Source organism: Cupriavidus sp. FW305-27 (assembly GCF_058787995.1).
Window position 1 is genome coordinate 1 of sequence record NZ_JBYTAG010000060.1, and the last position, 44391, is coordinate 44391.

42 protein-coding genes are annotated in these 44391 nt (G+C 68.3%); 14 read left to right on the forward strand and 28 right to left on the reverse strand.

Annotated elements, in window-relative coordinates; genetic code table 11:
- Positions 1-131: 131 nt before the first annotated feature.
- A complete protein-coding gene (locus AC3WRI_RS24920; protein WP_037024330.1) occupies positions 132-617 on the reverse strand; it encodes a SixA phosphatase family protein in 486 nt (161 codons plus the stop codon).
- Between the two features lie 158 nt (positions 618-775).
- On the opposite strand from AC3WRI_RS24920, the gene AC3WRI_RS24925 reads away from it, so the two are divergent.
- Entirely contained in the window at positions 776-1432 is a 657-nt protein-coding gene (locus tag AC3WRI_RS24925) for a dienelactone hydrolase family protein (RefSeq protein ID WP_010809841.1), read from the forward strand.
- A gap of 111 nt (positions 1433-1543) precedes the next feature.
- Positions 1544-2608 (forward strand): phytoene/squalene synthase family protein, encoded by a 1065-nt coding sequence (locus tag AC3WRI_RS24930; RefSeq protein ID WP_454750014.1) that lies wholly within the window; start codon positions 1544-1546, stop codon positions 2606-2608.
- Here AC3WRI_RS24930 and AC3WRI_RS24935 read toward each other — a convergent pair.
- On the reverse strand, positions 2595-3773 hold the full coding sequence (locus AC3WRI_RS24935) for an FIST signal transduction protein (protein WP_011616414.1): 1179 nt from the start codon (positions 3771-3773) through the stop codon (positions 2595-2597). The genes AC3WRI_RS24930 and AC3WRI_RS24935 overlap by 14 nt on opposite strands.
- Before the next feature lie 152 nt (positions 3774-3925).
- On the reverse strand, positions 3926-4912 hold the full coding sequence (locus AC3WRI_RS24940) for a Bug family tripartite tricarboxylate transporter substrate binding protein (protein WP_011616413.1): 987 nt from the start codon (positions 4910-4912) through the stop codon (positions 3926-3928).
- A gap of 199 nt (positions 4913-5111) precedes the next feature.
- Between AC3WRI_RS24940 and AC3WRI_RS24945 the strand changes: the two genes are divergently transcribed.
- From AC3WRI_RS24945 to tcuB, 3 genes are all read left to right on the forward strand, one after another.
- On the forward strand, positions 5112-6038 hold the full coding sequence (locus AC3WRI_RS24945; RefSeq protein ID WP_011616412.1) for a LysR family transcriptional regulator: 927 nt from the start codon (positions 5112-5114) through the stop codon (positions 6036-6038).
- Between the two features lie 111 nt (positions 6039-6149).
- Positions 6150-7559, forward strand: a complete 1410-nt coding sequence (gene tcuA, locus AC3WRI_RS24950) for an FAD-dependent tricarballylate dehydrogenase TcuA (RefSeq protein ID WP_011616411.1) — start codon at positions 6150-6152, stop codon at positions 7557-7559.
- Positions 7546-8745, forward strand: a complete 1200-nt coding sequence (tcuB, locus tag AC3WRI_RS24955; protein WP_439669592.1) for a tricarballylate utilization 4Fe-4S protein TcuB — start codon at positions 7546-7548, stop codon at positions 8743-8745. Before tcuA ends, tcuB begins: the two co-directional genes overlap by 14 nt.
- A gap of 84 nt (positions 8746-8829) precedes the next feature.
- Here tcuB and AC3WRI_RS24960 read toward each other — a convergent pair whose 3' ends face one another.
- From AC3WRI_RS24960 to AC3WRI_RS24980, 5 genes are all read right to left on the reverse strand, one after another.
- A complete protein-coding gene (locus AC3WRI_RS24960) occupies positions 8830-9837 on the reverse strand; it encodes a Bug family tripartite tricarboxylate transporter substrate binding protein (protein ID WP_010809834.1) in 1008 nt (335 codons plus the stop codon).
- 206 nt (positions 9838-10043) lie between these two features.
- Positions 10044-10775 (reverse strand): SDR family NAD(P)-dependent oxidoreductase, encoded by a 732-nt coding sequence (locus AC3WRI_RS24965; protein WP_010809833.1) that lies wholly within the window; start codon positions 10773-10775, stop codon positions 10044-10046.
- 90 nt (positions 10776-10865) lie between these two features.
- Positions 10866-12068, reverse strand: coding sequence for a 3-oxoadipyl-CoA thiolase (gene pcaF, locus AC3WRI_RS24970; protein WP_010809832.1), 1203 nt, complete (start codon positions 12066-12068; stop codon positions 10866-10868).
- Between the two features lie 40 nt (positions 12069-12108).
- Positions 12109-12750 carry a 3-oxoacid CoA-transferase subunit B gene (locus AC3WRI_RS24975; RefSeq protein ID WP_010809831.1) on the reverse strand — a complete coding sequence of 214 codons (642 nt, stop codon included), beginning with the start codon at positions 12748-12750 and terminating at the stop codon, positions 12109-12111.
- 24 nt (positions 12751-12774) lie between these two features.
- Entirely contained in the window at positions 12775-13437 is a 663-nt protein-coding gene (locus tag AC3WRI_RS24980; RefSeq protein ID WP_010809830.1) for a 3-oxoacid CoA-transferase subunit A, read from the reverse strand.
- Between the two features lie 478 nt (positions 13438-13915).
- On the opposite strand from AC3WRI_RS24980, the gene AC3WRI_RS24985 reads away from it, so the two are divergent.
- Positions 13916-14173 carry a hypothetical protein gene (locus AC3WRI_RS24985; RefSeq protein WP_010809829.1) on the forward strand — a complete coding sequence of 86 codons (258 nt, stop codon included), beginning with the start codon at positions 13916-13918 and terminating at the stop codon, positions 14171-14173.
- Positions 14174-14191: 18 nt separating this feature from the next.
- Here AC3WRI_RS24985 and AC3WRI_RS24990 read toward each other — a convergent pair whose 3' ends face one another.
- Together AC3WRI_RS24990 and AC3WRI_RS24995 are read right to left on the reverse strand one after the other, a co-directional pair.
- A complete protein-coding gene (locus tag AC3WRI_RS24990) occupies positions 14192-17254 on the reverse strand; it encodes an AAA family ATPase (protein WP_058698575.1) in 3063 nt (1020 codons plus the stop codon).
- Complete coding sequence (locus tag AC3WRI_RS24995; protein ID WP_439669590.1) at positions 17251-18399, reverse strand: exonuclease SbcCD subunit D; 1149 nt, start codon at positions 18397-18399, stop codon at positions 17251-17253. The genes AC3WRI_RS24990 and AC3WRI_RS24995 overlap by 4 nt, the downstream gene beginning before the upstream one ends.
- Before the next feature lie 137 nt (positions 18400-18536).
- On the opposite strand from AC3WRI_RS24995, the gene AC3WRI_RS25000 reads away from it, so the two are divergent.
- On the forward strand, positions 18537-18893 hold the full coding sequence (locus AC3WRI_RS25000; RefSeq protein ID WP_010809826.1) for a YgiW/YdeI family stress tolerance OB fold protein: 357 nt from the start codon (positions 18537-18539) through the stop codon (positions 18891-18893).
- 35 nt (positions 18894-18928) lie between these two features.
- Here AC3WRI_RS25000 and AC3WRI_RS25005 read toward each other — a convergent pair whose 3' ends face one another.
- The 14 genes from AC3WRI_RS25005 to AC3WRI_RS25070 form a co-directional block, all read right to left on the reverse strand.
- The gene (locus AC3WRI_RS25005) at positions 18929-20293 is read right to left on the reverse strand and encodes a sigma 54-interacting transcriptional regulator (protein WP_011616405.1); all 1365 of its coding nucleotides are present in this window, start codon (positions 20291-20293) and stop codon (positions 18929-18931) included.
- Positions 20294-20331: 38 nt separating this feature from the next.
- Positions 20332-22020, reverse strand: a complete 1689-nt coding sequence (locus AC3WRI_RS25010) for a TadG family pilus assembly protein (protein ID WP_011616404.1) — start codon at positions 22018-22020, stop codon at positions 20332-20334.
- Positions 22017-22364, reverse strand: coding sequence for a DUF3613 domain-containing protein (locus tag AC3WRI_RS25015; RefSeq protein WP_011616403.1), 348 nt, complete (start codon positions 22362-22364; stop codon positions 22017-22019). Before AC3WRI_RS25015 ends, AC3WRI_RS25010 begins: the two co-directional genes overlap by 4 nt.
- Positions 22361-23224, reverse strand: coding sequence for a tetratricopeptide repeat protein (locus AC3WRI_RS25020; protein WP_010809822.1), 864 nt, complete (start codon positions 23222-23224; stop codon positions 22361-22363). Before AC3WRI_RS25020 ends, AC3WRI_RS25015 begins: the two co-directional genes overlap by 4 nt.
- Positions 23221-24258: a type II secretion system F family protein gene (locus tag AC3WRI_RS25025; protein WP_011616401.1), complete on the reverse strand. Its 1038-nt coding sequence runs from the start codon at positions 24256-24258 to the stop codon at positions 23221-23223. Before AC3WRI_RS25025 ends, AC3WRI_RS25020 begins: the two co-directional genes overlap by 4 nt.
- Before the next feature lie 31 nt (positions 24259-24289).
- Positions 24290-25216 (reverse strand): type II secretion system F family protein, encoded by a 927-nt coding sequence (locus AC3WRI_RS25030; protein WP_492294275.1) that lies wholly within the window; start codon positions 25214-25216, stop codon positions 24290-24292.
- Positions 25209-26525, reverse strand: a complete 1317-nt coding sequence (locus tag AC3WRI_RS25035) for a TadA family conjugal transfer-associated ATPase (protein ID WP_010809819.1) — start codon at positions 26523-26525, stop codon at positions 25209-25211. Before AC3WRI_RS25035 ends, AC3WRI_RS25030 begins: the two co-directional genes overlap by 8 nt.
- Before the next feature lies 1 nt (position 26526).
- Positions 26527-27768, reverse strand: a complete 1242-nt coding sequence (locus tag AC3WRI_RS25040) for a CpaE/TadZ family protein (RefSeq protein WP_010809818.1) — start codon at positions 27766-27768, stop codon at positions 26527-26529.
- Positions 27769-27814: 46 nt separating this feature from the next.
- Positions 27815-29227, reverse strand: a complete 1413-nt coding sequence (locus AC3WRI_RS25045) for a type II and III secretion system protein family protein (protein ID WP_011616399.1) — start codon at positions 29225-29227, stop codon at positions 27815-27817.
- Between the two features lie 19 nt (positions 29228-29246).
- Positions 29247-30200 (reverse strand): Flp pilus assembly protein CpaB, encoded by a 954-nt coding sequence (gene cpaB / locus AC3WRI_RS25050; RefSeq protein WP_011616398.1) that lies wholly within the window; start codon positions 30198-30200, stop codon positions 29247-29249.
- Between the two features lie 50 nt (positions 30201-30250).
- Positions 30251-30727 (reverse strand): TadE/TadG family type IV pilus assembly protein, encoded by a 477-nt coding sequence (locus AC3WRI_RS25055; RefSeq protein WP_010809815.1) that lies wholly within the window; start codon positions 30725-30727, stop codon positions 30251-30253.
- 72 nt (positions 30728-30799) lie between these two features.
- On the reverse strand, positions 30800-31276 hold the full coding sequence (locus tag AC3WRI_RS25060; RefSeq protein ID WP_041687902.1) for a prepilin peptidase: 477 nt from the start codon (positions 31274-31276) through the stop codon (positions 30800-30802).
- 21 nt (positions 31277-31297) lie between these two features.
- On the reverse strand, positions 31298-31474 hold the full coding sequence (locus AC3WRI_RS25065) for a Flp family type IVb pilin (protein WP_010809813.1): 177 nt from the start codon (positions 31472-31474) through the stop codon (positions 31298-31300).
- A 370-nt stretch (positions 31475-31844) separates the two neighbouring features.
- Positions 31845-32954, reverse strand: a complete 1110-nt coding sequence (locus AC3WRI_RS25070) for a collagen-like triple helix repeat-containing protein (protein WP_011616396.1) — start codon at positions 32952-32954, stop codon at positions 31845-31847.
- A 730-nt stretch (positions 32955-33684) separates the two neighbouring features.
- Here AC3WRI_RS25070 and AC3WRI_RS25075 point away from each other — a divergent pair.
- Positions 33685-35097, forward strand: a complete 1413-nt coding sequence (locus AC3WRI_RS25075; protein ID WP_037024324.1) for a collagen-like triple helix repeat-containing protein — start codon at positions 33685-33687, stop codon at positions 35095-35097.
- A 183-nt stretch (positions 35098-35280) separates the two neighbouring features.
- Positions 35281-36948: a ShlB/FhaC/HecB family hemolysin secretion/activation protein gene (locus AC3WRI_RS25080; RefSeq protein ID WP_492294277.1), complete on the forward strand. Its 1668-nt coding sequence runs from the start codon at positions 35281-35283 to the stop codon at positions 36946-36948.
- Positions 36949-37125: 177 nt separating this feature from the next.
- Here the strand turns inward: AC3WRI_RS25080 and AC3WRI_RS25085 are convergent, their stop codons facing one another.
- Positions 37126-37332 (reverse strand): dodecin, encoded by a 207-nt coding sequence (locus tag AC3WRI_RS25085; RefSeq protein ID WP_010809809.1) that lies wholly within the window; start codon positions 37330-37332, stop codon positions 37126-37128.
- A 234-nt stretch (positions 37333-37566) separates the two neighbouring features.
- On the opposite strand from AC3WRI_RS25085, the gene AC3WRI_RS25090 reads away from it, so the two are divergent.
- From AC3WRI_RS25090 to AC3WRI_RS25100, 3 genes are all read left to right on the forward strand, one after another.
- Entirely contained in the window at positions 37567-38274 is a 708-nt protein-coding gene (locus tag AC3WRI_RS25090; RefSeq protein ID WP_492294279.1) for a phospholipase D family nuclease, read from the forward strand.
- Positions 38275-38368: 94 nt separating this feature from the next.
- A complete protein-coding gene (locus AC3WRI_RS25095) occupies positions 38369-39079 on the forward strand; it encodes a dienelactone hydrolase family protein (RefSeq protein WP_010809807.1) in 711 nt (236 codons plus the stop codon).
- Between the two features lie 126 nt (positions 39080-39205).
- Positions 39206-40747 carry an acyl-CoA synthetase gene (locus AC3WRI_RS25100; RefSeq protein ID WP_010809806.1) on the forward strand — a complete coding sequence of 514 codons (1542 nt, stop codon included), beginning with the start codon at positions 39206-39208 and terminating at the stop codon, positions 40745-40747.
- Here the strand turns inward: AC3WRI_RS25100 and AC3WRI_RS25105 are convergent.
- Together AC3WRI_RS25105 and AC3WRI_RS25110 are read right to left on the reverse strand one after the other, a co-directional pair.
- Positions 40744-41415 carry a glycine zipper 2TM domain-containing protein gene (locus AC3WRI_RS25105; protein ID WP_010809805.1) on the reverse strand — a complete coding sequence of 224 codons (672 nt, stop codon included), beginning with the start codon at positions 41413-41415 and terminating at the stop codon, positions 40744-40746. The genes AC3WRI_RS25100 and AC3WRI_RS25105 overlap by 4 nt on opposite strands.
- Positions 41416-41547: 132 nt before the next feature.
- On the reverse strand, positions 41548-42006 hold the full coding sequence (locus AC3WRI_RS25110) for a MarR family winged helix-turn-helix transcriptional regulator (protein WP_010809804.1): 459 nt from the start codon (positions 42004-42006) through the stop codon (positions 41548-41550).
- Positions 42007-42243: 237 nt separating this feature from the next.
- Here AC3WRI_RS25110 and AC3WRI_RS25115 point away from each other — a divergent pair, with 237 nt between their 5' ends.
- Together AC3WRI_RS25115 and AC3WRI_RS25120 are read left to right on the forward strand one after the other, a co-directional pair.
- The gene (locus tag AC3WRI_RS25115; protein WP_010809803.1) at positions 42244-42807 is read left to right on the forward strand and encodes a YggT family protein; all 564 of its coding nucleotides are present in this window, start codon (positions 42244-42246) and stop codon (positions 42805-42807) included.
- A gap of 140 nt (positions 42808-42947) precedes the next feature.
- Positions 42948-43193 (forward strand): hypothetical protein, encoded by a 246-nt coding sequence (locus AC3WRI_RS25120; RefSeq protein WP_492294281.1) that lies wholly within the window; start codon positions 42948-42950, stop codon positions 43191-43193.
- 66 nt (positions 43194-43259) lie between these two features.
- Here the strand turns inward: AC3WRI_RS25120 and AC3WRI_RS25125 are convergent, their stop codons facing one another.
- Positions 43260-44240 (reverse strand): LysR family transcriptional regulator, encoded by a 981-nt coding sequence (locus AC3WRI_RS25125; protein WP_058698582.1) that lies wholly within the window; start codon positions 44238-44240, stop codon positions 43260-43262.
- Between the last annotated feature and the right edge of the window lie 151 nt (positions 44241-44391).

A 44391-nucleotide genomic window follows, 5' to 3' on the forward strand; every position in this document is an offset into this window, starting at 1 on the left:
GATCATGGGTGGGACCAAGCGTAGAGAAGCGTGAGGGCAGGCTTTCGCCTGCGATCACAAATTCTTATCGCTTCGCCCCGTATGGTCAAGCCGGATATATCACTGCCACGCTGAAGGCGGCCGGCATCGGATTACTTCTTCGGCGATTCCAGCGTGACTTTCGACGGGGTGATTTCGCCGACATCCTCCCACGCCTTGGTGTCGAAGCTGAATCTCGCGACGGCGCAGGTCGGCATGTCGGTAATCTCGTCCGACAAGCGATGCGCGAAGTCGGTGAACTCGGGGTTGTGACCGAACAGCATCACGCAATCGAGCTTCTTGTCGAGCGCACGAACGACGGCCAGCAACTGCTCCGCGCTGGTGGCGTACAGCTGGTCATCGAGCGCGATGTCCTTGCGTGCATAGCCGAGCTCGTCGGCGATCAGTTGCGCTGTCGTCAGCGCACGCAGGGCCGGACTCGACAGGAGCAGGTCGGGCTTCAGCTTACGCTCGGCCAGGCGCTTGCCCATTTCCGGGGCGTCTTGCAGGCCACGGTCATTCAGGGGGCGCTCACGGTCGGGCAAGGAGGGATCATCTTTACTTGACTTGGCATGCCGGACGAGAAACAGGGTCTTCATGTTTCCTCCTGATCCAAAGGGATGGTTGTCGATTGCGTGCGCCAGGAGACCTGCACACGGCGACTGGCCCCGCCGCCACGCCCGCCCTATAGTGGACTTGGATGGGCGCGATTGCAACGCGATGCACGTCTACGCACCACCCGTCGGAGGACTGCGCCATGCCGAGCAATTCAGAAGCCATCGAGGTTGTGATCCCGGCCGGCGGCGTGGACCTGCAAGGCATACTCACGTTGCCGCCCGGCGCGGTCGCATTGGTATTGTTTGCGCACGGCACGGGCAGTTCCCGGCTTAGCCCGCGCAATCGATATGTGGCCGCGGAGCTCAATCGCTGCGGCATGGCAACGCTGCTGATGGACCTGCTGCTGCCGGATGAAGACCAGGTGCAGGCCATCCGCTTCGACGTCGAGCTCCTGGCGACACGGCTGGCGCAGGCAACCAGCTGGGTGGCGCGGCAGCAAGCCGTGCCACAGCGGTTCGGCTACTTCGGCGCCAGCGTTGGTGGCGCCGCGTCGATCCGTGCCGCATGCCAGTCGTCTATCCCGATACACGCCGTCGTTTCGCGGGGGGGCCGGGTCGACCTGGCGGGCCCCGACGCCCTTGCGAAACTGCTTGCGCCCACCATGCTGATCATCGGCGGGCTGGACCTGAGCGTCCTGGAACGCAATGAATCGGCCTATGCCCAGCTGACATGCACCAAGAAGCTGGTGATCGTGCCCGGCGCCTCGCATTTGTTCGAGGAACCCGGCGCACTGGAATCGGTCGCTCGCCTGGCGGCGCAGTGGTTCGAGCGCTATCTCGGCAAGGACTCGCCCTGAACAGTGCCAGCAATCTGCCCCTGGCGTCGAAGGTACAATGCCCGGGCCCGGCCTGACGGCCACCCGGGCATTGTCACTTTCGCCAACCTCCCAGGGAACAGGACACCACCCATGCGCGAACCCAGCCGGGCGTTTCTCCTCGGTCCGCTGCTCAAAGGCGTCTCGCGTTCGTTCTATCTCACGCTGCGCGTGCTGCCCGAGCGGATGCGCGATCCGGTCGGCCTGGCCTATCTGCTGGCGCGTGCCGCCGACACGATTGCCGATACCTCGCTGATCCCGCCACAACGGCGCCTGGCGCTGCTGTTGTCGTTGCGCGACCAGGTCAACGGTGCAACCGCAGACACGGCGCTGGCCGACAGCATCGCAACCGAGGTGGCAGGCCGGCAGGAACAACAGTCGGACGAGCGCATCCTGCTCGAGTCACTGGGCCCTGCGCTGGCGGTGCTGGCGCAGCTGGAGCCGGACGACCGGCAAGCGGTACGGCAGATCGTATCGACCCTGAGCGAGGGCATGGAATTTGACCTGCGCACCTTCCCCGATGAAAACGCCGGCCGCATCGTCGCACTGCGCGAGCCGGAAGAGCTTGACCGTTATACGTACCTGGTCGCCGGATGCGTGGGCGAGTTCTGGACCAGCATGACCGCCGCGCACATGCCTGGCGCGATCGGCAAGCCCGACGCCATGCTGCGCCGCGGGGTCCGCTTCGGCAAAGCCTTGCAGATGACCAATGTGCTGCGGGACTGCGGCAAGGACCTGCGCATCGGCCGCTGCTATCTTCCGGCGACGATGCTGCACCAGCATGGCCTGAGCCCGCAGGATCTGCTGCTTGCGGACGCCTCGCCGCGCGCGCGGGCCTTGATGCTCGAGCTCGTGCGCAAGACGCTGGACCACTTTTGCGAGGCCATGGCGTACACGCTTGCCATTCACCCGCGTTTTATCCGGCTGCGGCTGGCTTGCCTGTGGCCCGTCCTTATCGGCATGGAAACGCTGTTGCTGCTGGTGCGCAACGACGACTGGCTGGACCCGGCAAAGGCGTCCAGACTGCAGCGCGGCAAGGTGTATCGGATCATTGCGTATTCGCTGCCGATGGTCCTGTCGAACAGCCTGTTGCGCATCTGGTTTGCGCGCCAGATGCGCAACATCGATGCTGTCATTCGCGGATTCAATGGCCGGTGAATACCGTCAGCACCCCCGTATAGCCATAGAGGTGATCCCTTGCGATCTCGCCGCCGGCAAAGAAGCCAGCCAGCGGGAGGTCGCCAAGCGCGCGGCGTACGGTCTGCAGCTCGGCATGCGGCGCGCCGAAATGCGGCCCGCCCCGGCCTGAGCAACTGATGTAGAGCGCGCCACGTGCGCGGCTGCCGCCGCGTTCGATCTCCGTACGGATCTCGGTGGCGACGCGCACCAGGTCCGCGCGCGCCGCGTCAGCATTGCGCATGCAGAAAGCCAGCCGCATGCCGGGCTCGACCATGTCGGCCAGCGCCAGCATGCGATGCTGCACGTCCAGGCCGATCAGGTGGCGCACCAGCGTGTCCGAGCCGAACCTGCCGGGCAGCACCGGGGCATCGTCGGCGGCTGAATTCAGGCCGGCCAGCGTTCCGGCCAGCGCCTCCGCCATGGTTTCCACCTGGGCATCGCGCTCGACGCCGAGGTCATTCAGGATGCAATCCAGGGCCGGCTTGCCGTCCAGCTCGAACAGGAGGTTGTGATTGCTGCGCGTGACGGCGCGCACCGGCCCGATCGGCTGGCAGCCCTGCGTGACGCGGGAGACCAGTTCGATTTCGGGGCCGAACAGCACGCCCGACAGTCCACCGGAAAACACGCCATCGGCAATATGCAAGGTACGGTTGCGGGCCGACGACAAGCCGCCGAACAGGTAACCGGTGGCCGTGCGCGCGCTCAGCTCATGCAACAGGTCCTGCACATCGGGCGTACTGCCCTCGGCATGCACCAGCGCGGTATGCGGAACGAAGCCGGAAGACGCGGGCGGCAAGGGCTGGCGCCCCGAAAACAGCTGGAACGCGTCGCGCGGAAACGGCGCCGCCATCAGCACCATGGCCGGCTCGTCGAAATACTCTTTGCCGCTGGCGGATACGCCCAGGCCGACCGTGCCGACCCAGGACACACCGGGCCAGTTCTGCTGCAGCGCGGCAAGGATGGCCTCGGCGGCCAGCGCGTAGTAGTCGCTCAGGTAGCACCAGCCGAGCGTGAGCGGCGGCGCGTTGTCTGCCTTCGCCTGGCGCAGGAAATCCTGCGTGTCCAGCTGGCGCTGGCAGTCTGCCAGCGCGACCTGCCATTCGACGTGGGCCGCGTCAGCGTGAACGAAGGAAAGGTCATGCATTTTGGGTTCCTCCGTATTCAGGCTGGCGACATCCATTGGACTGTTGCCGGCAAGGGGTGTTCAGCCCCCGTTCTGGCAGCCGGTCGGCTGCCGCGGCCGCTCCCGCGCGATCTCCTCCTGTAACGCCAGCGCCGCCCTTGTGAGCGAGGCCGTTACTCCGCCTTCGCCCCCGATTCCCGCGCCACCTTGCCCCACTTGTCGGTCTCGGCGCGGATAAAGGCAGCAAGCTGCGTTGGCGTCATGTCACCAGCGGTCACGCCCTGCTCGTCAAACCGCTTCTGCACCTCCGGCGCCTTCAGCAGCTTGCCCAGCTCCGCCGAGACGCGCTGCTCGATCGCCGCGGGCGTGCCGCGCGGCGCCATCAGCGCGAACCATGTGGTGACTTCGTAGCCCCTGACGCCGCTCTCCGCCAGCGTCGGCACGCCGGGATAGGCGGCGGAACGCTTCGCGGTGGTGACCGCCAGCGCCCGGACCTTGCCGCTGCGCACGTGCTGCGACGCCGACGGGCTGGTTTCGATCGCCATCTGGATCTGGCCCGCGATCAGGTCGGTCATCATCGGCGCGCCGCCCTTATACGGCACATGCGCAACGTCGGTGCCGGTCAGCGCGCGGAACAACTCGCCGGACAGGTGCTCGGTGCTGCCGATGCCGGCCGAGCCGTAGTTGACCTTGCCGGGATGCGCCTTGATATAGGCGACCAGGTCGGACACGGACTTCACCGGGATCGCAGGATTGACCACCAGCACATTGGGCGTCAGCGCCACCAGGCCCACCGGATCGAGATCGCGCGTGAACTCGTAGGGCAGGCTCTTGTAGATGGCCGGCGCCATGGTGTGGGCGACGGTGGCCAGCAGGAAGGTGTAGCCGTCGGCCGGCGCGCGCGCCACGTTGGCCGCGCCGAGGGTGCCGCCGGCGCCGGGGCGGTTATCCACCACCACCGGCTGCTGCAGCGCCTCGCCCAGCTTCTGGCCGATGGTGCGGGCGAGGATGTCGGTGGTGCCGCCGCTGGCGAAGGGCACTACCAGGGTGATCGGCTTGGCCGGCCAGTTGTCCGCGGCGAACGCGGCGGGCGCGCCCAGCACAGCGGTACCGGCGAGGCCGGCCATCACGGCGCGGCGCATGCGCAAAACGGTTGTCATGCAGTCTCCTTTGCGGGAAGTCATGTTGTTATGGAATGGCGGCTGCGTAGTGTCGCTTCCGCCGGTTTCTGACCGGTGCGACTCTACGCAGCCGCTGGCAAGCGCGCCATCGGGCGGGCGTTAACGGGTCTTCAGGATTCGTGAACTGCGGCAGGTTTTCCGCTACCATGCGGGCAAATTGCGGCAGCGGGGACGCGACATGGAACTGAGGCAACTGCGCTACTTCGTCAGCGTGATCGAGCACGGCAGCATGGGCAAGGCGGCGCTGGAGCTGGGCGTGGTCACGTCCGCGCTGAGCCAGCAGATCAGCCGGCTGGAGAGCGAGCTGTCGACGCGGCTGCTGCAGCGCACTTCCACCGGCGTGGTCGCCACCGACGCCGGGCTGGCCTTCTGGCGCCAGGCCCAGCTGGCGCTGCGCCATATCGACGATGCCGCGCTGGCCGCGCGGCAGGCGCGCCTGTCGGGCCATGTCAGCGTGGGCCTGCCGCCCAGCACCGCCGCGGTGCTGGCGCTGCCCTTCATGCAGGCCATGCGCGAGCGCTACCCCGACGTGCGACTGCGCATGGTGGAGAGCCTGTCCGGCTACCTCGGCACGATGCTGAGCGCGCGCCAGATCGACCTGGCGGTGCTGTTCAGCGAGGAGCCCGCGCAGCGCTGGAGCGTGCTGCCGCTGCTCGATGAGCGGCTGTTCGTGATCGGCGCCGAGGGGCTGGCCGGCATGCCGCGCGGCGAGCAGACCTCGGTGGCGGCACTTGGCAAGCTGCCGCTGATCCTGCCCAGCGGCTCGCACGGGCTGCGCGCGCTGGTCGCCGCGTGCTTTCGCCAGGCGAAGCGCGAACCCCAGGTGGTGGCGGAGATCGACGGGCTGGCGATCCTGATGGACGCCGTGCGCGGTGGCCTGGGCGCCACCATCCAGCCGGGCGCGGCACTGGCGCGCAGCCACGGCACGCCCTACCGCAGCATACTGGTCACCGACGCCGGCGCCACGCGGCCCAACCTGCTGGTCAGCCTGTCCGACGATGAACTGTCGCCGGCGGGCCTGGCCGCGCGCGTGGTGCTGGCCGACGTCGCCACCACGCTGGTGCGCGAGGGGCGCTGGCCCGGCGCCACGTTGCGCCCGCGCTGAGCCGGCTGTGCCCCGGCCGGGCTTCACGAAAGCTGAAGCCCCCTTGCCGCGCCCCTGCTGGCGCCCGCCCGCCTTGCGCGCCAAGATGGCGCCAGCAAGGAGACAATCCCCATGGTCGACGTATTGGTAATTGGCGGCGGCAACGCGGCCCTGTGCGCGGCGCTGATGGCGCGCGAAGCCGGGGCCTCGGTGCTGCTGCTCGAATCCGCGCCGCGCGCCTGGCGCGGCGGCAACTCCCAGCACACGCGCAACCTGCGCTGCATGCACGACGCGCCGCAGGACGTGCTGGTCGATGCCTATCCCGAGGAAGAGTACTGGCAGGACCTGCTCAAGGTCACCGGCGGCATCACCGACGAACACCTGGCGCGGCTGGTGATCCGCGCGTCATCGACCTGCCGGCCGTGGATGCGCAGGCATGGCGTGCGCTTCCAGCCGCCGCTGTCGGGTGCGCTGCACGTGGCGCGCACCAACGCCTTCTTCATGGGTGGCGGCAAGGCTCTGGTCAACGCGTACTACCGCAGCGCCGAAGCGATGGGGGTGCAGGTCCGCTATGAAACCCCGGTGGATGCGATCGAGCTGGATGGCGACCGCTTCGTCGCCGCGCGCAGCGGCAGCCAGCGCTTCACCGCGCGCGCCTGCGTGCTGGCCGCGGGCGGCTTCGAATCCAACCGCGAATGGCTGCGCGAAGCCTGGGGCCGGAATGAACGTGGAGAATGGCCCGCCGACAACTTCCTGATCCGCGGCACGCGCTTCAACCAGGGCGTGCTGCTGCGTTACATGATCGACGCGGGCGCCGATGCCATCGGCGACCCGTCGCAATCGCACTGTGTCGCCATCGACGCGCGCGCGCCGCTGTACGACGGCGGCATCTGCACGCGCATCGATTGCGTGTCGCTGGGCGTCGTGGTCAATCGCGACGCCGTGCGCTTCTACGACGAGGGCGAGGACTTCTGGCCCAAGCGCTACGCCATCTGGGGCCGGCTGGTGGCGCAGCAGCCCGGGCAGATCGGCTATTCGATCATCGACAGCAAGGCCATCGGCCGCTTCATGCCGCCGGTGTTTCCCGGCGAGAAGGCCGACACGCTGCCTGAGCTCGCGCGCAAGCTCGGGCTGCCGGAAGCGCAGTTCGTGCGCACGGTGCAGGACTACAACGCGGCGTGCCGCGTCGGCAGCTTCGACCATACCGCGCTGGACGACTGCCACACCGAAGGCCTGGCACCAGCCAAGACGCATTGGGCCAGGCCGCTCGACCAGGCGCCGTTCTATGGCTACGCGCTGCGGCCGGGCATCACCTTCACTTACCTGGGGCTCAAGGTCAACGACCGCGCCCAGATGCACTTTGGCGGCAAGCCAAGCGGGAATCTGTTCGTGGCAGGAGAAATGATGGCCGGCAACGTGCTCGGCAAGGGATACACGGCCGGTGTCGGCATGTCGATCGGCACGGCCTTCGGGCGCATCGCGGGCACGCAGGCTGCATTGGCGGCGGGCATCAACACGGGAGCCATCCATGCAGAAGCTTGAAGCCCTGACGCGCGAGGCCGCGCAACTGGCCGGGCAGGACGCTGCCGCCCCGGCGCCGCAGTCCCGCGTCATCCGCGTGCTGCCGCTGACCGACAATGAGGCCGAAGTTGCCCGGCAGATGCAGATCTGCAATGCCTGCCGCTACTGCGAAGGCTTCTGCGCGGTGTTCCCGGCCATGACCCGCCGGCTGGAGTTCGGCAAGGCCGACGTCAACTACCTGGCCAACCTGTGCCACAACTGCGGCGCCTGCTACCACGCCTGCCAGTACGCGCCGCCGCATGATTTCGGCGTCAATGTGCCGCAGGCCATGGCAAAGGTGCGGCTGGAAACCTATAGCGAATATGCATGGCCCGCGCCGCTGGGCAAGCTGTACCAGCGCAACGGGCTGACGGTGTCGGTGGCGCTGGCCTTCGGGCTGGCGTTGTTCCTGGTACTCGCCGCCACGCTGGGCGGCGCGCTGTGGCAGACGCATGAGGGCGGCAATTTCTACGCGGTATTCCCGCACAACACGCTGGCGGCATTGTTCGGCAGTGTGTTCGGCTTTGCCGTGCTTGCGCTTGGCCTGGGCGTGCGCCGCTTCTGGCGTGATGTCTCTGCCGGCACAGCGTCGGCACCGGCCGTGGCAGAGGCGGCCCGGAACGTGCTGGCACTGACCTACCTCGATGGCGGCCACGGCGATGGCTGCAACGAGGCCAGCGACCGCTTCACACTGGCGCGGCGGCGCTTCCACCATTTCACGTTCTACGGTTTCATGCTGTGCTTTGCGTCGACAGCGGTGGCGACCGGCTACCACTATCTGCTGGGCTGGCATGCGCCCTATCCGGTCACGAGCCTGCCGGTGCTGCTGGGCACCGCCGGCGGCGTGGGCCTGCTGGTGGGCCCGGCCGGCTTGCTGTGGCTGAACCTGCGCCGGCACCCGATGCATGGGGATGCCCGGCAGCGCCCGATGGACCGCGGCTTCATCGCGCTGCTGCTGCTGACCAGCGCCACCGGACTGGGGTTGCTGGCCGGGCGCGGCACGGCGGCGATGCCGCTGCTGCTGGCGGTCCACCTTGGCGTGGTGATGGCGTTGTTTGCGACGCTGCCGTATGGCAAGTTCGCACACGGCATCTATCGCAGTGCGGCGCTGCTCAAATCTGCGATCGAAAAGCGGCAGAAAAACAAGCTGCAGCTTGGCAGCGATTGAGTGGCAGCCGTCCCCGCCCACGCATAAACAAAAAGCCGGTCCCCGACAGGGACCGGCTTTTCTTTGGCGCAGCCTGTATGTGAATCAATCCACCGTAGCGCCCGAAGCCTTCACCACCTTCGCCCACTTGGCCGTCTCCGACTTCATGAACGCGGCCAGCTGGGCCGGCTTTTCCGGGTTGGGTTCGGCACCCTGGTCGGCCATCTGCTTCTTCACTTCCGGCATGGCCAGGATCTTCACCACTTCGGCGTTGAGGCGGTCGACGATGGGCTGCGGCGTGCCGCCGGTGGCGTACAGCGCAAACCACGAGGTGGCCTCATAGCCCGGCACGCCCGATTCGGCCACGGTCGGCACGTTGGGCAGCGCCGGCGAGCGCTTGGCCGAAGTCACGGCGATGGCGCGCAACTTGCCGGCCTTCACGTGCGGGTACGACGACGGCATGTTGTCGAACATCAGGCCGATCTGGTTGCCCAGCAGGTCGTTCACGGCCGGGGCGCTGCCCTTGTACGGGATGTGCTGGATATGCAGGCCGGTCATGGAGTTGAACAGCTCGCCCGACAGGTGCATCGACGAACCGCTGCCCGACGAGCCGTACGACAGCTTGTCCGGGTTGGCCTTGACGTAGGTGATCAGTTCCTTGACGTTGTTGACCGGCACCTTGGGATTCACCACCACCAGGTTCGGCACCATGGCCACGCGCGTGATCGGTGCGAAGTCCTTGACCGGGTCATACGGCAGCTTGGAGTACAGCGACTGGTTGATCGCGTGCGTGCCGATGGTGCCCATGAACAGCGTGTAGCCATCGCCAGGCGCCTTGGCCGCCAGCGAGGCGCCGATATTGCCGCCCGCGCCCGGACGGTTGTCGATCACCACCGGCTGGCCGAGCGCCTTGCCCAGCTGCAGGCCGACGATGCGGGCCAGGATGTCGGTGGTGCCGCCAGCCGAGAACGGCACGATCATGGTGATCGGCTTGGTCGGGTAGCCGCCCTGCGCATGGGCCGCACCGGCAAAGCCGGCGATGGTGGTGGCCAGCGCCACGCCAGCGGCAAGCAGGCGGCGGCGCGTGGTGGAGGTCTGGGAATCTTGTCTCATCGGTAATGCTCCGGTGCTATATCGTTCCGGCGGTGATTGGGTACCGCGGGAGGTTGTGCTGAATGGCGTGATTGCCGTTCCCGAACGGATGGCGCGCACATGCGCGCATCCGGTGGGCGGCCCGGCCACGGGCCGCCATGCGTGACGCTTGGTTAACGTCTCTTCTTGTTGAATGCTTGAATGCGGATGCCTGGGACGCGCGCTGCTTACACCGGCGCAACGCCCAGCGTGGTGCCGCCGCACACGTACAGCACCTGGCCGGTGACGAAGCCGTTGTCTGGCGACAGGAAGAACAGCGCGGCACGCGCAACGTCTTCCGGCGTACCCATGCGCTTGACCGTGATGCTGGCCAGGATGCGCCGGGTCTGTTCGGCGCCTTCGGGGTTGCTCTTGCGGAACAGCTCGGTGGCGATCGGGCCCGGGGCCACGGCGTTGACAGTGACGCCGTCGCCGCCCAGCTCCATCGCGAGCGTGCGGGTCATGCCGATCAGGCCGGCCTTGGTGGCGGAGTACACCACGCGCTCGGCCTTGCCCAGCGCGGCGCGCGAGGCCATGTTGACGATGCGGCCAAAGCCGGCGGCACGCATCGCGGGCAGGCACGCCTGCGTCAGCAGCAGCGTGGCCTGCAGGTGCAGGGCGGTCACGTAGTCCAGGTCGGCGACGGTGGCGGTGTCGGCGGTGCCGGGGCGCGTGGCGCCGGCGTTGTTCACCAGGCGCGTGACGGCGAAGCGCGAGGTCACCTGCGCGGCCACGGCGCGGGTCGCCTCGGCATCGGTCAGGTCGGCCTGGAAGAAAGTCAGGTTCGGGTGCGACCAGGCCGGTTCGGCATAGTCGATATTGACCACCTGGGTCACGCCATCGGCCAGCAGCATTTCACAGATGGCGCGGCCGATACCGGAACTGCCGCCGGTCACGAGCGTGGCTACGGGAAGGGACATCTCTTGCTCACTCCAAGAACTACCGCTAACTCGCTCCCTCTCCCGCTTGCGGGAGAGGGAGTACACCCTCAGCTTTCCAACTGGCTTGACTTAGACCCGCTCGATCACCATCGCAATACCCTGGCCCACGCCAATGCACATCGTGCACAGCGCAAAGCGCCCACCGGTGCGATGCAGCTGGTACATCGCGGTGGTCACCAGGCGCGCGCCGCTCATGCCCAGCGGGTGGCCCAGCGCGATCGCGCCGCCGTTCGGGTTGACGCGCTTGTCGTCGTCGGCCACGCCCAGTTCACGCAGCACGGCCAGGCCTTGCGCGGCGAACGCTTCGTTCAGCTCGATCACGTCGATCTGGTCCATGGTCATGCCCAGCTGCCTGAGCAGCTTCTGCGACGCCGGTGCCGGGCCGATGCCCATCACGCGCGGCGCCACGCCGGCGGTGGCCATGCCGACGATGCGGGCGCGCGGGGTCAGGCCGTGCTGCTTGAGGCCGGCTTCGCTGGCCAGCAGCAGCGCGCAGGCGCCGTCGTTCACGCCCGAGGCATTGCCAGCGGTCACGGTGCCGTCAGGACGGACCACGCCGCGCAGCTTGGCCAGCGCTTCCATGCTGGTGGCGCGCGGGTGCTCGTCGCGCTCGACCACGATCGGGTCGCCCTTCTTCTGGGCGATGGTGACCGGGGTTATTTCCTGCGCCAGCGTGCCGTCGGCCTGCGCGCGCGAGGCCTTTTCCTGGCTGCGCAGCGCCATCAGGTCCTGGTCTTCGCGGCTGATCTTGTAGTCGGTGGCGACGTTCTCGGCGGTCTCGGGCATCGAGTCCACGCCGTAGGCCGCGCGCATGGCCGGGTTGATAAAGCGCCAGCCGATGGTGGTGTCGAAGATCTGCGCATCGCGCGAGAACGCGCTGGTGGCCTTGCCCATCACGAACGGGGCGCGGCTCATGCTTTCCACGCCGCCGGCGATCATCAGGGTGGCTTCGCCGGCCTTGATGGCGCGCGCGGCGGTGCCGGTAGCGTCCATGCCGGAGCCGCACAGGCGGTTGATGGTGGCGCCCGGCACCTCTTGCGGCAGGCCCGCCAGCAGCGCCGACATGCGTGCCACGTTGCGGTTGTCTTCGCCGGCCTGGTTGGCGTTGCCGTAGATCACGTCATCGATGGCCTTCCAGTCCAGGTTCGGATTGCGGGCCATCAGCGCCTTCAGCGGCACCGCGCCGAGGTCGTCCGGGCGCACCGCGGACAGGCTGCCGCCGTAGCGGCCGATGGGGGTGCGGATGGCGTCGCAGATAAAGGCTTCGGTCATGGTGTGTCTCTCTCGTTTTGGTGTGTGGTGATGCCGGCGCTCAGGCGGCCAGCTTCAGGGGAACGCCGGTAATGCGCTGCAGTTCATCGAAGCTCAGCCCTTCGACCAGGTCGCGCGCGACCAGCCCGTCGGCGGTCACGTCGATGGTCGCAAGGTCAGTGTAGATGCGGGTCACGCAGCCGATGCCGGTCAGCGGATAGGTGCACTGCGGCACGATCTTGCTCTCGCCCTGCTTGGTCTGGTGCTCCATCATCACGAACACCTGCTTGGCGCCGATGGCCAGGTCCATCGCCCCGCCCACGGCGGGGATGGCGCCGGGCGCGCCGGTGTGCCAGTTGGCCAGGTCGCCCTTCTCTGAGACCTGGAACGCACCCAGCACGCAGAAGTCCAGGTGGCCGCCACGCATCATCGCGAACGAATCGGCGTGATGGAAGAACGAGCCGCCCGGCTTGACCGTCACCGGCTGCTTGCCGGCATTGATCAGGTCGCCGTCTTCCTCGCCGGGCGCGGGCGCGGGGCCCATGCCAAGCAGGCCGTTCTCGCTGTGCAGCAGGATTTCCTTGTCTGCGGGCAGGTGGTTGCCGACCAGTGTCGGCAGGCCGATGCCGAGGTTGACCACGGCACCGTCGGGAATGTCTTTGGCCACGCGGGCGGCCATCTGATCGCGGGTCAGGCGTTGCATCTGGATTCTCCTGTTACCTGTCGCTCAGGCGACCTTGACGACGCGCTTGACGAAGAGGCCCGGCGTCACGATGTGTTCGGGGTCCATCTCGCCCAGCTCCACCACGTGGCTGACTTGCACGATGGCGCATTTGGCGGCCATCGCCATGATCGGGCCGAAATTGCGCGCAGTCTTGCGATAGGTAAGGTTGCCCCAGCGGTCGGCGGTGTCGGCCTTGATCAGCGCGAAGTCGGCGTGGATCGGGGTCTCGAACACATAGCCCTGGCCGTCGATGATGCGCGTTTCCTTGCCCTCGGCCAGCGGCGTGCCGTAGGCGGTGCGCGTGAAGAAGCCGCCGATGCCGGCACCGGCGGCGCGGATGCGCTCGGCCAGGTTGCCCTGGGGCACCAGTTCCAGCTCGATCTCGCCCGCGTGGTAGAGCGAATCGAAGACGTAGGAATCCGCCTGGCGCGGGAACGAGCAGATGATCTTGCGCACGCGCTTGGTCTTGAGCAGCGCGGCCAGCCCGGTGTCGCCGTTGCCGGCGTTGTTGTTGACGATGGTCAGGTCGCGCGCGCCTTGCTCGATCAGCGCGTCGATCAGTTCCGCGGGCATGCCTGCGAGGCCGAAGCCGCCAATCAGGATGGTGGCGCCGTCGTGGATGCCGGCCACCGCCGCTTCCACCGAGTCGTATAGCTTGTTGATCACTTGCGTTCCAGGTCGGAAGATCCGCCAGGCTACCGGAGCGGGCCGCAAGACGCGGCGCATGAAAGGCTGTCTCCGGTAATCCTGCCGGAAGGAGTTTCGTCGCGGCGGGCTGCGCGGGGCGCTACCCATTTGAACGAGTCCAGCAGTCTGCGTGAGTCTTTGGGTGTGACCGGTTGTTCGTTAACCGATTTGTTCGATATACGAACTTGAATTCGCAGAATGAACAGATTACACCTGCGCGTCGGCGACGGTCAAGCCGACCGGGCGGTCGGCTAACCAGATTGTGCGATTAGCGCGCGCGGGTGACGGGCACACCCCGTGTGTAGGACGGGGCCGACATCACAATCGGCTCGCACTCGATATGGCCCGGGGGGTCGCACGGGCTATTGTGGAATCAGGCAAGGCAATACCCGCACAGCAGCCACCGGACCACCCGGCTGAGCAGGGCAGCCTGGCAACAAAGAACGAGGAGCCCGTCATGGCCACCGTCCATGTCCCGTTTTCATCCACGCCCCATGCAGTGACGCTTGCGCGCATCCTGCATGTCACGCAGCAGGCGTGGGGACTGAAACCCAGCAAGGATCAACTGCAATCGCCCGCGCCTGCCCCGGCTGGCGCCAACATGCCATCCCGCCCGCACCCGCTGTCGCGCCGCGTGCGCCTGGCCCGGGCAGCCGCCCGCGCATTTGAAGCGCAAGTGATGGCGATTCGTTGCCGCCAGGTATTCGTCGGCTGACGGGGAAACCCCGCCGCATTACGCGAGGGTCGCCACGCCCGTCAACAGTACCCGGCTGCCGCCAACCCCAGGGCGCACCTCCAACCGCACGTCGATGCGCTCACGCAATTCGGTGACGTGCGAAATGATCCCCACCAGCCGCCCTGCCTGCTGCAGCTCCAGCAGCGTACGGATGGCAAAGTCCAGGCTCTCGGGATCGAGCGTGCCAAAGCCTTCGTCGACAAACAGCGTATCGAGCTGGATGCCGCCGGCGCGCGACTGCACCACGTCGGCCAGCCCCAGCGCCAGCGACAACGACGCGAGGAAGCCCTCGCCGCCTGACAGCGTATTGGCCGGACGCGCCGCGCCGGTATCGTGGTCGAACACTTCGATATCCAGTCCGCCCGCACTGCGCTGGTCTGCCTGCTCGCGCACGCGCTGCAGCACATAGCGGCCGCGGCTCATCGCCAGCAAACGCGCCGACGCGGCTTCCAGCACCTCATCGAGCAGCGTGGCCAGCACGAAGCGCTGGAAGGTCATGCGGCGCGGGTTGTTGCCGTTGGCGACTTCGGCCAGCCGGCCCAGCACCGCGTAGCGTGCCTCGATGTCGCGCCCCTTCGCGTCCAGCTGCTGCAGGCGCAGCTGGCACTGCAGCAGCGTGTCGCGCGAACGGCCGCGCTCGGCCTGTTGCCGGACCAGGGCTTCCACCGCGGCGGCCGACGCATCGCGCGCTGCGCGCAGGCCGTCCAGATCCGGTGCGTCCAGCGCTTGCGCGGCGGCCTCGGCGCGTTCGCGCCAGTCGGCGGCTGTGGCCAGCTGGGTATCGAACGCGCGCAGCGTCGCGTCGAGCGCCTGCATGGCATCGTCGCCAAGACAGGCGGCCGCGTGGGCCGGCACATCGGCAAAGCCTTGCTGCGCGAGCGCCTTTGCAAGCACGGATTCGGCCTCGGCCAGGCGGTTAGACGCCTGGGCCTGGGCCTGCTGTGCCGAGACCAGTCCAGCCTGTGCCCCGGCCGCGTCCGCCGCAGCCTGGCGCTCGGCCGCCTGCGCAGCGGCCAGTGCCTGTTCCAAGGCGGCGAGCATAGCCTGCGCCTGCCGCAGGGCCTCGCCCAGCGCCACGGGGTCGCGTGAATCCTCGGGAACCTGCGCACTGTTGGCCTGCCATTCGCCACGGCAGTGGGCCAGCGCCTGGGCAGCGGCCTCGGCGCCGGCCGTGGCATCGCGGCTGGCGGCGTCCGCCGCTGCGAGCGCGGTGCGGCAGCTGACGATGGCGGCTTCGCGTTGCGCAAGGCTTGCCGCCGCTTGCCGGCCTTCGGCCAGTGCCGCTTCCAGTCCCGTGATCTCGGCTTTCAGCTTGCGGGCGGACTCGTCGCCGACCTCGCCCAGCGCCTGCGCCAGTTCGTCCAGCCGCTCGCGCGCCTGGGCAATGGCAGCTTGTGCCGCCTGGTGCTGGCCGGTGCAGCGCACCGCATGGGATTCAGCCTCGAGCGCGGCGTGGCGGGCCTGCTCCAGCGCCTGGTCCGACAGCGGCGCCGCCACGTGCTGCGCCGGTGCCGGGTGCGCGGTGCTGCCGCAGACCGGGCAGGCATCGCCCGCTGCCAGGCTTGCGGCCAGCCGCGCGGCCTGCCCGGCGCGCCAGGCGGCTTCCGCTTCGGCCAGCGCGGCGCGGCACTGCTCGCGCTGGCGCAGGGCTTGCTGTTCGGCAGCGGCGGCATTGGCCGCCTGTGCGTTCGCGGCATCCAGTGCCCGGACAGCTTGCTGATGACGGTCAAGCTGCCGCGCGCGTTCCTGCAACGCGGCCAGCTGCAACGCCGTGGCCTGTGCCTGCGCGGCAGCAAGCTGGCCTTGCGCCAGCGCGGACTCCGCGCCAACGGCATCGGCTTGCCGCGTGGCAAGCTGTGCGGCGGCGCGTTCGCGCGCGGTGGCGGCTGCCACCTGCCTGGCTTCGGCCGCCTGCAGCGCGGCCAGCTGCGCACCCAGCTGCTGCGCGCGCGGCAGCATGTCTGCCAGCTGCGAAACCCGCCTCTGCGCGGACTGGCGCGCTTCAGCGCGTGCCTTTTCGGCCTGCAAGGCGGCAGCCGCCTGCGTGGCCTGTTGCGCGGCGCGCGCCGCCTGCTCGCCAGACTGCGTCAAGGCAACGGCGCTGGCGGCCTGGTCGCGCTGCGCGGCTTGCCACGCCTGCAGTGCCGGCCTGACACGCGCGGCGCGCTGGGCGGCGTGCAGGCGCGCGCGCTCATGCTCCATGGCTGGCTGGCGCGCCAGCAGCGCCGCGTGCGCGGCCTGCGCCTGCTGGCGTTCCCGCAACCGCGCCGCCACCTGCTCGCCGGCACCCAGCGCCGCCTGCGCTGCGGCCAGCGTGGCCCGCGCGCCCTGTTCCTGCCCCTGCAGCGCCTGCAACTCGGCCTGCAAGGCCTCGATTCCCTCTGCCAGCGCCTGCGCCGATTCCACCCCAACCTGGCGCAGCGCTTCGTCGCGCTGGATGGTGATGCGCTCGGCATCGCGGCGGATGCCGGCGGCCTCGGCCTTCAGAAGCTCTTCCACACGCCGGTACAACTCGGTGCGGAACAGGCGCTCCAGAATGGCCTGGCGCGCCTGCGAACTGGCGGTCAGCAATTCACGGAAGCGCCCCTGCGGCAGCACGATCACCTGGCGGAACTGGGCACTGTCGAAACCCAGCAAGTCGCGCACGGCGTCGCTGACCCTGGCGGGCTGGCTGGCCTTGCTGATCCAGTCGTTGCCGTCATGCAGGTCCAGCTGGGCCTTGGCCGGCTCGGTCACCCAGCCCTCGCCGCGCTGCTTGGGCCGCTCCTGTACCGGCGAGCGCACCACGCGCCAGCGCTGCGCGCCCAGGCTGAACTCCAGCGTCACCTCGGTGCGCAGCGCGGGCGCGGCGTTGGCGCTGCGCATGGCCTGCGCACTGCGCTCGCCGCCGGAGGTATCGCCGTACAGCGCAAAGCAGATCGCGTCGAGCAGCGTGGTCTTGCCCGCGCCGGTGGGGCCATGGATCAGTACGAAGGCCTGCTCGCCCAGCCGCGTGAAATCGACCTGCTCGGTCGCGGCAAAGGGACCGAAGGCCTGCAGCGTCAAATGCAGCGGTCTCATGCCGACTCCCTGTCCGCGGCGGCGATCCCGGTCAGCACCTGGTCGAGCACGGCACGCTGGTCCGGTTCCAGCTCGGCATCCGCCACTTCGCGGAAGAAGTTGGCAAAGAGTTCGCCGGTACCCAGTTGCCGCAACTTGCGCCCGGCCTCCGAAGCCGTGCCGGTGCGCGCCAGCACCGTGCGTTCGATCGCGAGCGCATTGGGATAGACCTGCCGCAGCCTGGCCATCGGGTCCAGCAGCGCGCCCGTATCGGTGAGCCGCGCGTGGATGTAGTCATCGCGTTGCGGATCATCGACACCCGCCGCCAGCACCGCGGCCAGTTCGCCTTCGACCACGCGCACATCGCGCAGCGCCTGCAGCGGCACCGGCGTGATGGCGACCGCGCCGTCCGCGCCCAGTTCGATGCGCGACACCGACTTGTCGTGCGCGCACTCTGACAGCGAATACTTCAGCAGCGAGCCCGCATAGTGAACGCGCCCGCCGCCCAGCGTCTGGGGCCGGTGCAGGTGGCCCAGCGCCACCAGGTCAAAGCCGGCGAACAGGTCCGCGGCCACCGCGCCGCTGCCGCCCACCGACAGCGGCCGTTCCGATTCGCTTGCCGCGCCGCCCACCACGAAGGCATGGCCCACCACCACGGCACGCACGCCCGGCGGATGCACCGCGCGGATGGCATCGAGCTGCGCGCGCAGCGCGGCTTCATGCGATGGCAGGTCGGTGCCCATGGCATCGCGCACCACCGCCGGTTCCGCGTACGGCAGCGCGTAGATGCGCACCTCGCCGTGGGTGTCGTGCAGCGTCACGCAGGCCGCCTCGGCCAGCGTGCGGCCGGCCACGTGCAGGCCCTGCGCCCGCATCAGCCGCGCGCCGAATTCCAGCCGCTGCGCGCTGTCATGGTTGCCGGCGATCATCACCACCGGCACTCCGGTGTCGATGACGATGCGGCCCAGCACGTCGTCGAGCAAGGCCACTGCTTCAGGCGGCGGCACGGCGCGGTCGTAGACGTCGCCGGCGATCAGCACGGCATCGGGGCGTTCGGTGCGGACCAGTTCGACAAACTGGTCGAGGATATGGGCCTGGTCTTCCAGCAGGCTGCGCGCATGGAAGAGCCGGCCGAGATGCCAGTCGGCGGTGTGAAGGAAACGCAATCCGGGATCCGATAGATGCAAAGGCGAAACCCGCATCATAATGCGTTGCGACCTGACTGCCCGTTCAGCAACGGTTCAGGCGGGCGCGCGCATCATGCATGCAGTCGCCCCAAATTTGAAATTTTCGGAGAACGCACATGAAACGCATCCTGACCGCCACTGCCCTGACCCTTGTGCTGGGACTGGCCGCCGCCGGCGCCAGCGCCCAGTACACCGGCCCGTCGGCCGTCCCGGTGATGACCGTTAAGGCGCTGCAGGCAGATGGCAAGGACGACCAGCAGGCCGTGCTGCGCGGCAAGATCATCAGCAGCGTCGGCGACGAGCGCTACCTGTTCTCGGACGGCACCGGCCAGATGAAGGTGAAGATCAAGGCCAAGCTCTGGCCGGCACAGAAGCCGGTGGATGCGCAGACCACGGTGGAACTGGTCGGCGAATACGACAAGGAGCTGATCGGCGAATCGCACTTCGACGTGAAGGAGATCCGCCTGCCCTGAGGCGTGTCCTGATGCGCGTGTTCTGAGCCGTGCAGTCAGACCGGCTCGGCCTCGCTGTCGGCGATCTGGTACTTGCGCATCTTTTCCCACAGCACCTTGCGGCTGATGCCCAGGCTTGCCGCCGTGTCCTGCCGCCGCCAGCCATTGGCATCGAGCGCGGCCAGGATGCGGCGGCGCTCTTCCGTATCGGCACGCAGGTCGTTGCGCTCGCCGCCATCGAACGCACCCGGATGCAGCGAGCGGAACAGCGGCCGGATGCGCTCTTCGTCCCAGTGCCCGGTCTGCTGCACGGTGATGCCCACACGCTCGGCCAGGTTGCGCAGCTCGCGCACATTGCCGGTGAAATAGGCGGTGCCAACCGCGCCCTTGAGCCAGTCAGGCATCGGCGGCAGCGCGTCGAAGCCGGATTCCCCCAGCATATGGCGCAGGAAGGACTGCAGCAGTGCCACCTTGTCGGCCTGGCCACGCTCTTCCAGGCTGGGGATGCGCATCTCGATCACCGCCAGGCGGAAGAACAGGTCGGCGCGGAAACGCCCCTGTCGCACCGCGTCGCGCAGGTCCTTGTTGGTCGCCGCCACCAGCCGGAAATCCAGCTTGACCGCCAGGGTCGATCCCAGCCGGGTGATCACGTTCTCTTCCAGCACGCGCAGCAGCTTGACCTGCTGGAACAGCGGCAGGTCGCCGATTTCATCGAGAAACAGCGTGCCGCCGTTGGCCTGCTCGAAATAGCCACGGTGCGCGAACGAGGCGCCGGTGAACGCGCCCTTGGCATGGCCGAAGAACTGCGACTCGAACAAGCCGTCAGGGATCGCACCGCAGTTGACCGCGACGAACGGCCCCTTTCCGTAGGTGCCATTGCGCTCATGGAACAGGCGCGCGATGCGTTCCTTGCCCGCGCCGGTTTCGCCATACAGCATCACGTTGCTGCCGAAGTCGGCGAAGGTTTCCACATGCTGCAGCAACTGGCGCATCGCCGGCGAGCCGGCCACCAGATCGGCCTCGCGCTCGCCGGGCGCGTCCGTGGCCAGCAGTTGCGGCAGCAGCTTGCCGATCTGGCTGCGCAGGTCGGCGCCGGTGAAGTCATCGGCAAGAATATGCGCGTACTCCGGCGGAAAGCGCCCGGGATCGGCCTCGCGGCCGGGGCCTGCCACCCAGATCACCGGCATGCCGTGCGCGGCCTCCCAGTCCAGCGAAAAGCGCGCCGCGCCGATCACCGACACGCTGATCACCGCGATGCAGGGCTTCAGGCGCGGCTCGGCAGGCAAGGCTTCGAGTGCGCCGGCGCGGATCACGTCCACGCCCAGCGGCGCCAGGAAACGCGTGACGCGGTCGGCGATCTCGTACTTGCCTTCCCACACGTAGACTTCAAGGTTTTCGTAGGCCCAGCGGTCTGTCTTCATTCGATTTCTGCCATCAGGCGGTTTGGCGCAATCATGGCTCAGTACACCAGTTCGGCATTGTTGCAGTCGATGCTGTGGACCCAGAGGTCGGCGGTGCCTAGCTGGATGCCGAGGCTGGCGAGCAGCGGCGGGATCAATGCGTCGAGCGCTGCCCCGACCGGCGCGAGTAGCGGGCCGAGATCAATGGGCACACTAAGGATGCCCAGCAGCCTGGTCCGCACCTTCAGGGCCAGCACTTGCGAGAACAACCCGCCAAACGGATCGGCGGTACCAACTTGCGCATGCCCGCCCGGTGCCAGCGTGACCTCCTGGCCAGCCGTGCTGCCATAGCGTGGGACGTCCGTGGCAATCACGTCCGCAATGTCGAACAGCCCCAGCTTAGCCTGGCCGAGCACCACATCGCTACCCGTGCAGCCATCGGTGAGGCACGCCGTGACGAGACCACTTCTGACGTGCATCGTGGCACGGCGGTCCCCAGGATTTGCCGCGCATTGCAGCTTGGTCAGGTCGGCGGTGGCGTTGGCCACATCGAGATAGAGCGGCACGTTCAAGTTGGCGTCCAGTACCGGTTTCAGGATATTTGAGGTGATCTGGAGCATCAGGGTCAGTTTTACCTGGGATGAGCTTGCGGTCGTTTGCCAGGCGTCCGGGTTGCTGGAGAGCTGTCGCGCCGGACCTGCCGCCGTCACCGGCGGCTCGATCACGCGCAGGTTGGCGCTGATGCCCCCCAGGCCAAGCGGGAGATTGGGTATGTTCAGTGGCAGGGCAACTGCCGTATCCCCTCGCGCCACCTGCGCGGAGGCGAGCAGCAACTGCGCCACGTTCAGGCCCACCTCCACCGCCGACGATGCCGCAGGCGCCATCAAACCAAGATCAAGCAGCCTGGCCAGTGACACCGTAGCCGCCGCCCCGCTGGCCCCGAGCGCGGTTGGCGGGCTGCCCAGCATCGTCGTCAGCAGCGCGTCGCGGCCAGCGGCGCCAAGCACCAGCGCATAGAAATCACGCAGATTCAATGAAGTGTTCAACAGCTGGTCCACCGTGCCGACACCCGCTTTGAGCCGCAACTGGTCCAGCGTCACGGTGGTATTGACCAGTCCCTGCCAGTCCACCAACGACAAGCTCACCGTATTGCCCAGCAACACACTCAGCATGCTGTTGGCGGTGGAGACGTCCAGCAACCCAGTACCCAGCGAAAACGCCGCCACCGGCGGACTGCCGCTGGCAATCGCTTCAGCAAACAGCTGCCGGCCGCTGCCGCCGTCGATCACGAACAGGATTGGCACGGTCTGCGTTGCCTGCACGCGCACGGCATTGGGCGAGACCTTGGTTGCTTCATACGTAGCGCTGAAATGCTTCGGCCCGCCGCTCGCCGGATCCCACACGCCAAGACAGGCAGTCATGGCATCCGCGCCGCCACCGGTGGCATCGCCGCAACCCATTGCAATGCCCGACGGATACCCGTTCTTCGCACCGATATTCCTGACCGTACCCAGCACAGCGGCGTTCAGATTCGCCGCGCTATCAGCTCGCTTGAGTTGCTGTGCCGCCGACATCGCGGCCAGGTCCACCACGTTCTGCAACTGCCGCTGGCGCATGAACACATGCCCCACGTCGATCGACACCAGCGCGGCGATCGCCACGGTGGCGATCAGCAGCGCCGCCATCACACTGATGGCGCCGCGTGCGGATCGAGGTGCCCGGCGCGGCCGCGGCTGGCGCAAGCTCATTTGCCGCCCAGCATCTGGCCGGCGGAGCCGGCGCGCGCGGTGCTGGCGTTGGCCTGCCCCGTGTAGAACTCCGGCAGCGCGAAGCGGAAGCTGTTCAGGTAGCGCTCATAGCCCAGCGCGGCCTGCTCGCCGTGCATCGGCAGCATGGGGCCAGCCTGCGTGCCTTCGCGCTGGATGGCAAGGATGGCGCGCGTGTCGGCACCGATCTCGCGTTGCGCCGGGCTGCCTGCCGGCATGCCGGTGGCGGCGGCCTCGGTCGTGGCACGGTCGGTCTGCGCCTGCGCGGCGGGCGCCAGCATCAGCAGGCAGAGCGCGGGGATGGCAATGCGGAACATGGCGGTCATGGGGTAGCCCCTGCGGTTGCGGCCACGGCCGCCACCGAGGTGGCCGGTGCGGTGGTGGCGGGTTTCGATGGCGCCCGCGCTGCCGGCGCAGGACGGGCCGCTGCGCGGTCGCGCGCCGCGGTGGCGCGGGCGATGCGGTCGGCTTCCTTGCGGATGGCGCTGCGCGTGGCTTCGGGCAGCGCGGCCTTTTGCATCATGGCGTTGGCCTGCGCGCGCTTGCCGTCGGCGATCAGCCACACCACGGCGTTGCTGATCACACGCGGATTGCGCGCGTCCAGTTCCAGCGCCTGCATCACCGGCACGCGCGCGTCCTGCAGCGCGCCGGCGCGCATCAGCGCGTAGCCCAGGTCGCCGGAGATGCGCGGATTGACGGGGTCGAGCGCGGCGGCCTGGCGCAGCTCTGTAACGGCGCGCGCAAAGTCATCCTGGCGCCCCGCCAGCAGGCCGAGCCCGTGGTGCGCATGCGCGGCCTGCTCGCCTTGCGACGTCGCTGCAAGTTGCTGGTAAGCATCGGTGGCGGCCTTGTCCTGCCCGGTCTCGCGCAGCGCATCGGCGCGCATCGCCTGGATCTCCGGGCCGGCGCCGAAGCGCTTCACGTAGACCTCGATATGCGCCAGCGAGGCGAAGTAAAGCCCGTCCTGCTGCATCTTGCGGATCAGGCCCAGGTAGACCGCCTGCTCGCTGTATTCGGCGCGCGCGGTCTTGTCGCGCAGCTTGGCCAGTTCCACCTGCGCCTCGGCCTGGTCATGCATGGCCGCGGCCCCGTTCTGATTGGCGGCGCAGCCAGACAGCGCCGCCAGCAGCAGGCACGCCGCCGTTTTCGAGATCCGGCCCAGCGCCGGACCGACTGAGCGCGTCATCGCGTCCCTCCCATATGTGCCAGCATGCGGATCACCCCGAGGAAGCCGGGGCCCGCGGTCAGGATCAGCAGCACCGGCAGCAGGCTCACCACCATCACCGCGGTCATCTTGACCGTGAGCCGGCCGATCTCATCCTTCAAGCGCGATTTGCGCGCCTCCTGCATGCGCAGGCCGAACTGGCGCAGCGGCTCCTGCACCGCGCCGCCGTGCTTGTCCACCTGCGTCAGCAGCGTGATCAGGCTCTTCAGGTCTTCACTGTCGAACAGCCGGCCGATGCGCAAGAGCGTCTGTTCGCGCGAGCGTCCCGAGGCAAACTGCTGGTTGGCGCGTGCCAGCTCCGGCCCCAGCACGCGCAGCATGCTGCCGAACTCGGCCACGATCACCTGCAGGCTCTGGTCGATCGACAGGCCCACGCCCTGCAGCAGGCGCAGCATGTCGATCAGCACCGGCAGCTCGTCATCGACCATGCGCAGGCGCGCCGCGGCACGGCGGCGCAGGTGCCACTTGGGGGCCAGGTAGGCCAGCGCAAACGTGCCGAAGCCCCACGCGACGATGGCAAAGGCGCCCGCGCCCACGTGCCAGAGCATGGCGGCGAGCGCCAGGGCCGACGGCAACCCCAGCCGCAGCACGCCAAACAGCATGCGCGACTGCGGCCCGTACCATCCACATTGCTCCAGCAACTGCTGGTCTTCCGGCGTCACCACCGCGCGCCCGAGGCGCGAATCCAGCCAGTGGGCATTGATGCGCTCGCCCACGCGCGCGCCCAGTTGTGCCCCGATTGCGGTAGCCGCCCCGCCCCGGCCCTGCGGCGCGGCGGCACCGGCCTTTGCCGCAGCCTGGGTGCCCGACGCGGCGGGGACGGCGGCGTGGGCGGCCTGGGCGGCTTCCGCCGCGCGCTGCCGCGCCAGCGCGCCGTCGATGGTGCGCGCCGACAGCCGGCGCTGGCGCCAGTCGCGCAACAGCGGCAGCGTCAGTACGCCCACGCCGCAGGCGGCGGCCAGCAGGCTGAGCGAAATCAGTGTCAGGCGGTCCATGTTGGCTCTTGTCTGCGTGCTGGCATGCCGCTCAGATCGACTTGGCCAGCCGGTACAGCATGAAGGCCCCGGCAATTTCCAGCGCCAGGGCCGACAGCAGCATCGTCTTGCCGGTGGGATCCTTCCACATCATCAAGATGTAGCCCGCGTTCAGCATGAACAGGCCGCCGGCCACCACCAGCGGCAGCAGCCCCAGGATCCACGCCGACAGCCGGGTCTCGGCCGACAGCGCCATCAGCTCGCGCTGGGCCTGTTCGCGGTCGCGCATAAAGGCGGCGGTGCGCTCCATCACCACATCGGCGCGGCCGCCGTAGCGCACCGACAGGCGCAGCACGGAAGCCACCAGCACCAGTTCCTCGACCTTGTACACGCGCCCGACCTGCAGCACCGCCTGGTCCAGCTCCTTGCCGGCGCGCTGCAGGTGCACGGCCTGCACCAGGCATTGGCGCAGCGGCGCCTCGGTATTGGCGATCGAATTCTGGAACGCCGCCGGCACGCTGCTGCCGATCGTCATCAGCCGCACCACGCCGTCCAGGAACCCGGGCAGTTGCGACAACAGCTTCTTGTGCAGGCGGCGCACGCGGTTCCAGGCCGCGAACGCCGCCACGGCCAGCGCCACGATCAGGGCCGACACCGCGCCCAGCCATTGCCCCGCCACCGCGCCGGCCAGCGTGCACAGCACCACCGGCGTGATCCAGACGATGGCGGTACGGCGCGTCGGCGCCAGGTCGGCACGCCGCAGGAAGTCGTCCCAGCGGCGGCGCAGGTCGCGTGTGGGCAGTTGCAGCGCCGGATCCGGCGCCTGCGCATAGCGCAGGCGCACCTGCTCGGTCTGCGCCTGCAGGAAGGCCTGCTGCTGCTCGCGGCGCGCACGCGCCTGTGCGCTGGCCAGCAGCAGCAGGCCCAGGCCGGTGATGACCAGGGCCGTGGCGGCGAGCAGCAGCGTGGCGCTAGACATCGAAGCGGTCGTCCAGCATGAAGCCCGGTCCGCGCATGCGTGCCAGCTTGGGCGAGTGCGGCAGCAGGCCGAGCGAGAGCCAGCGGTCGGTCTCGGTACCGTCCGGGTTCACGTAGGGCTCGTGACGGTACAGCTCCTGGGTGGAAATGATGTTGTCGCCCAGCCCGGTGATCTCGGTGATCGAGACGATGCGGCGCTTGCCGTTGGAAAGCCGCGCGATCTGCACGATAAAGTCGATGGCGTTGGCAATCTGCCGGCGCAGGCTCGCCTCGCTGCCCTGGAAGCCGGCAAAGCCGGCCAGCATCTCCAGCCGGTACAGGCATTCGCGCGGGCTGCTGGCGTGGATGGTGCCCATCGAACCATCGTGGCCGGTGCTCATCGCCTGGAGCATCTCCAGCACCTCGCCGCCGCGCACTTCACCCACGATGATGCGGTCCGGGCGCATGCGCAGGCTGTTGCGCAGCAGGTCACGGATCGACACCACGCCGGTGCCCTCGAAACCGCCGGGACGGCTTTCCAGCCGCACCACGTGCGGGTGGTTCAGCGCCAGCTCGGCGGTGTCCTCGATGGTGATGACGCGCTCGGTGGTCGGCACGAAGGTGGCCAGCGCATTGAGCAGCGAAGTCTTGCCCGAGCTGGTGCCGCCGCTCACCAGGATATTGCAGCGCGCCTGCACCGCGGCCTGCAGCAGGTCGCAGATCTCGGGGCTCATGGTGCCCAGCCCCTGCAGGTCAGCAGGCGTCATCGGGTCCTTGCGGAACTTGCGGATCGACACCACTGGACCCTCCAGCGCCAGCGGCGGGATCACCACGTTGATGCGGCCGCCGTCGGGCAGGCGCGCATCGACCATCGGGTTGGACTCGTCCAGCCGCCTGCCGATCGGCGCCAGGATGCGGCGCACGATGCGCAGCAGGTGGCCGCTGTCGGTAAAGCGCACCGGGATGCGCTCCAGCACGCCGTGGCGCGACACGTAGACGTCAAGGTGGCCGTTGACCAGGATGTCTTCCACCGCGGGGTCGTTGAGCAGGTCTTCGATCGGGCCGAAGCCGGCCAGCTCCTTGGTCAGCGCCTCGGCAATCTGGCGCAGCTCGGCCTCGTTGATGGGGATGCGGCGCAACCGGGTAAAGCTCTCCAGTTCCAGGTCGACAAAGCGCTGGATCGCGGTACGCGACCAGCGGCCGAACTCTGCGCCGAGCTCTTCGATGCGGGTCAGCAGGTGCTCGTGCGCCGCTTCCTTGATGTTCTGGAATTCCTGCGAGACCGGAAACGGTGCGGGGGCGTTGTCGGAGAATTCAATCGCTTGCGTCATGTCAGGTTCCAGTGCGTGCCACGCGCACCGCGCGCAGCGCCTCAGGCAGTTTGTCCTTCATCCGCGCCAGCAGGCTGGTTTCCCTGGCCTGCGCCGCGCGGTAGCCCAGTCGTGCCAGCAGGTCGGCCAGGGCGCGCACATAGGGGTCGTGCGGATCGTCGTCGGCCAGCACCGCGCCGCGGTTCATGGCCAGCACCAGCGGTGCGCGGCTGTCGGGCAGCGTGCCCACCGACTGCACACCCACGCGGTGCGCGATCTGCGCGGCATCCACGCCCAGGCGCGCATCGAAGCGCGACACCAGCAGGTGCAGGTCGTCGCGCTCCACCTCGCGCGCGCGCAGCTCATGCACCAGCTCCGCGGCCGAAACGATCGCGCCCACGCTCTGGTCGGCCACCAGCACCACGCTGTCGGCGGCCTTGACGATCTGCGCGGTGAACTCGGCATTGCCGAAGCCGCCCAGGTCGATGATCTGCATGTCGAAGAACGCGCGCAGCCGCTCCAGCAGGCTGATGGCTTCGGAGTAAGAGATGTCGCGCAGCTCGCCCAGCGCCGCGGGCAGCGGCAGCACGCATACGCCGTTGCCGTGGCGTGTCAGCGCGGTCTGCACGAAGACCTGGTCGAAGCGGCGCAGGTTGCGCACCGCCTCGACAAAGTGGAAGCCCGGACTCAGGTTCAGGTACAGCGCGCCGTCGCGCGCCGGCAGGCCCAGGTCCAGCAGCAGCACTTCGGCGCGCGCGTCAGTCTTTTCATTCAGTGGCAGGTGGCGGCGTGCCGCCGCGGCCAGGTTCACGGCCAGGCTGGTCACGCCCACGCCGGGGCGCGCGCCCAGCAGCGCCACGATCTTGCCCTGGCGCGCCGACTCGGCCTGGCGCACCTGCTCGCCCGGCACGGCCAGGCGCTTGACCACGGCCTCGGCATCGGCCGGCGCGTCGCGCAGGTCGATAAAGTCCTTCACGCCCACGCGCAGCGCCGCCAGCATGATGCCGGGCTCGTCGGCATGGCCCACCGCGACCAGCGGCAGGCCCGGGAAGAGCCGCAGCAGCTGCTCGCCCAGCCGCGCCGACGCGCCGGCCAGTTCCGTCGAGAAGTGCAGGAACACCAGCCCCGGGCGCAGCTGGGCCACGCGCTCGAGAAAGGCTTCCTGCGCGCCGCCTTCGGCCACCAGCGTGCCCAGCCCGCCCAGGACCTTGCCCAGCCAGTCCTTCACTTCGTCCTGCGTTGCGTGCAACAGAAAATAATCCATCTCTCCGCCTCAAGCTGTTGGCCATGCCTGCCGGCACGGCCGGCGGCTATTTTGAGAAACCCGGCAAAGTCGGGTCCGCGTATTCGCCCAGCACATACCAGCCCCATACATTGGGGTTGCCGTTGGTGCGGCCATCGGCACCAACGGCTTGCGCCGCCGGCGCGCCCTTGGCCAGCGGCTTCACCAGGCGCGGCGTGACCACGATCATCAGCTCACGGTCTTCCTGGTGGAAATTCAGGTTCTTGAAGAAGGCACCGATCACCGGCAGGTCGCCCAGCACCGGGACCTTGTTGACGTTGCTGACGGTGTTGCGGCTGACCAGCCCGCCGATCACGAAGCTCTCGCCGTCACCCAGTTCCACCGTGGTGTCGGCGCGCCGCGTGACGATGGCGGGCACCACCGCGCCATTGATCGAGATGCCGCGCGAGGGGTCGAGGTCGCTCGCCTCCGGCGCCACCTTCAGCGCGATGCGGTCGGCCGACAGCACCGTGGGCGACACCGTCAGCCCGATGCCGAATGGCTTGAACTGGATCGTGGTCGTGCCCAGCGCCTGCGGCACCGGGATCGGGATCTCGCCGCCGGCCAGGAAGCTGGCACTCTGGCCGGACAGCGCCACCAGGCTGGGCTCGGCCAGCACGCGCGCCAGGCCGTTGGCCTCCAGCAGGCTGATATTGGCGAAGATACCGTGTGTCAGCGACGCGGCCACCAGGTTGAAGGCATTGCTCATCGGCGACGCGATGTCGGCACTGAAACTGCCCGGTGCGCCGCCGCTGCCGGGCGTAAAGGTGAACTTGTTCAGCGTCGATGGCGAGAACGTGCCGAAGGCAAAGCCGGAGTTGTTGCGGAAGAAGTTGATACCGACTTCCTTGAGCACGGTCTTGCTGATCTCCACCACCTTGACGTCGACCTGCACGGTACCGGAGAGCGGCACGGTAGAGCGATCCACCACCAGGCCGGGCTTGCCATCGGTCTTGCCGGTGGTGGCCGCGCGCGCCGCTGCCTGCGCGCGCGCCGCGGCATAGGCATCGGGCGACTGCCCGGTGATGGTGGCACCGGCGGCGGAATAGCCAAGCTTGGCGCCATCGGCATCGGGCGCGATGGCATCGACCTGCACGTTGTAGGTCAGCGGCTCGGCGCCGCCGCGCGTCCACACCATCACGTCGGTCACGCCAGGTTGCTTGGCCACCAGCAGCACGCTGGGGGCACCGCGCGTGCGCAGCACCAGCGCGTCGGCCACCGCCGGGTTGCCCACCGCGACGCGTTCCACCGGTTGCGCGCTGCGGATCTCTTTCTGCGCGCCGGCCAGCAGGCGCAACTGGCGCGCGTTCACGGCTTCCTGCGCCTGTGCGCGCGGCGCCAGTGCGCACCACGCGGTAGTGGCCAGCATCGCGGCCAGCGCGAGTTGCATCAGCCTGCGGCGCAGGGCCGTCGAATGGGCTGGTTTCTTCTGGATATGCATAAAGTCGGCGCCCACGTTCTTATTCGATCTCGCGCTTGCCCGCGCGAATGACTTCCACGCCTGCGCTTTGTCTCGCCTGGGCTGGCGCGGGCGGCGCGGCAACCTGCAGCGGCCGCGGCGCCGGCGCTGCCACCGGCGCGCGCGGGGCAGAGGCGCCGGCGGGGGCGGCCAGGCCGGACAGCATCACGCCGGCCATGGCCTTGTCGGGGGCCGCGCGCGGCGCTTCGGCGGGAACGCCGGCGCGCGCGGCCAGCGCGGGCGGGGGTTCGGCAAACATGCCGTCGCTGGGCATGGCTTCGTCCTGCGGATTGCGCAGCGCCAGCAGCAGGCGCCCGGACTGCTGCGCCATCGCCAGCCGGCTGACCTGCTCCAGCGGCACCGACAGCACCGCGGTCTTGGCGCCCTCCTGTCGCGCCATCATCTGTTCCGGCTTGGCGTTCTGCGGCCGGTTGACCGAGGCGACGCCGTAGGCCAGCACGCGCAGGCGCGACAGCAGCATGCGCGCCTGGCTTTCCGGGATCTCCTGCTGGTCGCGGCGCAGCACCAGGAAGACATCGACATAGTCGCCCGGCTGCACCTGGTTGCCGACGCCGATGACTTCATCGACTGACACGGCCACCGCGCGTTCGCCCTCCCGCACCTGCGTGGCCAGGCCAGCCAGCAACTGGCTTTCGAGCACCGGCACGTTGGCGCCAAGCGCCACCAGCGGCACCTGCCCGGTCACGCGTGCCACCTCGCTGTAGGCGCCGGTGGGATCGATCGGGAGCATCTCGACCTTGAGCGCCTCGGCGGCAAGCGGCTTGCCCGCCTCCACCGCTTGCGTGGTCACCACCACTGCGTGCAGCGGTTTGGCGGATGTCGATGCCGCGGGCGCCTGTGCCGGCTGGCGGCCCACTTGCCACGCCAGCAGCGCAAGCAGCAGCGCCAGGCCAAGCAGCACCACCGCCAGAAGTCGGATCTGCTTGCTGGTCATGCGGGATTCCTTTGGATGGGCATGGCGTGGGGGCGTTGGGGCATGGCGGCTCAGATATCAGGAGAAAGCTGGACCATTGCCGAGCCTGACAGCGTTGCAGGGACCGGGACCATCGGCACGGCGGGGAGGATGTTGGTGGTGGGAAGGTTCAGCGTAACCTGCACGCAGACATCGGTGGAGCCGGATGCACAGGGCACTGCCTGCGCAACGTTGCCGGTGGACAGCAAATTCCTGATGGATGTGGGAAGCGTGCCGCGCGCCATCGCAGCCGCTGCATCGACGCGCGCGCCTTGCGTGGCCGCGAGGCCTGAGCCGGAAACGCCCGCTGGATAGCGCAGCGCAGCGCGCGCGCCTTCTTCGGCGGCCAGCGTCAGCACCTGTTGCAGCGCCAGCATCACACCGTAGTAGACGATGCCGATCACGATGGCGAGCAGCACCGGCGCCACGATCGCAAACTCGATCGCAGCGCTGCCGGCGCCGTGGCGGCGCCGGTTTATCCCCCTGTTGACCCTTGCGTGCAACAACATCTGAAACCCCGGTCCCTTGGTGTTCTTTCGCGCCGACCGGCGGCGCAGCCTGCTTGCCACTAGCCTGTCCGGCTAATGGCCCGCAGCCATCCAGGCCAGCACGCCCACGGCCAGGTACGCGGCATATGGAATGCCGCGCGCCCGCGAAAACTGCGCCGTAGGAATAGGTCCGCTGTCCTGGTGATCGATGGCTTGACTTGTAGCCGGCGCGCGACCGCCCAGTGCAAGCGCCAGCAGCGCGTGCACCAGCCCGAGCAGGTTGCCGACGACCCATGCCAGTACCAGTCCTTGCGGCCCGGTGAACAACCCCGCCACGACCAGGAACTTGACGTCACCCGCCGCCATCTGCCCGAGGGCATATACCGGCAGTGTGACCGCAAGGCCCAGCCCGGCGCCGATCAGGCGCGTGGTTAGCGGCAGTTCCATGCCCTGTCCGGCGAGCAGTGACAGCCCGAGGGCCAGCACGGCAGCCGCCAGCAAGGCGTTGGGAACGCGCCGGTGGAGGAAGTCTGTGTAGAGGGTCGCCGCGCAGAGGAGCGCGGCAATCACGCCGGTCTTATGGTTTCGGCTTTACTTGAACCATCCCGAAACCGTGACCGAAAGCCGATCGAAGCTGGCGTTAAGCTCGGTGCCGAGTTTGCCAGCGCCGACGGCAATCGCCAGAGCAACAAGCCCGACGATCAGGCCATATTCGATAGCCGTCGCTCCGCGCTCATCCTTAATAAAGCGTGCAATGAGTCGTTTCATGATTTCCACTCCCGAAGTGATCTGTTGCCGCGATCACGCTTCCCCCGTTCGATTATCACGGTGCTCTGTGGCCCGCTCTTTTATCGACTTTTCACGCTTGCTGCGCTTTCTTTTTAAGACATGGAATGTCTCAACCATACCCCTCCTACGGGTGATAGCAATGACCCAAAGGGGTTAAGACGCGCGTTTGAAACGACCCGGCACGCCCGGGTCCACAGGTTGTCAAAGAGCAGGCAGACCGGCCGGGAACCGGCCTGCAACCTGGCATTGCGGTCATACGGCCGCAATGCCAGCCAAAATAAAAAGATGCGCTGCGACGGGGTGATGAGCGACAGCGCACCGTGAAAACACCTAGCCGGGATGAGACATTTCAGCGCAGCAGGCCACCCACCAGCGGCAGCTGCAACGCCTTGTGGTCACCGCTGCCACCCTGGCTGTCGTGTGCGCCTTGCTTCAGCCCGCCGACCAGTCCGGTCACCGGCGCCAGCAGCGCGGTCACGGGACCGAGCGCGCCGCCCGCGGAACCGCCCTCACCGTTGCTACCAGCCTTGGCCAGCGGCAGGTTGCCCAGCAGGCCACCAAGCGGGTTGCCGCCACCCTGACCATTGCCGTTGAGGAGCGCGCCAGCAGCCGCGACCGTCTTGCCGGCCTCAGTCACCACGCCGCCCAGCGGCGAGACCACCGGTGCGTGGGTGTTGCTGATCATGCTGCCGCCTGCAGCCACCGTATTGCCGACCTTGTAGAGCAGGCCGTTGGCCGGCTCGCCCAGGTGCGTGGCCGCTCCCAGTGTCTGCGTGCCGTCGGTGCCCTTGCTGGTCAGCGGCACGATGACTTTGCTGACCGAATTCGTGACCTGCGCGACCGGGCCTTCGGACAGCACGCTTTTCAGCTTGTAGCTGCCATCGTGCACCGCGATGCCCACGTGCCTGACCAGGCCACCCACCGGGGTGGTCACCGGTGCCAGCGGTGCCAGCTTCTCGGTGCCCAGGCCAGACACCAGGTCGCCGCCGCTGATCAACGCCTCGCCCACGTCGTGGACCACGTTGCCGGTGCTGGCCACCGTCACGCCAACCGGGTTGTCGACCGAGCCCATCTGCCCCAGCCCATCGCGCACGCCGGCACCGAGCGAGCCAACCGCCTTGCCGGCCTTGATCACCACGTCGCCGGCGCTTTCGCGCGCCGTGGTGGGCAGCAACGGCAGCGGCGCCTCCTGGATAGTCTTGCCGATGTCACTGATGGCATTGCCAGTGGCCACCACGGTATTGCCCGCGCCTTCGGTCACCTTGGCCGTGGGCGTGGTCTCGCTCGATGCGGACGGTGCCGGGTTGACCGGCGTGTCGGTGTTGCCGCTGTTCGGCCGCGGATTGGCGCCGCTGCCGCCACCGCTGGACGAACAGCCTGCCATCAGCAACGCAAGGGCGGCCACGCCGGCCGCGGCCAGTGAGGTCATGCCATGCTGCGACGGATGCTTGATTTTCATTGCCCTTCTCCTGTCTTGTTGGCCACGGTGCTGCCGGCCGTCTTGTCTTATGTGCGCCGCATGGGATTGCCGACGAGCCTCCCCGGTGTCCCGCTTTGTTCCTCTGGCGGACCGCTCCGAAGCGGAACGGCAAGACCGTGGAACGCGAGATCGTCGGCGCGTCTGGACAACCAATGGCAAGGCGCGTGCCAGCGGCGCCAGCGGTGCCGGCACGGAACCGGCCGCGGCGCTGCAAGCCTTGCCTGGCGCGGATTGCCGGGTGATGCGGGGTAGCTGCGGGCCGGACACAAATGCCGTTGCGGCGCGGACCTGAGGTGTTACGTGCTACGTAACGTGTTCCGGGAACATGGGAACACGGAGGCGCGGATGACCGTGGCGGGAGGCCGTGGCAGTGCGCGGCACGGCGCGCTTGCCTGGCTGGATCGCCATCGTCGCAAGCCCGCCGTTCCGGCTGTCTTGTTCCCTGCAGACGACACACGTTACGTAACGCGTAACGCGCAGCCGCCCTGACACCCCATCCCCGGCAGCGCCGCAAGCAGGTCCCACCGCTTCCCTGGAATCCGCGCCCGGCAAGGCTTTGCGGGCACCACCCCCGACTTCCGCAGGGTCCGCTCCAGGACGCGTCGCAGCGCTGGCATACCGATTGCGCCATATCCGTCACCGCCGCACGCAGAAAACGAACGCGATGCGCGGCCGAGCGATTTAAACGACGGGAATGAGGGAACAGAACATGCGCAAACAACAACTCGCCGTAACGGCACTCCTCGCAACCTTGCTGGCCCTGGGTGGCTGCGCCAGCGGCAGCGGATCGACCTCCATGGGCACCAGCGACACGGCGGGCACCAATGGCGGCGCCAAGACTACGGGTACCGATGGCACTGGCGGCATGGGCGGCTCCGGCGGCAGCACCGACGTGGCCAGCGGTGGTACCGGTGGCACGGGCGGCGGCACGGGTGGCACTGGCGATAACAATGGCGGCAATACCGGCGGCGGCGAAACGCCCACCGCACGGACCCCGACCGCCGAGGTCATCAACAATACTGGCAAGGTGCTCGACAGTACCGGCAAGACGGTCAGCGATCTTGGCGACAAGCTCGGCAGCAGCAACCTGCCGCTGGTGCCGACCCAGACACAAACCGGCCTGGGCGACGCCGTAGCCTCCGCCGGCGATGCCATCGGGGCACTGGCCACGGGCCTGCAATCGGGCCTGGGCAGCATGCCGAACTCGGATAATCCGGTAGGCACCACGGTAGCCAGCACCGGCAACGTGGTCACCGAACTTGGCAAGACCTTATCCAGCACCGGTACCGCCGTCAGTGGCCTTGGCACCGGCCAGCTCGCGCCACTGGCGCCGCTGACCTCGCCGCTGGGCACGGTGGTGAACGAGTTGGGCAAAACGGTGAGCGGCACTGGCGAAACGCTGACCACGGTGCTGTCGACCGGCGCGGTCGAGCAGGTGACCACCACCACCAGCAAGCTGATCGTGCCGATCACCTCGCAGCTGACCGGCGCCGCACAGACGCTCGGCGCGGCCACGGGCCTGGGCGCACCGACCACCAGCCTGCTGGCGGCCGTGGGCGGTGCGCTCGCGACGGCCGGCACCACGCTGCAACAGACCAACACGCCGGTGATCTCGGGCGTCGGCGGCGTGGTGAACGCCACCGGCACGACCGTGGCATCGCTGGGCGGCGCAGCGAACGGGCCCGCCAGCGGCGGCGGCCTGGGCGCGCTGAGCCCAGTACTGGCACCGGTGACTGCGCTGGCCGGGGGGCTGACTGGCGGTGCAGGCGCTGGCGGCACGGGTTCGCCGCTGGCGCCTGTCACCAGCCTGGTCAGCTCCATCACTGGCGGCCTTGGCAGTGCCACCGGCGGCGGCACAGGTTCGCCGCCAGTACCGGTCACCACCGCGGTCAGCGGCGTGGTGAATGGCGTGGTAGGCGGCGTCACCGGCGCCGCGGCGGGCACTGGCACCACCAGCCCGCTGGCCCCCGTCACCAGTGTTGTGGCCGCCGTGACCGGCGGCGCCACCTCCACCGCGGGCAGCACCACCAGCAAGACTTCGACCACCAGCGCCACCGGCGCCATCGGCGGCCTGGTTGGCGGCCTGCTGGGCGGCCTGACCGGCGCGCTCGGCCAGAAGTAATCCAGCCTCAGCCTCTGCCCTGGCGATCGCCTGATCGCGGGCAGCGGAGCACACCAGATTCAACGTAGCGGCCACGCGCTGAACCGGCGGCATCGGACAGCAGGCGCACGGGGGTAGCGGCAATCCCCGCGCCAGTGGCACGCGACGTCAATAGCCGCAGTATTTCCTTACAGGGGTTTTGCCATGCGTGCACGTCATCGCGTTGCCGCGCTGCTGGTCAGCGTCGGCGCGTTCCATCACGGCCTGGCCCAGGCCGATCCGCGCAGCCCGGTCCAGGGCGACCCAACCCAGACGCTCCCGAAGATTGCTCCGGCCCGGCCCGACAGCAGCGTGACCGTGCAGGTCGAACGGCCGCAGGCGGCCATGCAGGACCTGCTCAATACACGCCTGACACCGCGCCGCTTTCGCATCGAAGGCGCGAAGACGCTGCCGTTCGAGGAGGTAGCCGCGCAGTTCAAGCCGCTGGCCAATCGCGAGATCACGGTGGCGCAGTTGCTGGAAGCGGCCAACACGGTGACGCAGATGTACAAGGACCGCGGCTATCCGCTCTCGTTTGCCTTCGTGCCGGCGCAGGACTTTGCCAACGGCGATGTGCTGATCACCGTGGTCGAGGGCTATGTGGCCAAGGTGACGGTCACAGGCAAGGCGGGCCCGGCAGAGGGCCGGCTGCGCGCCATTGCCGAGAAGCTGCAGCAGGACCGCCCGCTACGCCAGGACCGCTTCGAACACTACGTCAATGCACTGGCCCTGCAGCCCGGGCTGCAGGTGGCGGCCACGGTGCAGCCGCCGACCACCACCGACGGCGCCTGCGAGATGGTGCTCGACGTCAAGCGCAAGCCGTTCACCTTCGGCACCGGCATCGAATACATGTCGCCAGGCCTGCGCGCCATTGCCACCGCGACCAGCAACAGCCTGACGCCGCTGGGCGAGCAGATCTCGGTGTCGGCACTGTTCCCCAAGGGCCGCGACAACGAGGAGTACTACGCCGCCAGCTACGCGCAGCCGCTCGGCACCGAGGGCATGATCGCGCGGCTCAATGCCTCGCACTACCGAGGCGTGCCGCAGAACGCCACGCTGGAGGCGATCGGGTTCAACCCGCGCTACGTCAACGACACCAAGCGCATCGGCGGCTCGCTCAGCTATCCGCTGCTGCTGTCCAACGCGCATACGCTCACGCTGACCGGCGGCTTCTACGGCGCCGACCAGTTCGAGCGGTACACCCACACCGCCACCGGCACGCGCGTGACGCTGGGCACCAACGTGCGCGTGGGCACCGCGGAGCTGACCTACGTTCAGCGCGGCGAAGGCGTGAGCCGCAACGCCACGCTCGGCCTGTACAAGGGTTTCGATGCGCTGGGTGCGAGCCGCCAGAACAACACCAACGACCTGAGCTTCTTCCGCACGCGGCTGCTGCTGTCGCAGTCGAAAGACCTGCCGGCGGGCTTCGGCCTCACCGTGGCCGCGGCGGGCCAGTACAGCGGCGACCGCCTGGCCTCGGGCGAGCAGATCAGCTTCGGCGGACGCTTCTTCGGGCTGGGCTATCCCGCCGGCGAAGTGGCGGGCGACAAGGGCTGGGGGGCCTCGGCGGAAATCAGCCGCCTGTTCCTGCCCGACATGACCTACCTGCGCACCATCCAGCCCTATGTGTCGGCCGACGTGGCGCGCGTGTTTTCCAACAGCGTGTCGCTGTCGCACCGCAGCCTGTCATCGGTAGCCATTGGCGCGCGCTTCTCGGACCGGCGCTACTACACGCTGGATCTGTCGGTGGCACAACCGGTAGGTGACAAGCCGACCAATGCAAGCCGTCGGTCGCCGCGGATCAACATGACTTATTCGTACCAGTTCGATTGAGCTGGTCGCGTTTGGGCTGACGACACCAGGTTTCCCTGCACCCGGCCGACGGCAGTCTCGCGTCGGCCGATTTTCTTATCCCGAAGGCTGCATCTGGAGCGAGCACGCGCACCAATCCGCACAGGCAGCGCAGCCCGTGCCGTCGCGCAATTCCGCCGCGCAAGCGCGGCGCCGCACTCAGCTCACGCGGAAACCGATCTTCAGCGTGACCTGGTAGTGCGCGATCTTGCCGTTCGTGATGTGGCCGCGCGTTTCCACCACTTCGAACCAGTCGATGTTCTTGATGGTTTCACCGGCCTTGGCAATGGCGCTCTGGATGGCCTGGTCGCAGCCATCGGGTGAAGATCCGACGATCTCGACCAGCTTGTAGGTATGGTTGCTCATATCCCTCTCCTTGGCGGGCGGACCCGCGGGGGTTCCATCCATCATAGGCGCGGGTGCGGATAGTCCCAAGGGCAGCGGCGGTGCAGCGATGCTGCACCGGATAGCCGGCCGCAGATCCTGTTACACAATCACGCTTTGCCAGTGGCGTATGCGGCTGCTACGCTGCGAACCCGCCCCGACAGCATGCGGCGCGCGGCGCGCGCATGCCGTCATTCACCGACGCAAAGATCCGCCGTGACTTACAGATTCATTCGCCGGGCCGTGCTGGGCCTGGGCCTGGCCGCCGCCGTGTCGGCCTTCACCTCGTTCAGTCCCTTCGCGCTACTGGCGCACGCCCGCTCGGCTTCCACCTTCGACCAGGTGACCGACACCATCGCCAACAGCATCAGCGAGACCTTCAACGAGGCCGTCGCCAACCACTTTCCCGCGCGCACCGGCAAGCCGGCCCAGCCGCCGGATGCGAAGCCGGTGCCGGCCAAGCCGTTTGCCGATGGCAGCGGCTACACGCTGTGCTTCGTGCCCGATGGCGCGAGTTGCCAGGCGCTGCTGATCAATGCCATCCGGAGCACGCGCCATCGCCTGCTGATCCAGGCCTATTCGTTCACCAGCGCACCGATTGCCGAGGCCGTGGCACAGGCGCACCGGCGCGGCGTGGACGTGCGCGTGATCCTGGACAAGAGCCAGCAGGCCGAACGCTATACCAGTGCCACTTACCTCAAGCATGCCGGCGTGCCGGTGGTGATCGACAACAAACCCGCGATTGCGCACAACAAGGTGATGGTGTTCGACGACCAGGCAGTCTTCACCGGATCGTTCAACTTCACCAAGTCGGCGCAGGAGCGCAACGCCGAGAACGGCATGCTGATCCGCGGCGACGCCGCCGTGGTCAGGGCCTACACCGACAACTGGAACAAGCGCTACCAGCAGTCGCGCGCGTACTGACGGCAGCAGCAGGGCGCCCTGCCCTGCACGAAGCGGCGCGCAGTGGCAAACTTGCAGCTTTCCTGTTCAGCCCCCTTCCGGAGAGCCTTTCCCCATGACAGCCATCCCCGACAGCCAGTGGATCCGCGTTGACACCGCCGCGGGCAGCTTCGATGCCTACCTGAGCCTGCCGCCGGCAGGCGTGCAGCCCGGCGCGCCGGGCATTGTGCTGCTGCAGGAGATCTTCGGCGTCAACGAGCATATCCGCGCCGTGGCGGACCAGTACGCCGCCGACGGCTATGCGGTGCTGGCGCCGGACGTGTTCTGGCGCCAGGCGCCACGCGTGCAACTGGGCTACGAAGGCGACGACATGGCGCGCGGCATGGCGCTGCGCAAGGCGGTGGATGTCACCGCCGCGCTGGACGATATCGCCGCCACGGTGCAGGTGCTGCGCCAGCACACCGGCGCCGGCAAGGTGGCGGCGGTGGGCTATTGCTTCGGCGGCCTGCTGTCGTACCTGAGCGCGGCGCGCGGGCTGGTGGATGCGGCCGTGCCCTACTACGGCGGCGGCATCCAGAACCAGCTGCAAGAGGCGGCGAACATTCGTGTGCCGGTGCAGTTCCACTACGGCGCGCTCGACGCGCACATCCCGCCAGAGGCCGTGCAAGGCGTGCGCGACGCCATGGCCGGCAAACCCGGCAGCGAGATCTACGTCTACCAGGGTGCGGACCACGGCTTCAACTGCTGGGCGCGCGGCTCCTACCACCAGCCCAGCGCCGCGCTGGCCCACGGGCGCGCGCTGGTGTTCCTGTCGGAAGCGCTGTAGTCCACCCCGACGCGCTGTAGTCCCACCCCGAGACGCTGCCGCCTTGCCATGGCCGGGCGGCAGCCTTTATCCTCGGCGCTTGGCTTCAAGACTTGCTGGACCCACCATAACAATGGAGACCACACCATGCAGTCAGAGCAGCAGCGCGCCCTGCGCAACACCATTCCCGACGCCATTGCCCGCGCCGTGCGGCGCAGCCCGGGCAAGACCGCGATCCGCTTCGGCGAACGGGCCTGGACCTATCGCCAACTGGATCAGGCCGCGGCCCGCGTGGCCGGCGCGCTGGCGCAATGGGGCCTGCGCCCCGGCGACCGCGTGGCCGCCTTCGGCAAGAACTCAGACGCCTATGTGCTGCTGTGGCTGGCCTGCCTGCGCAGCGGCCTGATCCATGTGCCGGTCAATTTCTCGATGACGCGCGCGGAGGCCGAGTACATCGTCACGCAGTCGGGCGCCAGCGCAATCTTTGCCGATCCGGCGCTGGCCGACCGCGTCGAGGGCCTGCCCTGCAAGGTCAGCGGCACGCTGCACGGCGGCAAGGTGCGCGATGTACTGGCAGCCGCCGCCAGCGGCCCCGCGGCACCGGTGTCCGATTCGCTCACCGACACCACGCCTGCGCAGATCCTGTACACCTCGGGCACCACCTCGGCCCCCAAGGGTGCCGTGCTGACCCATCGCGCGCTGCTGGCCGAATACGTCAGCACCATTGCCGCCTGCGATATCCGCGAATCGGACTACTCGCTGGCCGCGCTGCCCCTGTACCACTCGGCGCAGATGCATGTCTTCCTGATGCCGCTGCTGCTGTGCGGCGGCACCACGCTGATCGCCGACAGCCCCGAGGCCGGCTATTGCCTGCGCACCATCCACGCCGAGGGCATCACCAGCTTCTTTGCGCCGCCCACGGTGTGGATCGCGCTGCTGCGCCATGCGGACTTCGATCCGGCGCGGCTGGGGTCGCTGACCAAGGCCTACTACGGGGCCTCGATCATGCCGGTGCCGGTGCTGCTTGAGCTGCAGCAGAAGCTGCCGGCACTGCGTTTCTACAACTGCTACGGCCAGAGCGAGATCGGGCCGCTGGCCACGGTGCTGGGCCCCGACGAACACGCCGGGCGCCCCGCCTCCGCCGGCCGGCCGGTACTGAACGTCGAGACCCGTATCGTCGACGAGACCATGCAGGACGTGCCGCCCGGCGAGCTGGGCGAGATCGTGCATCGCTCGCCGCAACTGCTGACGGAGTACTGGGACAAGCCCGAACTGACCGCTGAAGCCTTCACCGGCGGCTGGTTCCATTCCGGCGATCTCGGCTATATGGATGCCGAGGGCTACCTGTACGTGGTGGACCGGATCAAGGACGTGATCAATTCAGGCGGCGTGCTGGTATCGAGCCGCGAGGTGGAAGAGTGTCTGTACACTCACGGCGCGGTGGCCGAGGCAGCGGTGTTCGCACTGCCGCACCCGAAGTGGGTCGAGGCAGTGGCCGCCTGCGTGGTGCGCAAGCGCGGCCATGAAGACGCCGCCGAGGAAGAGCTGATCGCCCATGCGCGCCAGGCACTGGCACCGTTCAAGGTGCCCAAGCGCATCGTGTTCGTCGCGGACCTGCCGCGCAACACGGCGGGCAAGCTGCTCAAGCGCCAGCTGCGCGAGGACTACGCGCAGCTGTTCGGCACTTAGTACGGCACGGCTACGCCGTTCTCGACCTTGACGCGGTCGCCGATGCGCATCTGGTAGGCGTTGGACTGCGTCAGCGTCAGGTAGGCGTTGTCGCTGGTGCGCACGCGCACACGGTAAGCCGCGGCCGAGGATCCGGTGCGCTTCTCGACCTCGTTGCCGGCCACCGCGCCGGCAACCGCGCCGCCGATGGTGGCCACGGTATTGCCGCGGCCGCCGCCGACCTGGTGGCCCAGCAGTCCGCCCACGATGCCGCCGACCACGGCGCCCGCGCCGCTGGTCGAAGGCGGCTGGCCGGGCACCACCTCGATCGCCTCGACCCAGCCGTAGCGCACGCCGTAAGCCTGGTTGCCGTAGTTGTTGCCGTAGCTGCCGTCCGGATATGACTGCTGCGGATACGGCTGCTGGGGATAGCCTTGCTGCGGATACCCCTGTTGCGGATACCCTTGCTGCGGGTACCCCTGCGGGTAGCCCTGCTGCGCCGGGTAGCCGCTGATGGTGGTGCTGCCGCCATAGCCGCTGGTGCCGTAGCCGCTGCTGCTATAGCCGCCACCGTAGCTGCCGCCGTACCCTCCGCCATACCCGTTGTCGTAGCCATACGGCGTGGCACACCCGGCCAGCGCACCGGCGCCAAGCACCGCAAGCACAACCGAACGAAGGGGGATGGACATGTCAGGACTCCTGCGCTCTGCGCGTGTTGGGGAATGCGCGCGAGTCTAGGGCCGCCGGCAGCCAGCGGGTGTCACCGGAACCTGTGATTGGTAACTGCCTGTAACTGGCTGGCAGTGCAGGCCTGCCGCGGCTCAGGCGCGCTCGGCGCCGTCGTCGTTGAACTGGGTGATGCGGGCCACGCGGAAAGCGCCGCGCAGCGATTCCAGCTCGGTCCGGTGCAGCATCGCCAGGCGGTTCAGGTAGCGCTCGCCCTTGGCCAGCAGGTGTACCTGCACCACGCGGCGGTCCTCGGGGTTGAGCCGGCGCCTGACCAGCCCCGCCGCCTCGCAGCGGTTGACCAGCGCCACCACGCCGTGCTGCTTGGCCTGCAGCCGTTCCGCCAGTTCGCCGATCGAGGCCCAGTCCTTGTCGGCACAGCCGCGGATATGCAACAGCAGCAGGTACTGCTGCACGGTCAGCCCTTCCGCGCGCGCCGCATCTTCGGAAAACCGCAGGAAACGCCGCAACTGGTAGCGGAAATCCGAGAGCGCCTCGAAGTCGGCCTTGGTAAGCGATGTGGATTTCCGGGACGGGACGGACTTGCTGGGCATAAGGTGGCGAAAAAGCGCAAAGGAGGAGGAAAGCGCAGGAACCACGCGCAATACCACGGGTGCGCGGCCGGTCCCGCAACCGGGCGCACGCAATTATAGGGGCCGCGCACCGAGGCGCCAGCACAAACATGTCCGCCAGCTCATGTGCCCGGCGCACGGTTGCATCGTGCCGGCGTCAGGCTATGGCAGAATCTGTGCGGTTGCAGACACCTTCACCCGTCACCGGAAAACGCACCGATGTTCTCGGAAATCGCTCTCTTCCTGCTGGATACCGTCTTCACCCTGTTCGGCATGGCGCTGTTGCTGCGCGTGTGGATGCAGCTCACGCGGCTGCCTACGCGCAATGCGGTGTCCCAGGGGGTGTTCCAGATCACCGACTGGCTGGTGCGCCCGCTGCGCCGGGTCATCCCCGGGGTGGGCGGCATTGACTGGGCCACGGTGGTGGGCGCATGGCTGACCGCGATGGTGTTCCTGGTGCTGGTCGCGCTGCTCAGCGGCATCGACTTGCTCGGCTTCCTGCCGGCCATGCTGCTGACCGCCCTGCTCTATGTGCTGAAATGGACGATCAGCCTGGTAATGTGGGTCACGCTGCTGATGGCGATCCTGTCGTGGGTCAACCCGCATTCGCCGATCACCCCGGCCATCGACCACCTGACCGCGCCGGTGCTGCGCCCGATCCAGCGCGTGGTACCGCGCCTGGGCGGCTTCGATGTTTCGCCGCTGGTACTGTTCGTGATCGCGCAGATCCTGCTGATGGTGATCGCGCGGCTGGGCGCCAGCATCTTCGGCATGCACTACTGAGCCAGCGGCGGCTCGGCACATTGTCCAGAGCCCTGGACAGTGTGTCGAGAATTGACCCTTTTTCTGCCCCGTGTGAAGTCCTACATTGCAGGCATCGTGGCGCTTCCGCCACGCACCCTGCCTGAGAAGGACCACACACCATGAAGACCATCGCCCAACGCCGCAGCCTGGCGCTTTCCCTGCTGTGCGCCGTCAGCCTGTCGTTTGCCGCGGCCGCTGCCCACGCCTCCGAACCCGTTTCCGACATCGCCCGCCTGGACGGGAGCATCGCCCACGCCGGCAAGGCCGATCCGTTCCTGGACGGCGCCAGGCTGGGCAAGGCCGACCCGTTCACTGACGGCGCCAGGACCACCGACCGCCGCGACGCATTCACCGACGGCGCCTGAGCTCCTGCCCTTTCCGTTGTCCGTTGCCACGGCCCCGGCCGTGGCGGGCCCGGCCCGCCAGCGCCCTCAACCCGCCGTGCGGGCCTCTCCTTCAGCCTGCCCGCTCGCGGCTGCTTCCACCCCCATCCCCCCGTCCAGGCCCGCCTCGGGCTCCAGCTCGGACACCATCATCGATTCGATCGCTTCCATGAAGGCCCGCACCTTGCGCGGCTGCAGCCGCCGGTCCGGCAGCAGCGCGAACACGCGCAGCGGCGGCAGCGGGTAGTCAGGCAACACGCGCACCAGCCGCCCCTGCGCGATCTCGGCCTCGCAATAAATGACCGACAGCCGGGCGATGCCCAGCCCCGCCAGCGCGCCCTGCAGCCGCAGTTCGGCGTTGTGGGTCTGCATGCGCGGACGGATAGGCACGGACACGGTCTGGCCATCGCGGGTGAATTCCCAGACGGTGTCGCCGGGCGTGGTCAGCGTCGGCATATTGGCCAGGTCTTCCGGGCGCAACTGCGCCGGCAGGCTGGCCGCCAGCGCCGGCGCGGCAAACAGGCCGCGCTCGACATGGTAGATGCGGCGCGCCACCGTGCCGGAGTCCGGCAGGTCGGTATCGACGACGACGAAGGCCACGTCAAACCCGTCGCGGATCGGGTCGACCAGGCCCTGGGTGATTTCCACGGCCACGTCCAGCGCCGGATGCGCCGCCAGCGTGCGGCAGATCACGCCACCCAGTTGCTGGGCGCCGAACTCATAGGGTGTGGCAATGCGCAGTACGCCCTGTACGCGCTCCTCACGCGCCAGCGTTTCCTGGCGGATCTCGCGCAGGCGCGCAAACAAGGGGGCGACATCGCGGTAGACCGCCTTGCCAGCATCCGTGAGGCGCATGCGCCGCGTGGTGCGCTCCAGCAGCTTGGCGCCGATGGCGGTTTCCAGCCGCGCCACTGCGGCCGAGACACGCGACTTGGGGCAGTCCAGCTGCTCCGCCGCGGCCGTGAACGTCCCCTGCTCGACCACGCAGCAGAACGCCTCCCAATCATTCCATTGGATTGTTTCGTTCACCGGACAATGTTTCCCTGACAAGCTGTAGTTCCCGACGGCAGGCCTACATTATGCTTGAGCGATGCAACAAACGCCTGTCCCCGCTGGACCGGACGCCTCAGCCCCCGCAGTTCCAGCAGCCCTAGCCCCCGCCGCCCCCACCCCCCAGCGC

Coding starts and splice junctions, on each gene's coding strand:
- AC3WRI_RS24920 (WP_037024330.1), bottom strand. CDS start 617: ATGAAGACCCTGTTTCTCGTCCGGCATGCCAAGTCAAGTAAAGATGAT.
- AC3WRI_RS24925 (WP_010809841.1), top strand. CDS start 776: ATGCCGAGCAATTCAGAAGCCATCGAGGTTGTGATCCCGGCCGGCGGC.
- AC3WRI_RS24930 (WP_454750014.1), top strand. CDS start 1,544: ATGCGCGAACCCAGCCGGGCGTTTCTCCTCGGTCCGCTGCTCAAAGGC.
- AC3WRI_RS24935 (WP_011616414.1), bottom strand. CDS start 3,773: ATGCATGACCTTTCCTTCGTTCACGCTGACGCGGCCCACGTCGAATGG.
- AC3WRI_RS24940 (WP_011616413.1), bottom strand. CDS start 4,912: ATGACAACCGTTTTGCGCATGCGCCGCGCCGTGATGGCCGGCCTCGCC.
- AC3WRI_RS24945 (WP_011616412.1), top strand. CDS start 5,112: ATGGAACTGAGGCAACTGCGCTACTTCGTCAGCGTGATCGAGCACGGC.
- tcuA (WP_011616411.1), top strand. CDS start 6,150: ATGGTCGACGTATTGGTAATTGGCGGCGGCAACGCGGCCCTGTGCGCG.
- tcuB (WP_439669592.1), top strand. CDS start 7,546: ATGCAGAAGCTTGAAGCCCTGACGCGCGAGGCCGCGCAACTGGCCGGG.
- AC3WRI_RS24960 (WP_010809834.1), bottom strand. CDS start 9,837: ATGAGACAAGATTCCCAGACCTCCACCACGCGCCGCCGCCTGCTTGCC.
- AC3WRI_RS24965 (WP_010809833.1), bottom strand. CDS start 10,775: ATGTCCCTTCCCGTAGCCACGCTCGTGACCGGCGGCAGTTCCGGTATC.
- pcaF (WP_010809832.1), bottom strand. CDS start 12,068: ATGACCGAAGCCTTTATCTGCGACGCCATCCGCACCCCCATCGGCCGC.
- AC3WRI_RS24975 (WP_010809831.1), bottom strand. CDS start 12,750: ATGCAACGCCTGACCCGCGATCAGATGGCCGCCCGCGTGGCCAAAGAC.
- AC3WRI_RS24985 (WP_010809829.1), top strand. CDS start 13,916: ATGGCCACCGTCCATGTCCCGTTTTCATCCACGCCCCATGCAGTGACG.
- AC3WRI_RS24990 (WP_058698575.1), bottom strand. CDS start 17,254: ATGAGACCGCTGCATTTGACGCTGCAGGCCTTCGGTCCCTTTGCCGCG.
- AC3WRI_RS25000 (WP_010809826.1), top strand. CDS start 18,537: ATGAAACGCATCCTGACCGCCACTGCCCTGACCCTTGTGCTGGGACTG.
- AC3WRI_RS25005 (WP_011616405.1), bottom strand. CDS start 20,293: ATGAAGACAGACCGCTGGGCCTACGAAAACCTTGAAGTCTACGTGTGG.
- AC3WRI_RS25010 (WP_011616404.1), bottom strand. CDS start 22,020: ATGAGCTTGCGCCAGCCGCGGCCGCGCCGGGCACCTCGATCCGCACGC.
- AC3WRI_RS25015 (WP_011616403.1), bottom strand. CDS start 22,364: ATGACCGCCATGTTCCGCATTGCCATCCCCGCGCTCTGCCTGCTGATG.
- AC3WRI_RS25020 (WP_010809822.1), bottom strand. CDS start 23,224: ATGACGCGCTCAGTCGGTCCGGCGCTGGGCCGGATCTCGAAAACGGCG.
- AC3WRI_RS25025 (WP_011616401.1), bottom strand. CDS start 24,258: ATGGACCGCCTGACACTGATTTCGCTCAGCCTGCTGGCCGCCGCCTGC.
- AC3WRI_RS25030 (WP_492294275.1), bottom strand. CDS start 25,216: ATGTCTAGCGCCACGCTGCTGCTCGCCGCCACGGCCCTGGTCATCACC.
- AC3WRI_RS25035 (WP_010809819.1), bottom strand. CDS start 26,525: ATGACGCAAGCGATTGAATTCTCCGACAACGCCCCCGCACCGTTTCCG.
- AC3WRI_RS25040 (WP_010809818.1), bottom strand. CDS start 27,768: ATGGATTATTTTCTGTTGCACGCAACGCAGGACGAAGTGAAGGACTGG.
- AC3WRI_RS25045 (WP_011616399.1), bottom strand. CDS start 29,227: ATGCATATCCAGAAGAAACCAGCCCATTCGACGGCCCTGCGCCGCAGG.
- cpaB (WP_011616398.1), bottom strand. CDS start 30,200: ATGACCAGCAAGCAGATCCGACTTCTGGCGGTGGTGCTGCTTGGCCTG.
- AC3WRI_RS25055 (WP_010809815.1), bottom strand. CDS start 30,727: ATGTTGTTGCACGCAAGGGTCAACAGGGGGATAAACCGGCGCCGCCAC.
- AC3WRI_RS25065 (WP_010809813.1), bottom strand. CDS start 31,474: ATGAAACGACTCATTGCACGCTTTATTAAGGATGAGCGCGGAGCGACG.
- AC3WRI_RS25070 (WP_011616396.1), bottom strand. CDS start 32,954: ATGAAAATCAAGCATCCGTCGCAGCATGGCATGACCTCACTGGCCGCG.
- AC3WRI_RS25075 (WP_037024324.1), top strand. CDS start 33,685: ATGCGCAAACAACAACTCGCCGTAACGGCACTCCTCGCAACCTTGCTG.
- AC3WRI_RS25080 (WP_492294277.1), top strand. CDS start 35,281: ATGCGTGCACGTCATCGCGTTGCCGCGCTGCTGGTCAGCGTCGGCGCG.
- AC3WRI_RS25085 (WP_010809809.1), bottom strand. CDS start 37,332: ATGAGCAACCATACCTACAAGCTGGTCGAGATCGTCGGATCTTCACCC.
- AC3WRI_RS25095 (WP_010809807.1), top strand. CDS start 38,369: ATGACAGCCATCCCCGACAGCCAGTGGATCCGCGTTGACACCGCCGCG.
- AC3WRI_RS25100 (WP_010809806.1), top strand. CDS start 39,206: ATGCAGTCAGAGCAGCAGCGCGCCCTGCGCAACACCATTCCCGACGCC.
- AC3WRI_RS25105 (WP_010809805.1), bottom strand. CDS start 41,415: ATGTCCATCCCCCTTCGTTCGGTTGTGCTTGCGGTGCTTGGCGCCGGT.
- AC3WRI_RS25110 (WP_010809804.1), bottom strand. CDS start 42,006: ATGCCCAGCAAGTCCGTCCCGTCCCGGAAATCCACATCGCTTACCAAG.
- AC3WRI_RS25115 (WP_010809803.1), top strand. CDS start 42,244: ATGTTCTCGGAAATCGCTCTCTTCCTGCTGGATACCGTCTTCACCCTG.
- AC3WRI_RS25120 (WP_492294281.1), top strand. CDS start 42,948: ATGAAGACCATCGCCCAACGCCGCAGCCTGGCGCTTTCCCTGCTGTGC.